23 protein-coding genes and 1 tRNA gene (2 of these 24 cut by a window edge) are annotated in these 57,671 nt (G+C 56.4%); 4 read left to right on the top strand and 20 right to left on the bottom strand.

The genetic code is table 11. The features are described from left to right. Window positions 1–1,234 carry the 3' portion of a DASS family sodium-coupled anion symporter gene (locus tag M5R41_08410; protein ID MCZ7556409.1) on the top strand. Its footprint begins 293 nt before the window's first position, so 1,234 of the gene's 1,527 nt are visible here — the last part of the coding sequence; its start codon lies off the left edge, out of view; it ends in the stop codon at window positions 1,232–1,234. A 96-nt stretch (window positions 1,235–1,330) separates the two neighbouring features. Beyond that, on the top strand, window positions 1,331–2,044 hold the full coding sequence (locus M5R41_08415; protein MCZ7556410.1) for a hypothetical protein: 714 nt from the start codon (window positions 1,331–1,333) through the stop codon (window positions 2,042–2,044). Here the strand turns inward: M5R41_08415 and M5R41_08420 are convergent, their stop codons facing one another. Beyond that, window positions 2,045–2,638 (bottom strand): DUF3365 domain-containing protein, encoded by a 594-nt coding sequence (locus M5R41_08420; protein ID MCZ7556411.1) that lies wholly within the window; start codon window positions 2,636–2,638, stop codon window positions 2,045–2,047. A 2-nt stretch (window positions 2,639–2,640) separates the two neighbouring features. Then, a complete protein-coding gene (locus M5R41_08425; GenBank protein MCZ7556412.1) occupies window positions 2,641–3,117 on the bottom strand; it encodes a putative molybdenum carrier protein in 477 nt (158 codons plus the stop codon). A gap of 268 nt (window positions 3,118–3,385) precedes the next feature. Here M5R41_08425 and M5R41_08430 point away from each other — a divergent pair, with 268 nt between their 5' ends. Both M5R41_08430 and M5R41_08435 read left to right on the top strand, forming a co-directional pair. Next, window positions 3,386–4,876 (top strand): NapC/NirT family cytochrome c, encoded by a 1,491-nt coding sequence (locus tag M5R41_08430; GenBank protein ID MCZ7556413.1) that lies wholly within the window; start codon window positions 3,386–3,388, stop codon window positions 4,874–4,876. 402 nt (window positions 4,877–5,278) lie between these two features. Further along, a complete protein-coding gene (locus tag M5R41_08435) occupies window positions 5,279–7,336 on the top strand; it encodes a cytochrome b/b6 domain-containing protein (protein MCZ7556414.1) in 2,058 nt (685 codons plus the stop codon). A 274-nt stretch (window positions 7,337–7,610) separates the two neighbouring features. On the opposite strand, the gene M5R41_08440 is transcribed toward M5R41_08435, so the two are convergent. From M5R41_08440 to M5R41_08525, 18 genes are all read right to left on the bottom strand, one after another. Next, the gene (locus M5R41_08440; GenBank protein MCZ7556415.1) at window positions 7,611–7,985 is read right to left on the bottom strand and encodes a DUF1634 domain-containing protein; all 375 of its coding nucleotides are present in this window, start codon (window positions 7,983–7,985) and stop codon (window positions 7,611–7,613) included. After that, window positions 7,985–8,797, bottom strand: a complete 813-nt coding sequence (locus tag M5R41_08445) for a sulfite exporter TauE/SafE family protein (GenBank protein ID MCZ7556416.1) — start codon at window positions 8,795–8,797, stop codon at window positions 7,985–7,987. Before M5R41_08445 ends, M5R41_08440 begins: the two co-directional genes overlap by 1 nt. A 258-nt stretch (window positions 8,798–9,055) precedes the next feature. Then, on the bottom strand, window positions 9,056–10,414 hold the full coding sequence (locus M5R41_08450; protein MCZ7556417.1) for a T9SS type A sorting domain-containing protein: 1,359 nt from the start codon (window positions 10,412–10,414) through the stop codon (window positions 9,056–9,058). A gap of 214 nt (window positions 10,415–10,628) precedes the next feature. Continuing rightward, window positions 10,629–10,702, bottom strand: a tRNA-Arg gene (locus M5R41_08455). A 187-nt stretch (window positions 10,703–10,889) separates the two neighbouring features. Continuing rightward, window positions 10,890–11,831 (bottom strand): hypothetical protein, encoded by a 942-nt coding sequence (locus M5R41_08460; GenBank protein ID MCZ7556418.1) that lies wholly within the window; start codon window positions 11,829–11,831, stop codon window positions 10,890–10,892. 272 nt (window positions 11,832–12,103) lie between these two features. Then, on the bottom strand, window positions 12,104–14,725 hold the full coding sequence (locus M5R41_08465; GenBank protein ID MCZ7556419.1) for a choice-of-anchor D domain-containing protein: 2,622 nt from the start codon (window positions 14,723–14,725) through the stop codon (window positions 12,104–12,106). Between the two features lie 495 nt (window positions 14,726–15,220). Further along, window positions 15,221–16,759 carry an AbgT family transporter gene (locus tag M5R41_08470; protein MCZ7556420.1) on the bottom strand — a complete coding sequence of 513 codons (1,539 nt, stop codon included), beginning with the start codon at window positions 16,757–16,759 and terminating at the stop codon, window positions 15,221–15,223. A 352-nt stretch (window positions 16,760–17,111) separates the two neighbouring features. Next, window positions 17,112–20,264 carry a dockerin type I domain-containing protein gene (locus M5R41_08475; protein ID MCZ7556421.1) on the bottom strand — a complete coding sequence of 1,051 codons (3,153 nt, stop codon included), beginning with the start codon at window positions 20,262–20,264 and terminating at the stop codon, window positions 17,112–17,114. A 320-nt stretch (window positions 20,265–20,584) separates the two neighbouring features. Beyond that, the gene (locus M5R41_08480; protein ID MCZ7556422.1) at window positions 20,585–23,827 is read right to left on the bottom strand and encodes a T9SS type A sorting domain-containing protein; all 3,243 of its coding nucleotides are present in this window, start codon (window positions 23,825–23,827) and stop codon (window positions 20,585–20,587) included. 830 nt (window positions 23,828–24,657) lie between these two features. Then, complete coding sequence (locus M5R41_08485; GenBank protein MCZ7556423.1) at window positions 24,658–27,822, bottom strand: T9SS type A sorting domain-containing protein; 3,165 nt, start codon at window positions 27,820–27,822, stop codon at window positions 24,658–24,660. A gap of 1,099 nt (window positions 27,823–28,921) precedes the next feature. After that, window positions 28,922–32,089: a T9SS type A sorting domain-containing protein gene (locus M5R41_08490; GenBank protein ID MCZ7556424.1), complete on the bottom strand. Its 3,168-nt coding sequence runs from the start codon at window positions 32,087–32,089 to the stop codon at window positions 28,922–28,924. 436 nt (window positions 32,090–32,525) lie between these two features. Further along, window positions 32,526–35,738: a T9SS type A sorting domain-containing protein gene (locus tag M5R41_08495; GenBank protein MCZ7556425.1), complete on the bottom strand. Its 3,213-nt coding sequence runs from the start codon at window positions 35,736–35,738 to the stop codon at window positions 32,526–32,528. A gap of 833 nt (window positions 35,739–36,571) precedes the next feature. Continuing rightward, on the bottom strand, window positions 36,572–39,784 hold the full coding sequence (locus tag M5R41_08500; GenBank protein MCZ7556426.1) for a T9SS type A sorting domain-containing protein: 3,213 nt from the start codon (window positions 39,782–39,784) through the stop codon (window positions 36,572–36,574). A gap of 716 nt (window positions 39,785–40,500) precedes the next feature. Then, entirely contained in the window at window positions 40,501–43,761 is a 3,261-nt protein-coding gene (locus tag M5R41_08505; protein MCZ7556427.1) for a dockerin type I domain-containing protein, read from the bottom strand. Window positions 43,762–44,359: 598 nt separating this feature from the next. Beyond that, window positions 44,360–47,572 carry a dockerin type I domain-containing protein gene (locus M5R41_08510; GenBank protein MCZ7556428.1) on the bottom strand — a complete coding sequence of 1,071 codons (3,213 nt, stop codon included), beginning with the start codon at window positions 47,570–47,572 and terminating at the stop codon, window positions 44,360–44,362. 643 nt (window positions 47,573–48,215) lie between these two features. Then, the gene (locus tag M5R41_08515) at window positions 48,216–51,476 is read right to left on the bottom strand and encodes a hypothetical protein (protein ID MCZ7556429.1); all 3,261 of its coding nucleotides are present in this window, start codon (window positions 51,474–51,476) and stop codon (window positions 48,216–48,218) included. Window positions 51,477–52,067: 591 nt separating this feature from the next. Continuing rightward, the gene (locus M5R41_08520; protein ID MCZ7556430.1) at window positions 52,068–55,328 is read right to left on the bottom strand and encodes a dockerin type I domain-containing protein; all 3,261 of its coding nucleotides are present in this window, start codon (window positions 55,326–55,328) and stop codon (window positions 52,068–52,070) included. A gap of 880 nt (window positions 55,329–56,208) precedes the next feature. Then, window positions 56,209–57,671: the end of a dockerin type I domain-containing protein gene (locus M5R41_08525; GenBank protein ID MCZ7556431.1), read on the bottom strand. It continues 1,765 nt past the right edge of the window; only the last 1,463 of its 3,228 coding nucleotides appear in the window; its start codon lies beyond the right edge, outside the window; its stop codon occupies window positions 56,209–56,211.

A 57,671-nucleotide genomic window follows, 5' to 3' on the forward strand; every position in this document is an offset into this window, starting at 1 on the left:
TGGCTTCATACTCGCTCTGGGTGTCGAGCGCAGCGGATTGCACAGACGTATCGCGCTGCACGTCATCGGGCGCATCGGCGCGAGCGAATCCCGTCTGGTGCTCGGTTTCATGCTGGCGACGGCCGCGCTGTCCATGTGGATATCGAATACCGCCACCGTCATGCTCATGCTTCCCATCGCTATGGCAGTGCTCTCGAACACCGGCTCTCGCCATTCGCCTTCCGCACGTGGCTTTTCCCCTGCGCTGTTGCTTGGTATCGCCTACGCCGCCAGTATCGGTGGCACGGCCACACTCATCGGCACTCCGCCGAACATCGTCCTTGCAGGCGTGATGCGCAAGCTCTATCCGAACGGACCGGAAATCAGCTTCGTCCAGTGGATGCTGTTCGGTGTCCCCCTGGCCGCGCTGTTCCTTCCGCTGGTCTGGATTCTGCTGGTACGCATTCTGCCGGGCACGCGTGTGCACAGCGCGGTCGCCTCTCGAGAGACGCATTCATCCGTGCGACGGGAGCTGGAAACACTCGGGCCCATGCACCCCGCGGAAAAAAAGGTGCTGCTGCTATTCCTGTTCACCGCATTGGGCTGGGTATTCCGTTCTCCGATTGACCTCGGATCGTTCCGCCTCCCTGGTATCAGTGATATGCTCCCACAGGTGACGGACGCAACCATCGCTGTCACATCCGCGGTAGTACTGTTTTTCCTCAATGGTGACCGGGACCAGCGACTGCTGACATGGAAGGACGTGCAGTCTGGCGTACCCTGGGGAATACTGTTGCTGTTTGGCGGAGGATTCTCGCTCGCGGAGGCCATGCGCAGCAGCGGGGTCACGTTATATCTCGGTGGCTTGATACAGGGCATGCACACGGTTCCGACGTTCGTGGTGGTTCTCTCCGTCTGCCTGCTTCTCACCTTCCTCACCGAATTGACGTCCAATACCGCGACAGCCAGTATACTGGTCCCCGTCATGGCGGCAGCGGCTGTTGCACTCGGCGAGCATCCGTTGCTGCTGGCACTTCCGGCCGCGCTGAACGCGTCCTTCGCCTTCATGCTGCCGGTGGCGACACCGCCGAATGCCATAGTGTTCTCCACCTCCCTTGTGAGTATTCGGACCATGGCACTGACGGGTTTTGTCTTTAATCTGCTGGGTGTCGTGCTCGTCGCCTTGCTGTTGTACGCGCTGGGTTTCGAGGTATTCGGCATCGTTCCCGATACCGTCCCGGTATGGGCGCGGTAAGGAAGCGCTGGAATTCCCGGGGTGCCGCGCACACCGGATAAATTTTTCCACCATGCTGAAGTTGGAAATCGTCGCGTAAGAAGGGAAATTAGAAATATGAAAACGAATGTTCTTTCTCGACCCGCGCGAACTGTCTCAAGCCTCCGGACACTGCTTTTTCCGCTGCTCGCAACAGCGTTTTTCTACGGCCTCTGCACCACCTCTGTCGAGGCACAAGGGCGCTTTCAGCTCAGACGCACAAAATCGGAAGGTGTACCGATCAAAGCGAGCATTCTCGCCGGGTATAACGGTATGAACGACCCCTCGAATCTGATTCAGGACGGCTTTGATCATACGGTGCTGAGTTCGTCCGGCGGTGTGATGATAGGGCTGCAGGGGATAATACGAATCGACACAACGCTGCTGCCCGTTTGGGTTGGTACGGAAGCCTATTATCACCGCATCGCGAAGCGATGGACGATGGACAAGCCCGAGGTGCGCTTTCCGGACGAGGAGGGCCGGGTTGACGCCGTCGAGACTATGGGGGCATACGGTGGTCATGTCATCATCATGCTCGGGCCCGTGTCGAGCATTTCCCTGATCCTCGGCGGCGGGATGCAATATCTCAACGCGACACTGGACAAGGACCTCGCCGTGCTCGGATTGTTTGGCTCACACTGGGTGCCGACAGCGCTTGCGGGAATCGATCTCAACCTCCTGACCTACGAACACGGCAGCATCGACTTGCAGATTCGCGGGATGAAGGGATTCAAGGAGTACGGCAGCTTTCAGGTGCAGTCCCTGCTGGGCTTCACCTTCGAATTCAATTAATCAGTTGTCGAGAGGGACGATGACGCTGACAGCGCCGCGAAAATCTCCGACCACATAACCGGTTGCCTGATCCTCCGGATAGCGTGTTTTCAGAAGCTGTTCGACGTCCCCCGGTATATCCCGTCCCGTACCATGACACATCAAACAGGGTTGTTTGATCAGGATGGGTTTCATGGACCGCATGACCAGGCGTCCATCCATTTTCATGATCTCGTCCTCATGAATATCCGCTTTGAGCAGACCCTGGCGCGCGGCAGTGTCAAAGCGTTCGAGTATCCCGCGTTCCCATTCATCCGGCACATCGAGCGGATTTCGCGGTTTGATCGTGACACGCCGCACAGACACACCCATCTCCTTGCCGATGGCATTGGTAAGATTCTGCGCATTTTCGGAACAATACTGGATTGCCCGGATCGGTCCCCCCTCCTTCATTGCGGCAGTCAGCTCGCCCAGCAGGGCACCCGTAAGACGATCGGCCGTTTGTTGGGCCTTCCGTGACGCGGCCGCTTGTTCTTCCACGCCGGGATGGCTACCGCTGCACGCGGCGAGGCCAACGATCAGTACGCTTGACAAGAAGAGTGATGTGCGTTTCATGGCTACCTCGGTTCTTGTGATCGGAGATACTGTTGAAAGAGCCGTCGGAGGAATTCCCGGGCCTCCGCTCCTATACCCGGCTCACTGCTTTCACGCGGCCCTGCGATATTGAGTACCTTCACACCTGTCTCCTCTATCCATGTCAGCACCATTTCGGGCGAGGTTGCTCCCAGCAGCCCCGTGAATACCGGACGCTGAAGCCAGACGGCGAGGTCGTTCGTCAGCAGCGTGCCACCCCGGAGCGGCAGGGAACGGATGAGGATAAGGGTCGCGTCGGAGTCGCGGACATTCCATGTGGTGCGTTGCCGATATCGGTGCGAAGGCGTTTCACGCAGCAGGTATTGCGTGGGGATGGTGCCGTCTTCCGCGATTCTGCTCCTCGGACACCATCCGCCGCTTTGCAGGCCGCATTCCACGGCGGCATCGAGCGCCGCGCGGTCGACGCCTGTCTGCCCTCCGGACACGATGTGCATGGGCACTCCAACATGTTCCACACCCGATTGTACGAAATCCTGCGTGAGGAATCAACTGTCCATCCGTCGTACCGAGAGGAAGCGGCTGCCCCTGCGTGGACTTGCGTTTGTTGTGGTTTGCTCGAACGAATATCTCTCCCTGCGGAAACGCGGAGGAAACCTCCCATCAGATGTAGATGCGGAATTTCGAACCCCGGGATTCGGATAGCCGAGGTCTTGAAACATCGCGTTTCATGATGTACCTTATGAAGCCACTATCACAGGAGACTTCCGCATGCGAAAACTTCCGGACAGCGTGTACAATCCAATCAGTCTCATCGGCGCGACCATCGCGTTGGTGATGCTCGGCAGTATTCTCGTGTTTTTTCTGATGGACGTCATGGGATACACGCAATCGCCGTATCTCGGGATCTTCACCTACATGCTCCTCCCGGGGGTGATGGTCATGGGATTATTGCTCATCCCCGCAGGCATCTGGCTTGAAAAACGGCGCCAGCGAAAACACAAGGGCGAAGCTCGAAGATACATGGTGCTCGACCTGAACCAGAATCGGCACCGCACCGCTGTCATGGTGTTCACTGTCGGCACCATGCTCCTGGTCGTCATCTCCGCAGCCGGGACATATCAAGCCTATACGTATTCGGAATCCGTGGAATTTTGCGGCGAGATTTGTCATGTGGTCATGGCACCAGAGTACATCGCATATCAGCACTCTCCGCATGCGCGTGTCGCCTGCGCGAGTTGCCACATCGGTGAGGGAGCGGATTGGTTCGTCAAAGCCAAGATCAGCGGCTCCTATCAGGTGTACTCTGTTCTCTTTGAGAAATACCACCGTCCCATAGCGACGCCTCTGGAGAATCTGCGACCCGCAAGAGAAACCTGCGAGAAATGCCACTGGCCGAGCAAATTCTCGAGCGACAAGAAGCTGGAGAAGGTGTATTACCCGATCGACACCACTGATGCCGAGCCGTGGATGATTCAGATGGATCTGAAAATCGGCGGCGGCCAGAGCGAATTGGGCCCCACGGAAGGAATTCACTGGCACATGAATACCGCCAACAAGGTCTCCTATATCACCACGGATAAAAAGCGCGAGACGATTCCCTGGATCAAGAGTACCGATCTCAACGGCGTCACACGGATTTTCCGCGCGATCGGCTTCGACATGACCGACGATGAGCTTCGGAAATTCGAAGAGCGGAAAATGGATTGCATAGACTGTCACAACCGTCCTTCGCACATTTACTACCCGCCCTTCCGCACCATTAACGATGCCATGCGCGCCGGCACCATCAATGCGTCGCTGCCCGGTATCCGCGGCATTGCATCGTACGCTATGACGCGGGAATTCGCTTCGTCGGCGGAGGCGAAACGCAGAATACCGGAGTTGATTCGCGCCGAATATCGTGCATCGAATCCGAACATCCTGACAGAGCGCAAGAGCGATATTGATAAAAGCATCAAGCAAATCGTCAGCATCTATTCGCGCAACTTCTTCCCTGAAATGAAAGTCAACTGGAAGGCCTACCCCAATCATATCGGTCACATGTACGATCTCGGATGTTTCCGCTGTCACGATAACAAGCACGTGTCCGACGACGGGAGGGTGCTGACAAACGACTGCTCCCTCTGCCATACCATTATTAAGCAGGGGCCGATTTCCAATCCCGTTTCCAACATTGCAGGAATGGAATTCCAGCACCCCACCGACATCGACGGTGCGTGGAAAGACGTCAACTGTTCCGATTGTCATCTCGGAAATTGAATCAGCGGCGGTGAATGCAGCAGGCTTTGCCCGGAAAGACGCACCATGCCACACACCTATCCGTCATCCCGCACCGGGACACCGGATCATGGCTGGCGCTTTCCGTTGCCGCGGTGATGCGGCACGGACGCCAGGCAATCTGGAGCTTCAGTTCCATGTGTCGGAATATTTGCATTCTTTGCGGAAAAATTGGAACTTACGGGAACAACAGTTAGCAACTGTTTGCATCCCAAACTGTTGACACTATCACATAATATGACGCACCACCAGCCCGCATTCAGCGCGCGGGATATCCGAAAGGATCACTTTATGCTGAGAAAAAAGACTTTTTTATCCTTGGTAATAGCGGGGATGTTCCTTGCGGTCAGCGGCAACCTAAACGCGCAAACGTCCGAGGATTGCATGGCCTGCCACAGCGATACCGAGCTTTCCATGGAGCGCCGTGGCAAACCCGTATCGCTGTACACAAACGCCAGGGTCTTGCAGGCATCGCCGCATGCGAAGCTCGCCTGCGTTGCCTGTCACGTGGGCTTCAGCGCCGAGGACATTCCACACAAGGAACGCATCACTCCTGTGCAGTGCACCAACTGTCACAAGGATGCGGTGCGCAGTCACAAATTCCACTCTTCCATGCTCCTCGCCGCGCGTGCGAAGGGGACGCTGGAATCGAGCTGCAAGGATTGTCACGGGACGCACAATGTGCAATCCACAAAGAATCCTTCCTCTCCCTTTCATGCTTCGAATCAGATGCAGACCTGCGGGAAATGCCATGAGGATGCTGTGCGTCTTTACACGGCCTCCGATCACGGCAAGGCCTACGCCAACAAGGTCAAGGGCGCTCCGACCTGCATCACCTGCCATTCCAGCGATATAACGGCATCCACGGGCATGAATCCGACGGATCTGAAGGTTGTGCAGGAAAAACTCTGTCTCTCCTGCCATCTCGACAATGAAGATATTCGCTCCCGCACCTCCGTCAGCGCAGGTTTTATCAAGGCCTACGACCATAGCGTACACGGCATCGCGCTGCACAAGGGCAACGGTGAAGCCGCGAATTGTGTGGACTGCCACGGTGCTCATGAGGTGGCGCGCGGTGGCGATCCCATCTCTCTCGTAAGCAAAAGGAACATTCCGACCACATGCGGCGCCTGCCACGACACCATCGCCGAGGAATTCGCGACGAGTTCGCACGGCACCGCGCTTGCCCGCGGCGTGAAGGACGCTCCGTCCTGTACGGATTGTCATGGTGAGCACACCATCCTTTCCCCGTCGAATCCGCTGTCGCCCGTGGCGCCCCGCAACGTGTCCGGCAAGGTCTGTACGCCCTGCCATAGCTCGATGCAGCTCTCCGAGAAGTATGGTATCGCGCGCAACCGCATCAATACTTTCGAAGACAGCTATCACGGCCTGGCACTCAAAGGCGGTTCATTGCAGGTAGCGAACTGCGCATCATGCCACGGTGTCCACAATATCCTTCCCTCGACCGATCCCCGGTCACTGGTCCATAAGGATAATCTGGTCGAAACCTGCGGTTCCTGCCATCCCGGAGCGAATGAACGCTTCTCGCAGGGCACGGTACATGTGCAGCTCGACTCGGCGGAAGAAGAACCCCTTCTGTATTGGATCTCCACGCTGTACCTGATCCTGATTTTCGTCATCATCGGCGGCATGCTTCTGCACAACGCGCTGGATTTTTACAGAAAATCCAAAAACAACCTCAAGATCCGACGCGGCCTCATGCCCTCGCACCATGTGCAGTCGCACCGGCTCTACGTGCGCATGACGCTCAGCGAACGCATGCAGCATCTCGCCCTGATGTTGTCGTTCTGGGTGCTGGTGCTGACCGGCTTCATGCTCCGCTTCCCGGATGCCTGGTGGGTCAGACTTATCAACGACTTCTGGGCGCCGGCCTTCGATCTCCGGGGTGTGATTCACCGCTATGCCGCCGTGGTCATGGTTGCCGCGAGTCTCTATCACACCTACTATCTGGCGTTCACTCAGCGCGGCCGGCAGTTGTTTATGGATCTGTTGCCGAAGATCAGCGATGCGACTGACGCCTGGGCGGTACTCAAGTACAACCTTGGATTCACAACCGAAAAACCGAAGTTCGGTCGCTTCTCGTATATCGAGAAAAGCGAATACTGGGCACTTGTGTGGGGTACCATCGTGATGGCGGCGACGGGCTTCTTCATGTGGTTCGACAATTACTTCATGGGCATTTTCGGCAAGCTCGGCTACGATATCGCCCGCGTCATCCACTATTACGAAGCCTGGCTCGCCACGCTGGCCATCATCGTCTGGCACATTTACTTCGTCATGTTCAATCCTGACGTCTATCCGATGAATCTGGCCTGGATCAAGGGCACGCTCACGGAAGAGGAAATGCAGCACGAACATGCTCTCGAGCTGGAGCAAATCAAGAAGAAGGAACAATCCGACGAAGAAGAAGTCGAAGTGTAATCTTCGCAATGAGCAGAAAAAACGGCGTCCGAAAGGATGCCGTTTTTTTATCACCTACGAGGAACTCCACCGAATGCCATCTGCCCCTCACTGCGGTAATCGCTTCGCAAAGCCACCCGTGGAGTAGTACGCCGTACGAGGACGGGCATCCCGCATCGGCACGCCAAAGCTGCACCCTCTCTGCTTCGTCGTGAGACACAACCCGCCTCTTCGGACGCAGGTACAAGTAGCCGGCGCGCCTTGCTGACCTCACCCCTCTGTCAAGAAACCAGACTCAGTGGGTAAAAAGCGAGAGAGCAATGCTCCCGAGCAACACGAAGAGGACGAGCAGCGAGATTGTTGTGTACCGGGAATCTCTCTCCCGCGCGAACATCCAAGCCGTCATCGCGACGCGTGCGATGGGCGTCAGCATCAGGAGAAAAAGGCCGAGGTAGAGATGGATGAACGGGTTGAGAGGTGAAACATCCTCCCCTTTCAGCAGCGAACGCCACATTGCCGCAGGATCCGCGACGGTGTACCAGCGCGGCTGCGCGGCATAGAGCACGAAGCCGAGCAGTAAAAACACACCGCTGGCGATGATGCCGGCGCGCAGGAGCCGGCTGACGCTGTGCTCGCGGCGGTGGTCCATGTCATGATCATGCGGGGCCATCAGAACAACATCCGTATCGCTGTGGCGAGGAGAAGCAGGATAAAAAGCAGCATAATGTACACGGAACGGATTTTTGCGCCGAGACGCGTGCCCAACAGCGAGCCGCCGAGTACTCCCAGCACCGCCGCAGCCGTAAAAAGCGGATTGACATGTCCGTGCGAGAAATAGATAAATGCACTCGCCGCCGCTGTGACACCGATCATGAAATTACTTGTGGCCGTGGCGGCCTTCATCGGGACACCGGATACCATGTGCATTACAGGCACCTTGATCAAACCTCCTCCCACCCCGAGCAGCCCACTCAACTTTCCGGCAAGCAGGGAAACGAGCATGCTTGCCGGTAAGCGGCGCACACTGTATTCCACCATGCGGCCTTCCGCTTCGTCGCGATACCGGCCATGGATCGCAAGCGCCGGATCATAGTGCACATCCGCCTTTGCGCCGGTGCGCAACTTGCTGATCATCAATCCGGCGATGACGAACAAAAAGGTGCCGAAAATCCTGCGGAGCACGTCCCCGGGCAACACGTTTGCCACAAGTCCGCCAAGTACCGCGCCGACGGTCGTCATCACTTCCAGCGACATCCCAAGCCGGATATTGCTGATGCCTTTGTCCACATACACCGACGCGGAGGCGCTGGACGTTGCGATGATGGTGATCACACTCGCTGCAACGGCCTCATGCATGGGCAAACCGAAGCCGAGCACCAGAACCGGTATAAGGAAGATGCCGCCGCCTATACCGAGTAAAGCACCAAGCAATCCGGTGATTACGCCGGCGAGCATCACGAGAAGAAAGGTGAGTGGAGACATGGATACGGTTGTCTGATTGCTCCGGCACATTCTGGAAAAAAATACGTTGCTGTGCCCGAATTGTAATATCACTCCAAAGGCTGTGAAATTCAATGCGCCCGACTCTGGGGACTGCAAACTACTATTTGTGAACACTTCCGGAAGACAGGAGATATCCCCGAGCATGTATCAATGTTATCACGAGCACACCATCACCCGGTAGCTGACTGAACAGCAGCGCACACCAGTTCCAATCAATCCGACTGTCCATCCCCTGACCTAACGGACCAGCAGCTTCGTCCAGGCCCTCTCGCCAGCCATTGTCACCGACACGATGTACATGCCCGAAGTGTAGCCGCCGATTCCCAGATACACCGGATTGCTGCCTTCATCGATGCGGAAGCGTTCTTCGTGTACGCGTTTGCCGAGCACGTCTGTCACGTGCAGTGCCGCCTCTCCCGATGCGGGGGAGCTGATCCGGACGGTTGCGTGGCCATGCTCCGCGGAGGAAGGAGATGGAGATACTGACAGCGATATGTGCGTAAGCGTGGGCTTTTCACCCGGCACCGAGACCGGTGTGCCCCAGCTTTCTCCGCAACCGGTGTAATACACCAGTGCGTCGTTCCAGGAATATTCCATGTTGCCGCCAAAAGAACGCAACACCCCGACATTCTCCACAATGCTCACCTGCGCGTACACTCCATACGCATATCCGGATAGCGTTCCAGCCGTGAGTACACGCTTCAGCCCTCCACCAAATTGCATCGAAGCGGTATCGGTGATAAAGTAGTCGTAGGCGATCAAGTCTCCGATACTCACCGTCGCAGGAATGATGACTCCGCCACCAATAATGCTAACACCTCCCGGACCGGCCGTTACGTGAATTCCGTAGGGAAAAGGTTGTTGGGTGAGCGGAGACCGGAAAAGCGGATGCACGGCATAACGGATCCCGTTTTCAATACGATCACCGGAATGATAGTACGACCTGTACGAATAGCTTCCTCCTGAATACTGGACCCGGTATTGCATCATCCGGTCTCCACAGATGGAAACATAGGCACGTGCTACAGTCTCCCGATTGTAAGGTATGCCTCCGATCACCGCGCTGTTGAGTCGCAGCACCTCGCCCTTGTCACGGTCGTAGAGCAGGCCATAATACTCGCCGACAGTCCTGACCCTCTGCGCCAGCCCGAAGCCGCTTCGATACGTTATCGCGGAAATGCTCCGACCGAACACGGTGGTATCGAACGCGTGCCAGGTCCATTCCATACCGTCAAAACGGACAACCGCCGTTGCAGGCCTCCGCAGCGGACAGAATACGAGATCACGAAAGGATGGTCCATCGAGAAACACCACCCCGTTGCTGTCCGTAAGCATCGGTCCGACGTACGTGTATCCATCGAATCCCTTCCGCAGTTCCCTAAATGCAAACGATTGCCAGTGATCGCTGTAGCGGCAAAGCAGCCCCGTCGGAGTGCCTTCATCGTTTGCGTACACGAAGCGGTCTTTCTCACCCGGTATGGGGAAGTCGAAGTCCTGCTGTGCTACCGCATTCACGGACAATAGCGTTATGAGGAGCAGCGACAGACACCCCAATGAAACGTATGGCCTGTTTCGCTCGAACTGTTTGGCATTCATAGTTCAACCTTGTTTCCTTGGGCATGCACATGCGTGTCGCTTCCTGCAACACGACATCGTACGCTTGCCCGTGGCGGTGTTACGGTACGCGTGTTATGGGGTGAAGCGCGGCATCCGGAACATCGACAAGCAGACATACAGAGGAATGACACATCAGCGCCGAAAAAATTCCCTGTATCAAAAAAAAAACGCCGTGACAGCGACGGCGTCTGTGTACTCCCGGCAGGACTCGAACCTGCGACCCTCTGCTTAGAAGGCAGATGCTCTATCCAGCTGAGCTACGGGAGCATTGCAAATCAACATATAATATCGTTAGAAAACCCCTGTGATTCAAGGATTCGACATACCCGACAAGCTAACATACCCGACAAGCGGAATTCGATCCCCACCGGGAGTAATTTTTCTGATTCGTCAACAATCGGATGCCGCCCCTCGACGACGCTCAGAGGGCATGGGTCCGGGAATCGAAACGGCGTCAGTGCAAGGTACCTCCCAACTTTCGCGCACGCTCCTGCGCTTCGGCGATGCCGCCGGAGAGAGCGACGGCATCCTGATACAGCAGAAAACTCCGGAGCAATTCCCGTTCCAGGCTCTGTCTTGCTTCTGTGTGTGTGGCTCCACCCTTTGTCCATTGCAACACTCGTGAGCTCGCAGCGGCGAGTCTGGAGATCTGGGCGGTCCCGCTTTCCGTGCCATGTTTGCGCTTTTCGCCTGCTTGCGCGTCGGCGAGTATGAGCAACGGGGCGCTGCCCGCCGGGGCTCTGAACGAGGCGAAAAGTTCGGGCACCGAAGCGTCCGCGCCGCGAAGGATGACTCCGTCGTACACTTTTCTCATGCCGACATCACCCTCCGCGACATCCATACGCCGCCATCCCGCGAGCAACAGGGACAGTTCGAGGAATTCCGGCCCGCACACCGCTGTGAGCTGCGTTGCTTCGTTCCCGTTCTTGACGTCCTTGATCAGCGCGGAGAGACGCTCGCGGAGGAATATGCGGTCGGGCTCCACCTCCGGCCGTGATAAGACCAGAGTATGGACATCCGCGCCAAAGCCGGCAAGCTCGCGCGCAAACGCATCGGGTTCGGAAATATCCTCGCCGCAGTGGACCATGATGATCACTCTCCCCGGTCCCTCCCGCCGCGGATGCGGGAAGTGCATCAGATGGCGTACTCCTGTTCCGGCCGGTGCCGTGCTGCGAATCTCGATGCTGTCCACCCTCGGACTGTCTTCCTTCCTCATCCGCAGACCCGGCATGCGCTCGCTGGCATCCGGCTCACGGACGCGCACGGTGGTCCCGTTGCCGAAGCGAAGGGTCTCGTATTCAGGCACATGCTCCACGACGCGCCGCTCTCCGCGTTCGCGTGTATACACGAACAGAGCAATGAGGGCGAGAACAACAAGCAACAACCAGCGGGTCATGGACGCTACCGTTTTTCTGTAAAGTGACGCGCCGGGAACTGAAATACAAACCCGGCGCGCCGCTATTCAATGACGATGAAGGGCGAAATGTTTTCTTCGCGACAGCTCATCGTGTCTGGACTCGAGGATACTGCTCCTATGCTATTTCTCGGGGATGATCGTATTCACGCCTCATCAGCTCTGCATTCACCGCCTCCGTTGCTGTATCCGCTCCCCCTCGCGCAGAAAGAGCCGGGTTCATCCCGGCTCTCTCTGCTCGACCACGCTCGCGATTATCTCATGTACAACATCCGCTGACAGCGCACTTCCGTCCCGACACGCAGCACGAGAAAGTACACACCGGGCACGGCCTGCGCGGGTGACCATTGTGCGGAGTAGACGCCAGGACCCTTTGCTTCGTCCACCAACACCGCCGTGACCCGACCGAGGGCGTCATGCACAGTGAGGCGCACGGGAGCGAATATCCCCAACTCGTACGGAATGCTTGTGACGGAAGTGAAGGGATTCGGCACATTCGGGTGCAGCGCGAACGCGCCCGGCAGCTCATGCGTCGGCCGTACCGACACGACCTCCTTACCGGTGCCCTGTACCACAATGCTGTCCGCGGCGGACACGGCATTGCTGGTCACGATGAATACGGAACTGACCGGGCCGATCATGTCGGGAGTGAACCGCAACGTAAAGTCCCTGGTAGCGGACGGTGCGATGTGCGCCAGAGGCGACTCGAGCGTAAAACGCGAATCGGAGCATGTGAACGCCGAGATGCGCAAGGTGTCGTTGCCTGTGTTCGTGATCGTGACTGTCGTATCTCTGTGCGAACCGAGATCAACATCGCCAAACGTGATCGCCCCGGGATCGATGGTCAGCGTCACGACGGTCGCTTCGCTCCCGGTCCCTGAAAGAGATACGAGTGTCGGAGATGTCGGCGCGTTGCTTGTCACTGTGAGCTCGCCGGAAGCGGGACCCGGCACCGTCGGCGAGAAATACACGGTGTCGCTGAACGCGGCGCCGGGCAGAAGTACATGTGACGCGATGGCGACGGTAAACACGGGATTGCTCGCGGTGATACTCGAAATGACAAGCGTATCGTTTCCAGGATTCGAGATATTCAATACTGTGGACTTGCGCGTTCCGATGGGCACGCTGCCGAAATTCCACGAACGCTTGTCCACTTCGATCGCCGGAGTTGCGGTCGCTTTCCCGGTGACGAAAATCGTATCCGGACTATGGATGGAATTGCTCTCGACAACGATGGCGCCGTTGAGAGTGCCCTTGGATGTTGGGACGAAGCGCAGCACTGCTTCGACATCCCCGTTCGGGGGAATGGTAGTGTTGTCCGGCGTCATCGTGAACTGTGGATGGCTCGATGTTATGGAAGCGATGTTCAACGGAAGGTCGCCCGTGTTGGTGAGCGTGATGTTCCTGGTCGAGGAAAAACCAACGCTGACCGTACCGAAATCCACCATTCTGGAGGAAAGGGCGAGTGTCGGTGCCTCGAGCGGAAAGCTCCCGTCGGCGAGTATTCTGGAAGCGTAAATATCCGGATTCGAGAATGAGAGCCGGTAATCCTCCCACGCGATGATAGCGCCGCCAGCGCCATCGCTGCACATCCACGGGTAAGTCTGCATGCGTCCAGCCGTGCCGACGGCCACACCTGCGTTGGACCAGAGCAACGCACCTGCCGACGAAATCCGCTGCGCGAAAATGTCGCTCTCAATGATGCTTGTGGTCTGGTCCTCCCATGAGACGATGATGCCACCGTTGCCGTCGGGGATAACGAAGGGCGTGGCATGGCTGCCCGCACGATTGGTAACGGCAACGCCATCGGCTGCCCAGGATTTCTTACCCGTGTTGTCGATGATCTGGGCATAGGCACGGGTTTTTCCCGACACACGCCCGTCTTCCCAGGCAATGCCCAACAATCCCGGACCAATATTCGAAAGCTGGGGGTTTGTCTGTCCGCCCGACGAGGACGTCACGCGCAGCGATGCCGCTTTCGTGCTATCGGGATTTACAACCGCGACATGCAGCGTTGGTCGTGATCCGGAATTCCAATCATAATAGGCCAGAAACGCTTTACCCGTGCCATCGGCGACGAGCATGGGGGAATCCTGCGGACCACCGTCGATCGCGATACCAACGCCACCGTTAGTCCACATTTGCGCACCACCGGAAGTTACCCGCTGCATGTACACGTCGTATGCCGCGTTATTGTAAAACACCCACGCGATGTACGCTCCACCGTTGCCGTCACTTGCGATGCTCGGTCTGCTCTCGAACTGGTCGGAAAAGCTGAGGGTCAGCTCCGGACTCCACAGCTGGTTACCGTTACTGTCTATCCTCTGTGCAAAGATGTGTCCGTCCTGCGCAGTATTGGTATGGGCGCTCCAGGTGACTATGGCGCCCTGCTGCCCATCGCTTGCGAGTTGAGGATCCATCTGCTCGCTGCTGCCGGTCGCCACAGGAACACCTTCTGCGGTCCACAGGACATTCCCTGATGAATCGATTCGCTGAGCGAATATATCCGTGTTGATATTTCTGGTGTCTGTCCAGACGATGATCGCACCACCGGCGCCATCCGCGATGATTTCCGGCTTGAGTTGCTTGGAGAGGGCGGGACTTATGACAACTCCGTTCACTGGCCATCGCACGATGCCATCCTTGTCGATGCGTTGCGCGTACACCTTGATCACACCCGCCGCGGCCCGTTCATCGGCCCAGCAGATGATGGCTCCACCCTTCCCGTCGCTCACGAGCCGCGGTGATCGCTGATAATTCCCTTCCCTGCAAATCGCGTTGTTTGACGCTGCATCGGAAATCCATTGTCCGTACGCAGCCATATATGGGGCAAGAACGAGCAATGTTGCGAGCAGACCCATTCGCCGTGTGATCATGATGACTCCTGTCTGATGTATCGTGAAACTATCAGGTATGGCATGATCAAAACACCTGGCCTCGTCCGATTTCGTATATCGGTGCGTTAGGCCTGCCATACCTTATGGCGGATAAAGCGATGTATCGTGGACGGGTACTTCAGTTCGTACGTGAAACTACGCATCATTGCGGCCAGAGTCAAGCTCTGGCAAGCACGCCGGTCAATTCGGATATCCGCACCTTACATTAAGGCTGGAGGAGTGGTATCGTGGATTACGGGTTCTACCTATGCATACCGGTGTCAGGCCTGCATGTTTAGAAAGGGCAGGAGTGCCGGTCCCCGAGCGAAGCCGAAGGGCAGGAGTGCCGGTCCCCGAGCGAAGCCGAAGGGCCGGCTTTCACAAGGATGATTGATCCACATCCCCGACGGTATACACCGGGTAATCAGCTGCATCCCTTCCCATTGACATGGGTGCCATGATCAAGCTTCAGCAAAACGCTGCACGCGCTTGCGGTTACGGCGCGGTCTCTCCGAACGAAGGTACATAATGCAGCGGACCGTCCGGTCCCACGGGAATGCCGAAGAGCATCCATGCGATCAGCAGCAGCGCCCAGAAGATGCTGAACATGATCGAGTACGGCAACATGGTTGAAATGATGGTTCCCATGCCGTACTTGTCGTCGTACTTCTCCGCAAAGGCCACAATCAGAGCGAAATAGGACATCATGGGCGTAATCACATTCGTCACCGAATCGCCGATGCGGAATACCATTTGCGTCAGCGAGGGATGGTAGCCGAGCAGCATGAACATCGGAACGAACACCGGCGCCATAATGGCCCACTTCGCCGATGCCGAGCCCATGAACAGATTGATGAATCCGCTGAGCAGGATGAACATCAGCATGAGCGGAATGCCGCTCAGACCTATGCCGCGCAGCAATTCGGCGCCGTCGATGGCCACGATGAGACCCAAGTTGGTGTATTGGAAATAATACACGAATTGCGCCGCGAAAAACACGAGAACGATATACGTCGCGAGATGACTCATGGATTTGATCATCTCTTTTATCCCCTGTTTGTCGTTGCGTATGCTCTTCGTCACCCATCCATACACTATGCCGGGGATGAGGAAGAAAATCATGATCGCCGTGATCATGCCGTTGAAAAAAGCGGATTGCAGCACCGTCTTACCGGGATGACGCAGCAAGCCGTTTTCCGGCACGACCGCGACAAGAAAGAGTCCCACCACCACAAGCACACTGATGCCGGCCCACAGCAGCCCGTCCTTCTCGACGCGCGTAAGCTGCTCCATCTCGATTGCGGTCTCTTTGCCCGCGTATTTCCCCAGCCGCGGCTCGACGAACTTGTCCGTGACCACAGTGCCCACGACGATGATCATCAGGGCGGACGCCCACATGAAATAGATATTGGTCGCCGGCGTGATATGAATGTTCGGATCAATGATTTGCGCGGCACTTTGCGTCAGACCAGCGAGAACGGGGTCCACGCTTCCTATCAGTATGTTTGCTCCGAATCCGCCACTGACGCCAGCGAACGCCGCCGCGAGCCCCGCCATCGGATGACGGCCCAGAGCGAGAAAAATCACAGCACCGAGAGGTATCAACACCACATAGCCCGCTTCCGACGCAAGATGCGACATGACGCCCGCCGCCACCAGCGATGCTGTGATGAGTCGCTTCGGTGCCTTGAGAACAAGTGCCCGAATGAGCACGGTCAGCAGGCCCGATCCCTCCGCTACGCCGATTCCGATCATCGCAACCAGTACGAGACCCAGTGGAGGAAATTTCACGAAATTATGTTCTATGTTCTCGAACATCCATCGCACGCCCTCGGCAGTCAGTAAACTTTTCGCCGTGAGGGTCTCGCCTGTGCCGGGATGTATTGCCGTCAGCCCGAGCCAGGTGGAGATAGCCGAGAGTACGACGACCAGCCCCGCGAGAATTGCGAAGATCGTGGCCGGATGCGGTAATGCGTTGCCGATAAGCTCAATACGGTCCAATGAGCGTTGAAAGAAGGTGCGTCTCTCTGCCATGGGGCCTCCGTTGCGTTGGTGAGGAGCTGCTTTGCAGCGGGGGTGATCATTGAAGATAGAACAGGAAAAGTAAAGCGGCAAGCAGTGGCTGGGGTTACGTGCGTGGGAGGGCGAAGCGGGTTCTTCCCGGAAAAGGATAGTGGGAAGCGTTCATCGGGATGCGTTAATCGGGAAGCGGGAAGGGGCTTACAGATCGAGGGCAGCTTTGAATTTCTTGTTTCCGAAGGAACAACGATTTTTCGATATACTCCGCGCCCTGCTCTCGGCGCTCCGCAATCGCATCACGTACTCCTGATGATAAAAAGTCCCGCCCCTTGCGGGGCGGGACCGGTGTGAGGATTGGGCATGACGCTTACTTGTTCAGCGTCATCTTGACAGTTTTGGAGAAGCTCAGACCGCTTTCATTGCCCGTCATGTTCACGATGGCCATGTACTGACCGCTCGGGAGATTCGTGGCGTCGAACGTGTACTGATGCACACCGCCTTCCACGACGCCGTCCACCGCGGTGGCCACAACGCGACCAAGCATATCCACCACGCGCAGATGCACGCGGCTCGGCTCGGGTACGCTGTACTGCAGTACTGTTGTCGGATTGAACGGATTCGGGAAGTTCTGGCTCATGTCGAACGTCGTCGGTGTGAAGCCGGCATCATTGCGCGGAGCGACACCACCGTGCTGCTTCATCCAATTGAGCTTGATGGCGAGGTAGTCGAAATTGTTCACCACACCGTTGCCGTCCGCATCCATGTAGCAGCCCATGGCCGTGAACCACGGGGCACTCGCCTGCGGCTGCCACTGAATGTAGGTCAGCGGATTCTGTACGGCATCGGCGCGATAGCGGGCCGGGCCGTTCAGCCATTGCGTGCTCAGGTTCGCGTCATGGATGTACTCGTTGAGATCCTTGCGGTCCGTGTAGTTCACCACGCCATCGTTGTTTACGTCGCCGGGCCACACTTCGCACGGCGTCGCGCCGAGGGGTACGAGCAGGAGCGACGACGGATACGGCATATAATTGCGGTAGTAGCCGCAGCTGTTCTTCGTGTTGAAGACCACTTCTACCTTGTAGTAACCCGACGGCAACGAGGCCGGCAGATTGAAGTACGAGGTGCCGTTCAGATCCTGATTGGCCAGCTTGTTCGCGCTGAAGGTCTCGCTGTACATGAGCTGATTACCCGGGACGCTGTAAAAATTCGCCGTCATCGTAATCGTCGCTGCGAACGGCGGGAAAATCACACGGTAGCGTACACCTATCGTACCGGGGAGTTCGACATAGCCGATCGGATTGCCCGAGCCGTCCACGAAGTCGTAGGTCAGGCTGTTCGCGATCAAATAGCAGGCTTCGTCGGCACCCATATACGGACGCACGCGCGGCTCACGGTCAATGTCTTCGGATACCTCCGGTAACATCGTACCGATGAGATCATCGTCGTCATCGGAGGGAGCCACGAGATGAAGGTTCCCGTTGCTCACATCCGCGAAACTCACGGGCTTGCTCACGGAATTCGCATCCTTTGCCGATGCGGTCTGAAGGGCTGAAAGATTTGCGCGGTTTCCGCCCCAGTACGCGAGGTTCGCACCGGTGCTGTGCCAGTTGTTGTGATCGGATTCGACGACGTTGCTTCCCGGTGCAACGTACCAGGCAAAACCGGTTCCGCCATGCATCACGATGTTGTTCAGATAGCGGTTACTGGCGCCGTAGTAGGAGTAGAGGGCATAGCCGCTGGCATACGCGCTCTCGACACGAACTGTGTTGTGCGCGAAAAGCATGTTCTGATTGTAGTACTGATTGATGCCGTAATATGCCGTCGCTACGTTGCGTACCACGATTGTGTTGTTCACAAAGCGCGACGTACCAGCCTGATAGTAGTTGTCGTAGTAGATGTACATGCCGTACGCGGAGCTCCCACCGGTGGAGAGGAAGGTATTCCGCTCCATCTGTGTGTTGAACCCGTACATGAAGTAGCCGAGATACTTCGTGGCGTAGGCGGAATTGTTCACCACCCGATTGCCGATGAATTTGAGTTCGCCCAGATAGTAGAAGTACACCGGGAAGTAATACGCACCAGTGAGGTCGCAGTTCTCGACGCGCAGATTGTTCATCGTCGAGGTCGTGCTGCTGCCGTACAGGTACATACCGAAACTGCCGTTCCGTATGGCGCTGTTCTTGATGGTCATGTTGTGCGTCAGGGTGCCGGTCGTTGAATACACGACGGCATTATTCGTACCCGTGGATGCCACGGCAACGCTGTTCAGATCACAATTGTCTATGGTGCAGTCGGAGGAGCTTCCACTGAACTGTACCACAGTACTGTACGTGGTGTTGGTGGCGTTCATCGTCAGATTCTTGAACGTGACGAATTTCGCGCCACCGAAATTCACGACAAAATTGTTCGTTGTCGTCGTTGCAGCATTCGTGAGTATGACGTCCGCCTTGTTGCCTGTCTCGGACTGGAAGGTGACGGTGTTCACCGTCGACGTCCCGGCGATGGCCGTAAGCAGAGCGCTTGTCGCGTAGGTGCCGGGACGAATATTGTACACCACCGGTCCGCAGACGCCATTGGCCACAAGATCCGTGACCGCCGCAACGACGGTCGGATAATTCGGTGTCGCGCCTCCGATGGTAAACGTTCCCGCCATGGCGGCCTTGCGCGTGACGGTCGTTGTGTCGTTCGCGTTGACGGTGTCCGCCACGTTGTTCGGCATACTTGTCCATGCTTTGATGGTGTATGGTACACCGTTGGCGAAGGTCTCCGTACCGAGAGTAAGCTGCGTCTGGCGCGTCGTGTTATTCAGTGTATCGAGCAGACCCGTCCAGTTGAACGAGGGCTTCGGTACGCCGTTGAGCGTCCAGTGCACGGTGGCGCTGGTCACGGGAAGCGTGCCGAAGTTCTTCATTGTCACCGTGACGGGAAGTGTGCCGGCGCAGAAATCCTTCGGTGAGTCGATAGATGCGATGCCGATATCGTTCGGGGCCGACGGACGGTGGAAAATAATTTCCATGACTTGCGTCGGCGCACCGCAGGTAGCGGTGTTGAAGCCGCCCCAATTCAGATTCGTGATACAGGCGCGGAAAATCCATCCGGGACTGGGACAGTTGGAGCCGTTACACAGTGACGGCGCGTCGATCCAGAGTTCACCGCCGTAGCGGTCGCAGAGATACCAGATGCGGCCGTTGCAGAGGGGTGATGTGTATTGTGTTCCGTTTGTCCCGGTCTTGATGGCGTTCGCGAGAGCATTCGCCATTGCGGGATCACTGCAGGTGATACCCGTAAGCGCGGCGGCGTTTGCATTGCCGCGTATAGTCACCCCAAGGTACTGGCCCGGCGTCAAAGTTGCGCGCCAGGTGTTCCATGCCGTGCACTGCGTTGTCGGTGTCTGTCCGTTGACAAACTGCATGGAAAAAATATGGTCCTGTGCCTGAAGCGAGGGTGCGCCGAGAGCCAGGAGTATCGCAAGCAGAAGCGTTCGTCGCGATAGATGAACGCGGTGTATCGATGCTGACATACAGCCTCCGATTATAGTGGATGAGTAAGGGATCAACAGTGTAACGCAGGATACGAATGACGGCCCGCCTGTATGCCTCTGTGCCGGGCGCGGGTCAGCGAAAGGTACGTGATCTCTGGAGGTGCGATATCCGATTTACAACGAAACTTACTTGAAAGAATATCGGAAAGCAAACGTGCTTTATCCCCCCTCCCGTCAGCTCTCTCATCCGCTCTCTCGCCTGTGACGCAGGCATCCTTCCCGCTGCCAGGCTTCAAAATGCGCAATAAAAACCCCGTCCCTCACGGGACGGGGTCCTCATCCACGAAATGATGGCGCTGTTACCTGGCCAGCGTCATCCTGATGGTTTTCGAGAAGCTGAGACCGCTCTCAAAACCGCTCATGGTGATCGTCGCGATGTACTGGCCCGAGGACAGCTTCGCGGCGTCAAATTGGAGAGTGTGTACGCCCGCATCGACAGAGCCGTTGACGGGCGAATCAATATGGCGCCCGAGCATGTCCGTGATGCGAAGATGGACGTGACTGCGTTCGGGCAGACTGTATTGAATTGTGGTCGAAGGATTGAAGGGATTCGGATAGTTCTGGCTCATGTCGAACGTGTGCGGTGTGAATCCGTCATCACTGCGGGGTGTAACACCGCCGTGCTGTTTCATCCAGTTGAGCTTGATGGCGAGGTAGTCGAAATTGTTCACCACACCGTTTCCATCTGCGTCCATGTAGCAGCCCATGGCCGTGAACCACGGTGCGCTGGCCTGCGGCTGCCACTGTACATAGGTCAGGGGATTCTGTGCGGCGTCGGCACGATAGCGCGCCGGACCGTTCAGCCACTGCGTACTCAGGTTTGCGTCATGGATGTACACGTTCAGGTCTTTGCGATCCGTGTAATTGACAAGCCCGTCGTTGTTCACATCGCCCGGCCAGACCTCGCAGGGTGTGGCTCCGAGTGGGACCAGCAGCAAGGACGAGGGATACGGCATGTAATCACGGTAGTACCCGCAGGAGTTTTTGGTATTGAACACCAGCTCGATGCGGTAGTACCCGGATGGCAGCGAGGCCGGAAGAGTGAAATAGGCCGTGCCATCGAGATCCTGATTCGCAAGTTTCGTGTCGCTGAATGATTCGCTGTACATCAGTTGATTCCCCGGCACGCTGTAGAAGTTTGCCGTCATCGTCACAGTAGCATCGAAAGGCGGGAAAATCACGCGGTAATGCACTCCCACTGTTCCGGGGAGTTCAACGTGACCGATGGGATTTCCACCGGCGTCCACGAAATCATAATTCAGACTGTTGGCGATCAAATAGCACGCTTCGTCCGCACCCATGTACGGCCGCACGCGCGGCTCCTCGTCAATGTCGTCACCGACCTCCTGAAGCAATACACCAATCAGATCGTCATCATCATCGGAAGGTGCGATCAGGTGAAGATCCCCCACCGACGGATCGGCGAAAGACACCGGTTTGCTCACGGAGTGCATGTCCTTGCCCGATGCGACTTGCAACGCGGCGAGATCGGATCGTGCTCCGGACCAGTACGCGAGATTGCTTCCGTTGCTCTTCAGGTTGTTGTAATCGGATTCGAGAATCGCTGAGGGTGTGGAGACGTACCACGCGTACCCCGAGCCCTCGTGCAGGATGATGTTGTTCATGTAACGCTGGCTCGACCCCTGGTACGAATACAGCGCATACCCGGAAGTGTAATTCCCGCTGAGGGAAATCGTATTGTGCGCGACAAGCACGTCGTTGCAATAGTAGATACGTACCGCCGAGTAGGGATAGGTCGTCGCATTCCGGCCCACGACCATGTTGTTCACAAAGCGCGACTGACCGGTCTGATAGTAGTTGTCGTAGTACAGGTACACGCCGTATTGATAGGCACCGCCATCGGCGACAAACACATTGCGCTCGATCTGTGAGTTGAACCCGTAGTACGAATAATAGACGTACTTATAGGTATATCCGTAATTCTGAACGACGGTGTTTCCGAGGAATTTCACCTCGCCGACATAGTAGAGACGAACGGGCATGTAGTATTGTCCGGTGAACTCACTTCCTTCAATACGGAGATTGTTTTCCGTAGATGTGGTACCGGCGCCATAGATATACATGCCGTAGCTGCCGTTGCGTATGCCGCAGTCACGGAACGTCATGTTGGGCTGATTGCCCGAACCGGACGGTGAGATGATTACCGCGTTGTTCGTCGAGGTGGAGCCGCTCGTCATGCTGACAAACTCACAGGCCTCGAAGGTGCAATCGCTCGTCCCTCCCGCATACGTAAGCACCGTGCTGTAGCTGCTGTTCGTAGCCTGCATTGTCAGATTTCGGAAGATGATATATTGCGCGCCGTTGAGACTGACGACATAATTCGTACCCGTCGATGTCCCGGCGTTTGTGAGCGTTACGTCGGTCGCATTCCCGGTTTCCGATTGGAAGGTGATGGTATTGATCGCCGAAGTCCCGGAAATGTTGCCGAATTCGACCCTCGTGGGATAACTGCCACTGCGGATGTTGAACACCACGGGACCGCATACACCATTCGCATTGAGGTCGCTCACCGCATCGGCGATGGTCGCGTAATCGGGTGTCGCACCACCGACAGTGTACGTACCGGAAATGGCGGCCTTGCGGGTGACGACAAGGGAGTCATTATTCGTCACCGTGTCCTGAACGCCGTTTGGCATCGTAGTCCAGATCTCGAAAGTGTAGGGAATCCCGGCGGCAAAACTCATAGAACCGAGCGTGACTGTCGTTTTCCGCGTGGCGGAATTGAGCGTGTCAAGGAGACCGGTCCAATTCACCGCAGTCTGGGGCACCCCATTGAGAGTCCAGTTAATTGTCGCGGACGTGATCTGGTTGATGCCGTAGTTCTGCAATGTCACCTTCACGTCGTGCGTCCCGGCGCAAAAATCCTTGGGCGATTCCAGCTCGGAGATACCAGCATCATTCGGGGCAGTCGCGCCCTCGTCATACAACACCGCTCCGGCGAACTGCCGAGGACAGAGACTGAAGTTGAAACTCGTAATCCCTGTAACGGGATCACCGGTTCCTGTACCCGCGCAATGGCTGCCGGCCGATATCGTCATGCGCCCGTCGGTAAATGTGGGTGGACTGACGTTCGAGTTGTACTTGACAGAGATGGAGTGGTGCGAAATGATGAACCCCCAGGTTTCGTTCGCCTGAATCAGAAAATCCAGGTTGATAGGGATTTCGGTATAGGTCGACGTCGTGGTGACGGTGACGTTGGATCGTCCGAGATGGATCCAGCCATTGTTCTGGTTCACGTAGCCATTCGGTCGCGCCCAGATATCGACGGTCGTCGTCCCGGTTCCCGAAAAGGTGTTCCGGAAACGGTACAGCCGCACCGCTTCATGCGCGGTGATATCGAAAGAGATGAAGGAATTGGAAGAAGTCGAGGTTGTGGCTGTCGGCTTTGTCGAAAGCATGTACGCGCCCTGTGCTGCAGCTTGTTGATGTGGCTGCAGGAGAAGAAACGTACAAATCATCAGCATCACAGCGGCAGGCAAGCGTCTCGAGAGCCCTGCAATATTTGTGGCCATATGCTTCATGATGTCTCCGGATTGTGTAACGGTATCATTGATTCTGCGTCGCTTCGATTTCAGGTGCTTCATCATCAGATGGTGATGCGTCACGTGGGTCCGCATTTCCGCGTTATGGATTACACGCCCGTCATCACGCATGATGTGGCGTCCAGTGTGTTCGTGGTCACCTGGAATCACCGAGAGAGCACTATCGGATTCTCGCCTGCCGGACAATGCTACGGGAAGTGCGTACATCGGCACGACAAATACGTGGCTTTTTTTCACATCTGCTCATTGTGTGACTATTTGCCACGTTTTTATGATACAACATTCGAATAGTAATTGCAAGAGAATAATCGAGTTCCTATACGTGTTGCCGGAGAATTATTCGGGATGTGAACATATGGCCAAAAATGTTTGTATCCTCACATTTTTCGACACTCATGCAGCTAATCAAATCCGAGTAGCGTGATATTTTTTCACACTTCAAATTAGGATTGCAGAAGCTTCAATTTCAGAGAACTTCGCACCTCCCCCGTTCCTACCCAGGATGACGCCGCATATCGTGTTCTTGCAGCGCGTAACCCGAACGGGGTTTTCAGAGCAGTTCATCCCCGGAAAATTGCGTATACCCTGTGGTCCGGTTACATGGATTGCGGGATCGAACTTGAGCGCTGGCCCTCCAGGTGGGTGTCGAGAACCTCCCATCAGAAATGTTGGACATTGCAGTAGTGAAGTACTGTTTCCCCTGTTGTCGCGCAAGCCGGGCCCCGGATCACAGACGTGTATCGGCGCACAAAAAATCCCGCCCCCGCTCAGGGCGGGGACGGGAAGAAAATGATCGGATCGAGACGGAACTACTTGTTCAGCGTCATCTTGATGGTTTTCGAGAAGCTCAGGCCGCTTTCGTTGCCCGTCATGTTCACGATGGCCATGTACTGACCGCTCGGGAGATTCGTGGCTTCGAATGTGTACTGATGAATGCCGGTTTCCACGATGCCGTCAACCGCTGTCGCAACAACGCGGCCCAACATGTCCACCACGCGCAGATGCACGCGGCTCGGCTCGGGGACGCTGTACTGAATGGTCGTCGTCGGATTGAACGGATTCGGGAAGTTCTGGCTCATGTCGAAGGTCGTCGGGGCAAAGCCGGCATCGTTGCGCGGGGTGACGCCTCCGTGCTGCTTCATCCAGTTGAGCTTGATGGCGAGGTAGTCGAAATTGTTCACCACACCGTTGCCGTCCGCATCCATGTAGCAGCCCATGGCCGTGAACCACGGAGCGCTCGCCTGCGGCTGCCACTGAATGTAGGTCAGCGGATTCTGCACGGCGTCGGCGCGGTAGCGGGCCGGGCCGTTCAGCCACTGCGTGCTCAAATTGGCGTCATGGATGTACTCGTTCAGATCCTTGCGGTCCGTGTAGTTCACCACGCCGTCGTTGTTCACGTCGCCCGGCCACACTTCGCAGGGCGTTGCGCCGAGGGGCACAAGCAGCAGCGAGGTGGGATACGGCATGTAGTTGCGGTAATAGCCGCAGCTGTTCTTGGTGTTGAACACCAGCTCGATTTTGTAATACCCTGTCGGCAGGTTCGCCGGCAGATTGAAGTACGACGTGCCATCCAGCGGCTGGCCGGCCAGCTTGTTCGCGCTGAAGGTCTCGCTGTACACGAGCTGATTGCCCGGCACGCTGTAGAAATTCGCCGTCATCGTGATCGTCGCGTCGAAGTCCGGGAAAATCACGCGGTAATGGACACCTACCGTCCCGGGAAGTTCAATGTAACCGATCGGATTGCCGCTGCCGTCCACGAATTCGTAGTTCAGGCTGTTGGCGATCAGATAACAGGCCTCGTCGGCACCCATGTACGGACGCACGCGCGGTTCCTTGTCAATGTCGTCGGTCACCGACGGAAGCAGCATGCCGATCAGATCGTCATCGTCATCCGACGGCGCGACGAGATGCAGATTTCCTGTCGCGGGATCCGCAAAGCTCACGGGTTTGCTGACGGAGTTTCCATCCTTGCCCGAGGCCACCTGGAGAGCTGCGAGATTCGCGCGGTTGCCGTTCCAGTATGCGAGATTGGCGCCATTGGACCGGATGTTGTTGTAGTCCGATTCAACGACATTCGTACCCGGAAGCACGTACCAGGCGTACCCCGCACCGGAGTGCAGCATCATATTGTTCAGATAGCGGCTGTTCGCACCGTAGTACGTATACAATGCATAACCGGATGCATACGTCCCGTCCATGGTGATTGTGTTGTGCGCGAAGTACAAATCGTTGCAGTAGTACATGCGCGCCGCGGAGTAGGCGTAGGTCGTGGCGTTCCGGCCCACGATCATGTTGTTGACGAAACGGGAATTCCCCGCCTGATAATAGTTGTCGTAGTACAGATACACGCCATACTGATACGTCCCACCATCGGCGACGAACACGTTACGCTCCACCTGCGTGTTGAAACCGTAGTACGACATGAATACGTACTTATAGATGTAGCCGTAGTTCTGGATGACGCGGTTGTCGAAGAATTTCAGCTCGCCGACATAATAGAAATACGTCGGATAGTAGTACTGACCGGTAAATTCGCAGCCCTCGACGCGGAAGTTGTTCATGGTCGAGGTGGTGCTCGAACCAAACACGTACATTCCGAAGCTGCCATTGCGGATGCCGCAGCGAAGGAAGGTGTTGTCCGGCTTCATAGCCCCGGATGGCGAGTACACCACCGCATTGTAGGTCGAGGTGGAGGTGCTCGGCAAGCTGACGAGTTCGCAATTCTCGACGAGGTTATTGGTAGAACTACCGGACAAATCCACCACGGTGCTGTACGAAACATTCGTCGCGGTCATGGTGAGGTTCTTGAACGTCACCCATGAACACCCATTGAACTTCACGACGAAATTGTTCGTGGTCGACGTCGCCGCGTGCGTCAAGGTCACATCGCCCTTGTTGCCCGATTCGGACTGGAAGGTCACGGTGTTGACGGCAGACGTACCGGAAATGGTGCCGATATCCACATTCGTCGGGTAGCTGCCGTTGCGGATGTTGTACACCACTGGTCCGCATACACCATTGGCTACAAGATCCGCGACTGCGGCATTAACGGACGGATAATCGGGAGAAGCGCCACCAATGGTGAAGGTACCGGTCATTGCGGCCTTGCGCGTTACGGTCACGGTGTCGTTGAGATTCACCGTGTCGGCCACGTTGTTCGGCATGCTCGTCCAGACCTTGAACGTGTACGGAATGCCGTTGGCAAAGGTCTCGGATCCGAGTGTCACCTGCGTCTCACGCGTGGTGGAATTCAGCGTATCGAGAAGTCCGGTCCAGTTGAACGACGGTTTCGGGACGCCGTTGAGCGTCCAGTGAATCGTGGCGCTCGTGACGGGAAGGGTGCCAAAGTTCTTCAGGGTGACCTGAATCGGATAGGTCCCGGCGCAGAAATCCTTTGGCGAGTCGATGGATGCGATGCCGATATCATTGGGAGCCGAAGGCCGGATGAATTCGATTTCCATAATCTGCGTCGGAGCACCGCAGGTAGCGGTGTTGAAACCACCCCAGTTGAGGTTGGTGATGCAGGCGCGGAAAATCCATCCCGGGCTTGGGCAGTTGGATCCGTTGCACAGCGATGGAGCATCGATCCACAGCTCGCCGCCATAGCGGTCGCAGAGATACCAGATGCGCCCGTTGCAGAGAGGCGAGGTGTATTGGGTGCCGTTCGCGCCGGTCTTGATGGCATTCGCGAGCGCATTCGCCATCGCGGGGTCGTTGCACGTGATGCCTGCCTGCGCGACGGCATTCGCGTTTCCACGTATGGTCACACCGAGGTATTGACCCGGCATCAAGGTCGCGCGCCAGGTATTCCACGCGGTGCATTGCGTTGTCGGAGTCTGACCATTGACGAACTGCATGGAGAACTTGTGGTTCTGCGCGATCGCCGTAGCCCCTGCGAGGAGGAGCAAAGCGATGATGAGAAGCCCTCTCGATCGCAGTTCTGGAATGAATGATCGTGGTATCATTGCGTTCATTGAACCTCCAGGTAAAGTGGATGACAGTATTGCGGGATAAATATTTTCAAATCCATAGGCGGCTTTCACTGAACCCCGACATAATGGGTGCTGCATGTTTGAATATTAGATCAACATACTTCCACCACAGTCGGACCTCGAAGAGAACAGTCGTCGTGTCATTGGGAATCTAGCCCTTTCCCGGAACGAAAGCAACAGATTCGTGATTTTTTTTCACGATTCTCCCGTAGTGAATATTCGTAGTAGCATTTTTACCTACATATCGCCTGTTTCGGTCAGATTTTAATTGCTTTGGAGCTCTACCATTTCATCCCGGTCTCGGAGTTTCTCACAGCCGGCATATCTATTCACAATGTCGCAAGTTAGTGCCGTTTATGCACAGCAGAGCTCGCCAAGATCAGTGCAGCCCATTTCCGGGTGACGGCAAGAAATTGCTTCGACACGGGAATAGAACGCAATGCAGAACATTTGACTGATCGAAGCTATTCGGTCGCGTCTTCATTCACCCGAACCGGGGCTCCCGTCGCGCTGCGGCGGGTACTCCTTGCCGGCTATCCTTCCATCAGGCGATAGAGAGGATTTCAATCATACATGTTTGTTTTTTTTGCACACACTCCTTCAACATCGGTTTGCAGGCGACATCCTTTCTTAGCTCCCGACCTCGTCCCTGATATCTGACCCTGTGCTGAGATGCTGATTCCCATCGGTTGATGTGATTTCTTTCTGCGGTTTGGGTGCTCCGATGCCGAAATCAGGGCGAAGATGCCTCCTTCACGAACGATAGTGATCGTGAAAATGGCCATTGTTGCGCCTTCGCATCATTGCGTCTTCGAGTTGAATTCCCCTCTTACCTCAGAAGAACGGAACGTAATGTTTCAAAGTGACTATACAGATGCTGTTGTCGGTCCGCGATTCAATGAGCCTTTTTCTGCGATGAGGGAAGTGTGATTCCTGCAGTGTCTTGGGTGCTGCAATGACGAACTCAGGAAACACCTTCCACGTAGGCTTCTCGTCTGCCGCCTCCCTTGGCAGCCTTCCAAATAAAAAAAACGCCCCGCATGCGCGGGGCGTTGATAGTCGTTCCTCGTTGGAGGATGAACTATTTGTTCAGCGTCATCTTGATGGTTTTCGAGAAGCTCAGACCGCTTTCGTTGCCCGTCATGTTCACGATGGCCATGTACTGGCCGCTCGGAAGATTCGTGGCGTCGAAGGTGTACTGATGTACACCGGCTTCCACGATGCCGTCCACCGCGGTTGCCACAACGCGGCCCAGCATATCCACCACGCGCAGATGCACGCGGCTCGGCTCGGGCACGCTGTACTGCAGCGTCGTCGTCGGGTTGAACGGATTCGGGAAGTTCTGGCTCATGTCAAAGGTCGTCGGCATGAAGCCGGCATCGCTACGCGGAGCGACACCGCCATGCTGACGCATCCAGTTGAGCTTGATGGCGAGGTAGTCGAAGTTGTTCACGACACCATTGCCGTCGGCATCCATATAGCAACCCTTGGCCGTGAACCACGGGGCGCTCGCCTGCGGCATCCACTGAATGTAGGTCAGAGGATTCTGCACAGCGTCGGCACGGTAACGGGCCGGACCGTTCAGCCACTGCGTGTTCAGATTCGCGTCATGGATGTACTCGTTGAGATCCTTGCGGTCCGTGTAATTCACCACGCCATCGTTGTTCACGTCGCCCGGCCACACTTCGCAAGGGGTGGCGCCGAGGGGCACGAGCAGCAGCGACGAGGGATACGGCATGTAGTTGCGATAGTAACCGCAGCTGTTCTTGGTGTTGAACACGAGTTCGACTTTGTAATAGCCCGAGGGCAGCGAGGCCGGCAGATTGAAATAGGACGTGCCGTTCAGGTTCTGATTGGCGAGCTTGTTCGCGCTGAAGGTCTCGCTGTACATGAGCTGATTGCCCGGTACGCTGTAGAAGTTCGCCGTCATCGTGATCGTCGCGTCAAAGGGCGGGAAAATCACGCTGTAGCGGACGCCGATGGTGCCGGGAAGCTCGACAAAGCCGATGGGATTGCCCGAGCCGTCCACAAAGTCGTAGGTCAGGCTGTTGGCGATCAGATAACAGGCCTCGTCGGCGCCCATGTAGGGACGCACGCGGGGCTCTTTGTCAATGTCGTCGGTCACGGATGGAAGTAGTGTCCCGATCAGATTGTCGTCGTCATCCGAGGGCGCGACCAGATGCAGATTGCCGGTTGCGGGATCCGCAAAGCTCACGGGCACGGTAACGGAATGCTGGTCTTTCCCGGATGCCGCGCGCAGCGCCGGCAGATTTGCGTAGTTGCCGTTCCAATAGGCGAGGTTTGCGCCACTCGAGCGGATGTTGTTGTAATCCGACTCGACGACGTTCGTACCCGGAACCACATACCAGGCGTATCCGGCTCCGCTGTGAAGCATGATGTTGTTCAGGTAGCGGCCGTTTGCACCGTAGTACGTGTACAGCGCATAACCGGAGGCGTACGTGCCGTCCATGAGGATGGAGTTATGCGCGAAGTACAGATCGTTGCAGTAGTACATGCGCGCTGCGGAGTACGCGTAGGTCGTGGCGTTGCGGCCCACGATCATGTTGTTGACGAAACGTGAATTGCCTGCCTGATAGTAGTTGTCGTAGTACAGATACACACCGTACTGATAGGCACCGCCCTCGGCGACGAACACGTTGCGCTCGACACGGGTGTTGAAGCCGTAATACGACATGAACACGTACTTATAGGTGTAGCCGTAGTCCTGAATGACGCGGTTGTCGAAAAATTTCAATTCGCCGACATAGTAGAAGTATGTCGGATAGTAATATTGACCCGTAAACGTACAACCTTCGACGCGGAAGTTGTTCATCGTCGAAGTGGTGCTCGAGCCGTACACGTACATACCAAAGCTGCCGTTTCGAATGCCGCAGCGCAGGAAGGTATTGTTCGGCTTCATTGCGCCTGACGGTGAGTACACCACTGCATTGTACGTTGAGGTGGAGGTACTCGGCAGACTCACGAGTTCACAGTTTTCGATGAGGTTGTTGGTGGACGTCCCGGACAGATCCACTACGGTGCTATAGGATGCGTTGGTCGCGTTCATGGTCAGATTCTTGAACGTCACCCACGAACAGCCGTTAAGCTTCACCACGAAATTGTTGGTGGTGGATGATGCCGCATGCGTCAACGTCACATCTGCTTTGTTGCCGGATTCGGACTGGAAGGTTACGGTATTGACCGCTGATGTTCCGGAGATGCTGCCAAGTTCCACATTGGTCGGATAGCTTCCGTTACGAATGTTGAATACCACGGGACCACAAACGCCATTGGCATTCAGATCCGTCACCGCGGCGGCAATCGTCGGGTAGCTCGGCGAGGCACCGCCAATGGTGAACGTCCCCGAAATCGCGGCTTTACGCGTGACGGTGACCGTGTCGTTCATGTTTACCGTATCGGCGACGTTATTCGGCATGCTCGACCACACCTTGAATGCATAGGGTACGCCACTGGCGAAGGCCTGTGTGCCGAGGGTGATCTGTGTCTCACGGGTCGTGGCGTTCAGGGTATCAAGCAGGCCGGTCCAGTTGTATGCCGGCTGCGGGACACCGTTCAGCGTCCAGTTGATGGTGGCGCTGGTGACGGGCAGCGTACCGAAGTTCTTGAGCGTCACTTTGATCGGATGCGTTCCGGCGCAGAAATCCTTCGGGGAATCCAGCGAAGCGATACCGATGTCATTCGGCGCGGAAGGCCGGATGAAAATCAGTTCCATCACCTGGGTAGGATTACTCGTACATGTCGGGGTGTTTGCACCGCCCCAGTTCAGATTACCGATACACACACGCATGATGTACGCGGGATCGGGGCAGTTCGAACCGCTGCACAGCGCGGGGGCGTCTATCCACAGCTCACCGCCGTACCGATCGCAAAGGTACCAGATTCGTCCGTTACACAGGGGCGAAGTGTACTGGGCGCCATTCACACCGGTCATAATGGCGGCCGCGAGCGCGTTCGCCATCGCAGGATCGTTGCAGGTTACACCAACCTGGGCACCCGCATTGGCGCTGCCGCGGAAGGTGACACCGAGATACTGGCCGGGTGTCAGGGTCGCTCGCCAGGCGTTCCAGGCGTTGCATTGCGCCGTCGGCGTCTGGCCATTGGTGAACGTGGCGGAAAAGATGTGGTTCTGGGCCGTTGCCTCACCGGCACCAAAAATGAGAATGCATAACAGCACGATACCTTGAAGCAGATGCTTCACGGCGACGCCCCGTCGTGACAAGGGTTTCATGAAACCTCCTGGAACTGTGGATGATAGGTTTCATCGAACACAGAATACCAGAGATGCGGATCTGCGGGGTGTCCCCATCCGTCTGTCGGAATGTGGGAAGCCGATATTTCGGTGGGAAATGCCGAAAGGCTATTCTTTTCAGGCAGCAGCATCACTGGGTTCGTGGATGAGTTAAGTGAATGCGCGTGTATTTCAGGACTCGCAACTCATAAACTACTGCTCGCCGGAGTAAGATGCAAGACCGGGATTCGCCCCCCTTGCGTCTTTGCGACTCTGCACCTTTGCGCCTCTGCGCTCATGTCCCCTCCTCCGCACTTCACACCTCGGCTCGGAACGATCGAACTACGATTGCTCGCCACCCTTCACTCCGTTCATAAATCGACGCATCCCGCCCCTTACGGGACGGGATGCGCTTGAAGAGAATTATCGAGGTGACTTACTTGTTCAGCGTCATCTTGATGGTTTTCGAGAAGCTCAGGCCGCTTTCGTTGCCCGTCATGTTCACGATGGCCATGTACTGACCGCTCGGGAGATTCGTGGCGTCGAATGTGTACTGATGAATGCCGGTTTCCACGATGCCGTCAACCGCTGTCGCAACAACGCGGCCCAACATGTCCACCACGCGCAGATGCACGCGGCTCGGCTCGGGGACGCTGTACTGAATGGTCGTCGTCGGATTGAACGGATTCGGGAAGTTCTGGCTCATGTCGAAGGTCGTCGGGGCAAAGCCGGCATCGTTGCGCGGGGTGACGCCTCCGTGCTGCTTCATCCAGTTGAGCTTGATGGCGAGGTAGTCGAAATTGTTCACCACACCGTTGCCGTCCGCATCCATGTAGCAGCCCATGGCCGTGAACCACGGAGCGCTCGCCTGCGGCTGCCACTGAATGTAGGTCAGCGGATTCTGCACGGCGTCGGCGCGGTAGCGGGCCGGGCCGTTCAGCCACTGCGTGCTCAAATTGGCGTCATGGATGTACTCGTTCAGATCCTTGCGGTCCGTGTAGTTCACCACGCCGTCGTTGTTCACGTCGCCCGGCCACACTTCGCAGGGCGTTGCGCCGAGGGGCACAAGCAGCAGCGAGGTGGGATACGGCATGTAGTTGCGGTAATAGCCGCAGCTGTTCTTGGTGTTGAACACCAGCTCGATTTTGTAATACCCTGTCGGCAGGTTCGCCGGCAGATTGAAGTACGACGTGCCATCCAGCGGCTGGCCGGCCAGCTTGTTCGCGCTGAAGGTCTCGCTGTACACGAGCTGATTGCCCGGCACGCTGTAGAAATTCGCCGTCATCGTGATCGTCGCGTCGAAGTCCGGGAAAATCACGCGGTAATGGACGCCCACGGTTCCGGGAAGTTCGATGTAACCGATCGGATTGCCGCTGCCGTCCACGAATTCGTAGTTCAGGCTGTTGGCGATCAGATAACAGGCCTCGTCGGCACCCATGTACGGACGCACGCGCGGTTCCTTGTCAATGTCGTCGGTCACCGACGGAAGCAGCATGCCGATCAGATCGTCATCGTCATCCGACGGCGCGACGAGATGCAGATTTCCTGTCGCGGGATCCGCAAAGCTCACGGGTTTGCTGACGGAGTTTCCATCCTTGCCCGAGGCCACCTGGAGAGCTGCGAGATTCGCGCGGTTGCCGTTCCAGTATGCGAGATTGGCGCCATTGGACCGGATGTTGTTGTAGTCCGATTCAACGACATTCGTACCCGGAAGCACGTACCAGGCGTACCCCGCACCGGAGTGCTCGATGATGTTGTTCAGATAGCGGCTGTTCGCACCGTAGTAGGTGTACAACGCGTAACCGGAAGCGTAGGTCCCGGACATTGTGATCGTGTTGTGCGCGAAATACAGGTCGTTGCAGTAGTACATGCGCGCCGCGGAGTACGCGTAGGTCGTGGCGTTGCGGCCCACGATCATGTTGTTGACGAAACGGGAATTCCCCGCCTGATAATAGTTGTCATAGTATAGATACACGCCGTACTGATATGCACCGCCGTCCGCGACGAACACGTTACGCTCCACCTGCGTGTTGAAACCGTAGTACGACATGAATACGTACTTATAGATGTAGCCGTAGTTCTGGATGACGCGGTTGTCGAAGAATTTAAGCTCGCCGACATAATAGAAATACGTCGGATAATAATACTGACCGGTGAATTCGCAGCCCTCGACGCGGAAGTTGTTCATGGTCGAGGTGGTATTCGAACCAAACACGTACATACCAAAACTGCCGTTGCGTATGCCGCAGCGCAGGAAGGTGTTGTCGGGTTTACTGGCTCCGGACGGTGAATACACGACGGCATTGTACGTCGAGGTGGAGGTGCTCGGCAGACTGACGAGTTCGCAATTTTCGACGAGGTTGTTGGTGGAAGTACCCGACAAGTCCACCACCGTGCTGTACGAAACGTTCGTCGCGGTCATGGTGAGATTCCTGAACGTAATCCACGAGGCACCGTTGAACTTGACGACGAAGTTGTTCGTGGTCGACGTCGCCGCATGCGTCAAGGTCACATCGCCCTTATTGCCCGATTCGGACTGGAAGGTCACGGTGTTGACGGCGGACGTACCGGAGATGGCGCCGAGCTCCACATTTGTGGGATAGCTGCCGTTACGGATATTGAATACCACAGGACCACAGACGCCATTCGCATTCAAATCTGCCACCGCCGCTGCGATGGTCGGATAATCCGGTGATGCGCCGCCGATCGTATAGGTGCCGGAGATAGCCGCCTTGACGTTGACTATGGCGGTGTCGTTCTTGTTGATCGTGTCGGCAACACCGTTCGGCATCGTTGTCCAGACAGTGATGTTGTACGGGACGCCTGAAGCGAACGTCCTGTTGCCAAGGGTGACCTGGGTTTGGCGTGTGGTCAGGTTGAGCGTATCGAGCAAGCCGGTCCAGTTCACCGTGGGTTGCGCGACGCTGTTCAGCGTCCAGTTGATTGTCGCACTGGTGAGCTGATTCGTGCCATAGTTGCGCAAGGTCACTTTGACGTCGTGTGCACCGGCGCAGAAATCTTTGGGGGAGTCGATGGATTCTATGCCGGCGTCGTTCGGCCCTGTGACCGTCGTCGTATAGTACATTTCGGTTCTGGCGATCGAACCGCTGACTTCCTGAGATACCGCCGCAACGGGATAGCTGCCAGCCTGATACACCATACGGGTCAGCGTCACAGGGAATCCAAGGATACTGGAGTTGTACGGACCCGCCGGTGTCGCATAGGAGTTGTTCATGTTGGCACCGTTCGTTCGCGTGCCGAAAATCGCGATGTAATCACCGGCTTTGATATCGATGTTGCAGGGAATCATCGTGGTGGTGTTCACATTTGTCCACAAACCAAGAGTGGTGTGCGCGGATGTCGAAGCCGCGTACACGGGCGGTGGACCCGCCGCGAAGCGGATGATCTGCACATTCTGCGGTGTCGTGCCAATATCTGTGGGTACGCGCACGCCCACGATCGTGAAGTCCGTCGGTGCCTGGAACCAGTATCCACGGATTTGATTGGCAGTATACGTGGAGCCGTATCCTGGCAATGGCATCATTGTCTGGGCCTGCGCCGAAAAAACCATGCAGAACAGCATGATCGGCAGAAGCACCGCGACGGCACGTCCGAGACTGCGTTTCGGGAAAAGCTTGTCGGGTATCATTGCAAATGAACTCCTTTTTGAGTTATTCGTGGAGTGTAAAATCCTATGAAAATCCTATCAGGGCGCGTTGAGTATCCTGCGGAACCGGAACTTTCCGATTTAACAGGGTCATCGCGGAAGTAGGTTGTTGTGCGTTTTTCAAACGAATCAAGCGTTTTTGAAGATCGCCGTCTTATCGAAGTGAATATTACTCACTTTTGCCCGCCAATGCAAGACATAAATCGTTGCCTTTTGGCACTGACTCCCTTGGCTTGATTTTTTTTCACATTCGGACAGAATTCTTCCAGATTTCGGCAGGAAAGAAGAAGAGGAAAATCTAACCCAATACGCAGAAAAGGGGAGTTAATCGCAGAGACGCGAAGGCGCAAAGACGAGATGGAAGAGAATTAAACACAAAGACGCAGAGGGACTTTTTGCCCAATCACCCTTCCTTCTCGCTGATGTGGCGGCGTCCCTCCCCCTATAATTCTCCTCTGCGCCTCTGCCTCTCCTGAGCGTAGTCGAAGGAGTGCCTCTGCTCAGAAAATACTCACGCTGCCTCTTCACAGACCTCCAACGTAACTGCGTTATGAACTCGTAGTATCACAGAGATACGACCATGATCCCTCGCCGAATGCCGTGCTGGAATGTACGAGAGGGTAGCACCATTTTCATCTTTTTGGGTGTACCGAAGGAACATGAGGGGCTGCGTTACATTTCCCCTCCCCTCAATTCTTTCCTCCGCTGGAAGCGGTCGAAATGGCGATTGCTCACCGAGACTCCCTCTGTTCATAATACAACGCATCCCGCCCCTTCCGGGACGGGATGCGCTTGAAGAGGATTATCGAGGTGACTTACTTGTTCAGCGTCATCTTGATGGTTTTCGAGAAGCTCAGGCCGCTTTCGTTGCCCGTCATGTTCACGATGGCCATGTACTGGCCACTCGGGAGATTCGTGGCGTCGAACGTGTACTGATGAATGCCTGTTTCCACGATGCCGTCCACCGCTGTCGCAACGACGCGGCCCAGCATGTCGACCACGCGCAAATGCACGCGGCTCGGCTCGGGCACGCTGTACTGAATGGTCGTCGTCGGATTGAACGGATTCGGGAAGTTCTGGCTCATGTCGAAGGTCGTCGGCGTGAAGCCGTCACCGTTGCGCGGAGCCACACCACCATGCTGGCGCATCCAGTTGAGCTTGATCGCGATGTAGTCGAAGTTGTTCACCACACCGTTGCCGTCCGCATCCATGTAGCAGCCCATGGCCGTGAACCACGGAGCGCTGGCCTGCGGCTGCCATTGAATATAGGTCAATGGATTCTGCACGGCATCAGCCCTGAAGCGGGCGGGTCCGTTCAGCCACTGCGTGCTCAAATTGGCGTCATGGATGTACTCGTTCAGATCCTTGCGGTCCGTGTAGTTCACCACGCCGTCGTTGTTCACGTCGCCCGGCCACACTTCGCAGGGCGTTGCGCCAAGGGGCACAAGCAGCAACGAAGTGGGATACGGCATGTAGTTGCGGTAATAGCCGCAGCTGTTTTTTGTGTTGAACACCAGCTCGATTTTGTAATACCCTGTCGGCAGGTTCGCCGGCAGATTGAAGTATGAGGTGCCGTCCAGCAGCTGACCGGCCAGCTTGTTCGCGCTGAAGGTCTCGCTGTACATGAGCTGATTGCCCGGCACGCTGTAGAAATTCGCCGTCATCGTGATGGTCGCGTCGAAGTCCGGGAAAATCACGCGGTAATGGACGCCCACGGTTCCGGGAAGTTCGATGTAACCGATCGGATTGCCGCTGCCGTCCACGAATTCGTAGTTCAGGCTGTTGGCGATCAGATAACAGGCCTCGTCGGCACCCATATACGGACGCACGCGCGGCTCCTTGTCAATGTCGTCGGTCACCGTCGGAAGCAATGTACCGATCAGATCGTCGTCGTCGTCCGACGGCGCGATCAGGTGCAGATTTCCTGTTGCGGGATCCGCGAAGCTCACGGGCTTGCTGACGGAATTCGCATCCATCGCGGACGCCGCCTGGAGAGCTGCGAGATTCGCGCGGTTACCGTTCCAGTATGCGAGATTGGCACCAGAGGAAAGGATATTATTGTAGTCCGATTCGACAACGTTCGTCCCGGGCGTCACATACCACGCGTAGCCGGCGCCTGAATGCAATACGATGTTGTTCAGATACCGTCCATTCGCGCCGTAGTAGGTGTACAGTGCGTACCCGGATGCGTAGGTCCCATCCATGATGATGGAATTGTGCGCAAAATAGAGGTCGTTGCAGTAGTACATGCGCGCAGCGGAATACGCGTAGGTCGTGGCGTTGCGGCCCACGATCATGTTGTTGACGAAACGGGAATTGCCCGCCTGATAGTAGTTGTCGTAGTAGAGATACACGCCGTACTGGTATGCACCACCATCCGCGACGAACACGTTGCGCTCAACACGCGTGTTGAAGCCGTAGTACGACATGAACACGTACTTGTAGGTGTAGCCGTAGTCCTGGATTACGCGGTTGTCGAAGAATTTCAATTCACCGACATAGTAGAAATACGTCGGATAGTAATACTGACCGGTGAATTCGCAGCCCTCGACGCGGAAGTTGTTCATTGTGGACGTTGTGCCGGAGCCGTAAATGTACATGCCGAAGCTGCCGTTGCGGATGCCGCAACGGAGGAAGGTATTGTTGGGCTTACCGGCGCCGGACGGTGAATTCACGACGGCATTGTACGTCGAGGTGGAAGTGCTCGGGAGACTGACGAGTTCGCAGTTCTCCACGAGGTTGTCGGTGGAGGTCCCGGCCAGTTCCACCACCGTGCTGTACGAAACGTTCGTCGCGGTCATGGTGAGATTCCTGAACGTGACCCACGAAGCACCGTTGAACTTGACAACGAAGTTGTTCGTGGTCGAGGTCGCCGCATGCGTCAGCGTTACATCTGCTTTGTTGCCGGATTCGGACTGGAAGGTCACGGTGTTGACGGCGGACGTGCCGGAGATGGCACCGAGCTCCACATTGGTGGGATAGCTGCCGTTGCGGATATTGAATACCACAGGACCACAGACGCCATTCGCATTCAGATCGGTCACCGCCGCTGCGATGCTCGGATAATCCGGAGAAGCGCCGCCGATAGTATACGTTCCCGAAATGGCCGCTTTCACGTTCACGACCGCCGAATCATTTTTGTTGATCGTATCGGCAACACCATTCGGCATGGTTGTCCAGACGGCGATATTGTACGGCACGCCGGAAGCGAAGGAACGGTTGCCGAGCGTAACCTGTGTCTGACGGGTGGTCAGATTGAGCGTATCGAGCAACCCTGTCCAGTTCACCGCAGGCTGCGCAACGCTGTTCAGTGTCCAGTTGATTGTCGCGCTGGTGAGCTGATTCGTACCATAGTTGCGGAGAGTCACCTTCACATCATGGGTACCGGCGCAGAAATCTTTCGGAGAATCGATGGAGACGATCCCCGCATCGTTGGGGCCGGTAACCGTCGTCGTGTAATACATTTCCGTGCGGGCAATCTGGCCGCTGACTTCCTGCGAGACATCTGTCACGGGGAAGGAGCCGGCCTGATACACCATGCGTGTCAGTGTAACGGGATAGCCGAGGATACTCGAATTGAACGGTCCCGCCGGTGTGGCGTAGGAGTTGTTCATGTTGGTACCGTTGTTGCGCGTACCAAAAATCGCGATGTAGTCACCCGACTTGATGTCGATGTTACAAGGGATGATGGTCGTGGTATTGACATTGGTCCACAGTCCCAAAGTCGTATGGGCGTTCGTGGATGTGGCGTATACCGGAGGAGGACCGGCGGCGAAGCGGATGATTTGCACGTTCTGCGGTGTCGTACCGATATCCGTCGGTACGCGTACGCCTACGATCGTGAAGTCCGTCGGCGCCTGGAACCAATAGCCGCGGATTTGAGAAGATGTGTAGGTGGAACCGTAGCCCGGCAATGGCATCATTGTCTGGGCCTCTGCCTGGGACAGGACTCCAAAGATCAATGCCGGCAGGACAAGCAGATACAGCTTCCTGAACGATCTGTGGAGAATCGGATTGTCATTCATCATGTCGAATGGACTCCTTTTATGAAGAGATACTCGTGGATTAGTGTATAATGGTATTGTTTCTGACGAGGGGGTGTGGTCAGCGGTGCGACTACCGGAAAAATGTATACAAGCGACAGCCCTGGGAATTCATACACAGTGGTCTTAATGTTCACACTGCAGGTGAAGCAGATGCAGGTGTTTCAACTCTGCATAGTGAAAAATTGACACTTTTCTCCATTAAAAGCAAGCAGGAAAAATGGAGGCCTCAAGCCAAGGCGAGGGCGAAGCGGATGTGTCGGGAACGATCGCCTCCCGGCCCACTCCCGACGCAGGTATCGTTGCCCGCCGGACCTTGCGCGAGGTCTCCGGGCGGGGTCGAATACTATCGACACACAGGATCCGAAACGATTGGAAACAAACGTCCTCTACAATAACCCGGCTCAGCGCTTTCAACATCATTGCGCAGCGCTCCTTGACCTCCCCGCCTCCACACCCGCAACCGTCCGTCTATCGTCGTCATACCTCGAACAGCATGCGCAGTAACCATGTTGGGTGAGCAAAACGGACAATAAGAGCAAAGGGAGCGAAGAGAGCTTCCGACAGAGATCGGGTCACACCTCAGGCTTCGGTACGTCGTACGTCGTTAAAGGTTGAACGTTTAACCGCAAATCGTAAATGCGCAGGTCCCACTCTTTCGAGCGGGACCTGCGCATTCCGGGATTTGACGTTGATGAAAATTATTTATTCAGCGTCATCTTGATGGTCTTCGAGAAGCTCAGACCGCTTTCGTTGCCCGTCATGTTCACGATGGCCAGGTACTGACCGCTCGGAAGATTCACGGCGTCGAAGGTGCACTGATGCACACCAGCTTCCACGATACCGTCCACCGCCGTGGCCACAACGCGGCCCAGCATATCCACCACGCGCAGATGCACGCGGCTCGGCTCGGGTACGCTGTACTGAAGCACCGTCGTCGGATTGAACGGATTCGGGAAGTTCTGACTCATGTCGAAGGTCGTCGGTGTGAAGCTGTCGCCGAAGCGCGGTGTCACGCCGCCGTGCTGCTTCATCCAGTTGAGCTTGATGGCGAGGTAGTCGAAGTTGTTCACCACGCCGTTACCATCGGCATCCATGTAGCAGCCCATGGCCGTGAACCACGGAGCGCTCGCCTGCGGCATCCACTGAATGTAGGTCAGCGGATTCTGCACGGCGTCGGCGCGGTAGCGGGCGGGACCTGTGAGCCACTGCGTGCTCAGGTTTGCGTCATGGATGTACTCGTTGAGATCCTTGCGGTCGGTGTAGTTCACCACGCCGTCGTTGTTCACGTCGCCCGGCCACACTTCGCAGGGTGTCGCACCGAGGGGCACGAGCAGCAGCGACGAGGGATACGGCATGTAGTTGCGGTAGTAACCGCAGCTGTTCTTCGTGTTGAACACCAGCTCGATTTTGTAGTACCCAGAGGGCAGCGAGGCCGGCAGGTTGAAGTACGACGTGCCGTTCAACTCCTGATTGGCCAGCTTGTTCGCGCTGAACGTCTCGCTGTACATGAGCTGATTGCCCGGCACGCTGTAGAAATTCGCCGTCATCGTGATCGTCGCGTCAAACGGCGGGAAAATCACACGGTAGCGCACGCCGATCGTTCCGGGAAGTTCGATGTAACCGATCGGATTGCCGGAGCCATCCACGAAATCGTAGGTCAGGCTGTTGGCGATCAGATAGCAGGCCTCGTCGGCGCCCATGTACGGACGCACGCGCGGTTCGAGGTCGATGTCGTCTACGACGCTTGGGAGCGTCACGCCGATCAGATCGTCGTCGTCGTCAGAGGGAGCGACAAGATGCAGGTTGCCCGCAAACGGATCCGCGAAGCTCACCGGCTTGCTCACTGAATTCGCGTCGCGGCCCGAAGCCACCTGAAGTGCCGCGAGATTGGCGCGGTTGCCACCCCAGTACGCGAGATTGGCGCCGGTCGTGTACCAGTTGTTGTGATCGGACTCGACCACGTTTGTTCCGGGAACGACATACCAGGCAAAACCCGCACCGGTGTTCATGACGATGTTGTTCACATAGCGATTATTCGCTCCGTAATACGAATACAGTGTATACGTGGATGTGTACGGACTCTCAACGCGGATTGAATTGTGCGCGAAGAGCATGTCCTGACAGTAGTACTGATTGATGCCGTAATACGCCGTCGCGACGTTGCGTATCGTAATCATGTTGTTCACGTAGCGCGAAGTACCCGCCTGATAGTAGTTGTCGTAGTACATGTACATGCCGTATGCGGTGGAGCCGCCGTCCGAGAGGAACACATTGCGCTCCATCTGCGTCGCGAAGCCGTACATGAAATAGCCCAGATACTTCGTCGCATAGGCCGAATTGTTCACCACCTTGTTGCCGATGAATTTGAGCTGGCCCAGGTAATAGAAATACACCGGGAAGTAGTACGCGCCGGTAATCTCGCAGTTCTCGACACGCAGATTGTTCATGGTCGAGGTCGTGCCGCCTCCGTACAGGTACATACCGAATCCGCCGTTACGGATATTGCAGTTTCTGAAGGTCATATTGTGTGCGATGGTGCCGGTATTGGAGCGAACCACCGCGTTATTGGTCGAAGTCGAGGCGACCACCGGTGAATTCAGGTCGCAACCTTCGGTTGTACAGTCATTCGAACCGCCGGTAATCTCGACGACGGTGCTGAACGATGTGCTTGTCGCGTTCATCGTCATGTTCTTGAACGTGGTAAACTTCGCACCGCCGAAACGGAGGACGAAATTGTTCGTTGTGGATGTGGCGGCAAAGTTGATGATCACGTCCGCTTTGTTTCCGCTTTCCGACTGGAACGTCACCGTATTCACCGCCGAGGCGCCGGGAATATTCAGAAGATCGATGTTCGTGTTGTACGTGCCGCTCCGCACGTTGAACAGCACCGGACCGCAGATACCATTGGTGGTCAGATCGGCGATCGCGGCGGCGAAGGTCGGATAATCCGGCGATGCGCCGCCGATGGTGTACGTGCCGCTGATGGCCGCCTTCAAATTCGCACGCAATGTGTCATTCTGCAGGAAGCTGTCGGCGACGTTGTTGGGCTGCGAAGTCCAAACGGCGAGTGGATAGGTAATTCCGGGTGCGAAGGTCCGTGTCCCCAGAGTCAGGTCTACCTCGGTCAGCGTCGGGATGGGCGTGTTGTACGCAATCGGCGTTTGGGGGACACCGTCAAATGACCAGTTGACGGTCACATTGTTCACCGTATTCGTGCCGAAATTGCGCAATTTCACCTTGATGTCGTGCGTACCGGTGCAGAAGTTCACCGGGGAAATCAGCGCGGAAATACCGGCATCATCCGGCAACGCGGGACTGAGATAGAAACCGAAATTGGCGCGATAGCTGGACGTGAATCCGGCCGGTGTCGTCGTGGAGCATCCGAGCGGCCCACCGTAGATACGGCCCACGTTCGGTATGGTATGCGCTCCTCCGTCATAGACGGCGAAACCCGCACCAGCGGTAACGCCCTCGCTGCATATTTGCACGATAAGTGTCTGGGCGGGATTATAGTAGAATGGTGTCGTGAGCTGTATCTCGAACCATTGCCCCGCCGCGCCTGCGGGAACGGTGTAGGACGTGGCATACAGGGCCTGCGTCATGGGAGAAAAGAACTGATTTGTCGGAAAATTCGTCAGGGAGGATTGACCGAGATACACGCCAAAGTTGGAGAAGGTCGTCGCTGATGTGGCCTGATAGCGTTGAAAGTATACGCGGCTGATGTTGCCGGCGTACGCTCCGGTGAAAAGACCGGCTTGATAAAAACCCTGCCACTTCTGCCAGGTAGTTGAAACGTTTGGATTCCAGGGGATGTTGTTCCCGCCGGTTGCCAGACCGTAATAATACGGTGGTGTCTGAGCCTGAACCGGGTTGTGGAAGGCGAGTATGGACAAAGCGAAAGTAAGCAGCACGCAAACTCCAAGCAGCCATCCGCCAGAAATGCGGATCAGTTGATTCATGGTGAATCTCCTTATGGTGTGGATGAGAATATGTGAAGGAACAAATGGCGGATCAGATCACCATTACACAAACGGAGATACAGCGATGCACTGCATCTCTCCCTTTGTGCAGCAGGTACTACGATGGACGCGGTGCTTGTACGCCACGCCGGGCTTGGAGCAAGCGCTCCGGCTACGGAAATGTATTTCGCCCGCATACTAACGCTTTTCCGGAAATAATGCAACATCTGTTGCACGATCAGAAAAACGATCACAAAGGTATATCGGGAAGGGGTTGAGAAACCGGGTGAGTAAAGGTCAAAAATGAGATCTGCTTGAGAGGAATTCAACTGTAATGTGTAATGCGGTCACCGTCGGGGGCTCCCCTTCCCGCCCGTTTACAGGTTTCATCCGACAGAGTTTCGATACCTCCCTCTCCTCTGCATTCGCTTCAATGTGCTGGTTCGTTCATGCGGAGAGGGCAGCATCCATCGTATCCGCATCCCCTCCCCTGTCGACATTGATCCTCCGGAGGTGTCGCCCCGCCCCGAAAGCACAAGTCCCGCCCCGCTTTAAGCGGGACGGGACTTGCGTGATGCAATATTGATGCTGCTGAAGCTTACTTGTTCAGCGTCATCTTTACGGTCTTCGAGAAGCTCAGGCCGCTTTCGTTGCCCGTCATGTTCACGATGGCCAGGTACTGACCGCTCGGAAGATTCACGGCGTCGAAGGTGTACTGATGCACGCCGGCTTCCACGATACCGTCAACGGCCGTCGCCACAACGCGGCCCAGCATGTCCACCACGCGCAGATGCACGCGGCTCGGCTCGGGGACGCTGTACTGCAGCACCGTCGTCGGATTGAACGGATTCGGGAAGTTCTGGCTCATGTCGAAGGTCGTCGGTGCGAAGCTGTCGCCCAGGCGCGGAGCCACGCCGCCGTGCTGGCGCATCCAGTTGAGCTTGATGGCGAGGTAGTCGAAGTTGTTCACCACGCCGTTACCGTCGGCATCCATGTAGCAGCCCATCGCCGTAAACCACGGAGCGCTCGCCTGCGGCATCCACTGAATGTAGGTCAGCGGATTCTGCACCGCGTCGGCGCGGTAGCGGGCCGGACCGTTGAGCCACTGCGTGCTCAGGTTCGCGTCATGGATGTACTCGTTGAGATCCTTGCGGTCCGTGTAGTTGACCACGCCGTCGTTGTTCACGTCGCCCGGCCACACTTCGCACGGCGTCGCGCCATTGGGCACGAGCAGCAGCGACGAGGGATACGGCATGTAGTTGCGGTAGTAGCCGCAGCTGTTCTTCGTGTTGAACACCAGCTCGATCTTATAGTAACCCGAGGGCAGCGAGGCCGGCAGATTGAAGTACGACGTGCCGTTCAGATCCTGATTGGCCAGCTTGTTCGCGCTGAACGTCTCGCTGTACATGAGCTGATTGCCCGGCACGCTGTAGAAATTCGCCGTCATCGTGATCGTCGCGTCGAACGGCGGGAAAATCACGCGGTAGCGCACGCCGATCGTTCCGGGAAGTTCGACGTACCCGATCGGATTGCCTGAGCCGTCCACGAAGTCGTAGGTCAGGCTGTTGGCGATCAAATAGCAGGCCTCGTCGGCGCCCATGTACGGACGCACGCGCGGTTCGAGATCGATGTCGTCTGTCACCTGCGGCAGAAGCACGCCGATCAGATCGTCATCGTCGTCGGAGGGAGCGACCAGATGCAGATTCCCGGACATCACATCGGCAAAGCTCACAGGCTTGCTGACCGATTGCGCATCCTGTCCGGAGGCGGCCTGAAGCGCTGCCAGATTCGCGCGCGCCGCGCCCCAGTACGCCAGATTCGCTCCGGCGCTATACCAGTTGTTGTCATTTGATGCGGTAACGTTGGTACCGGGCGCCACGTACCAGGCGTAGCCGGCGCCGGTGTGCATGACGATGTTGTTGCGGTACGTGTTGTTGGCGCCGTAGTACGAGTACAGCGCGTAACCGCTCGCGTACCCGCTCTCGACGCGGATAGTGTTATGCGCGAACAGGCTGCCGTTGCTGTAATAGTGATTGATGCCGTAATAGGCGTTCGTCACGTTGCGCACGGTTATCATGTTGTTGACGATGCGCGACATGCCCGCCTGATAGTAGTTGTCGTAGTAAATGTACAGACCGTACGCGGTCGAGCCACCGTCGCTCACGAAGGTATTGCGCTCGATTTGCGTATTGAAGCCGTACATCAGGTAGCCGAGATACTTCGTGGCGTAGGCGGAATTCTGGACGATCTTGTTGCCGATGAGCTTGAGTTCGCCGAGATAATAGAAATACAGCGGGAAGTAGTACATGCCCGTGATCTCGCAGTTCTCCACGCGGAGATTGTTCATCGTCGAAGTCGTGCTCGAGCCGTAGAGGTACATACTGTAGGCGCCGTTGCGGATATTGCAGCCGCGGAAGGTCATGTTATGCGCGAGGGTGCCCGTGTTGGAACGCACCACGGCGTTGTTCGTCGACGTGGAGGTCGCCGGAAGACTGTTCAGATCACAGCCCTCCACCGTACAGTCGTTCGAGCTGCCGGTCACTTCCACGACGGTGCTGTAGGACACGTTGGTGGCGTTCAGCGTCATGTTCTTGAACGTCACGAATTTCGCACCACCGAAGCGGAGGACGTAATTGTCCGTCGTCGACGTCGCGGCGTAATTGATGATCACATCCGCGCGGTTACCGGTTTCGGATTGGAACGTGACCGTATTCACCGCCGAGGCGCCGGGAATATTCAGAAGATCGATCTTGGTCGTGTACGTGCCGCTTCGGACATTGAACACCACGGGACCGCAGATACCGTTCGTGGTCAGATCCGCGATCGCCGCGGCGAAGGTGGCGTAGTTAGGCGACGCACCGCCAATGGTGTATGTGCCACTCACGGCCGCTTTCAGGTTCGCGCGCAGCGTGTCATTCTGCATGAAGCTGTCGGCGACGTTGTTTGGCTGCGAGGTCCACACCGCCAGAGGATAGCTGATACCGGAGGCGAAGGTCCGCGTACCCAGGGTCAGATCCACTTCCGTGAGCGTCGGGATTGGCGTGTTGTACGCAATCGGCGTTTGGGGGACACCGTCAAATGACCAGTTGACGGTCACGTTGTTCACCGTATTCGTACCGAAATTACGCAACTTCACCTTGATGTCGTGCGTACCGGTGCAGAAATTCACCGGAGAAATCAGCGCGGAAATACCGGCATCATCCGGCAACGCCGGACTGAGATTGAAGCCGAAATTGGCGCGATAGCTGGAGCTGTAGCCGACCGGGGCCGTGGCGCTGCAACCACCGGGACCGCCGTACATACGTGTGACGTTGGGAGTTGAGGCCGCAGCGCCGTCATTGATTGCGAAGCCGGTTCCGGCCGTCACACCCTCGGAGCAAATCTGCACGATGAGAGTTTGATTCGGATTATAGTAAAAAGGTGTTGTGAGGACGATTTGGAACCACTGTCCGGCCGAACCCGCCGGAATCGTGTAACTCGCCTGATACAGACATTGCTGCATGGGTGAGAAGAACTGGTTCGTGGGGAAGGTGGTCAGCGATGATTGGCCGATAAACACCCCGAAATTCGAGTATGTCGTTCCCGTGGTCGCCGCATTGCGTTGGAAAAACACGCTCGTGATATTACCGGCATACGCTCCTGTAAACAGGTTCGCATTGTAATACTGCTGCCACTTCTGCCAACCGGTGGAGAGGTTGGGATTGAAGGGGATGGAGTTGCCTCCCGAAGCCAGGTTGAAGAAATACTGTGGGGTCTGTGCCTGAACCGTGTTCTGGAAAAGCGACACAGAAATGAGAAGAACGAGAAGCATACAAGCTCCAAGCAGCCGTACGCTCGTAAAGCGGTGCGGTAGATTCATATGAATCTCCTCATGGTGTGGATGAGATATGTGAAAGAACAGATTCTCGGAAGCGTCATCGTCTCTGATTGCACGCATCGCTTGCCGAATTCTCACTCGCGCGGTGTGTCAGGGACTTGTTTGACGGGATGCGTAACATCCGACATCAGACCCGAAACTCGGATGAAGAGGTGTGAGGGTCCAAAATATCACGGATATGGTAACTCTTTTGTTAAGAAAATGCAAATGCTTCATTCATCCAGTCAGAATCCCAGTCTGAAAGTCCTGTCAGAAAAGACAATTCTATATGTCACTACTCTCAATCATGATCGGGTTTCGTTCTGTGGGTATCGCGAAACCGGCATTTTGCACCGGGCCCATCATCCAACAGCGCATCGGGATGCAAATGCGATGTACCATCGCGGAGGAACCGTTGACTCCGCTGCAATGCAGCTTCGGCAGGATGATACGACGACGCGCGCTTTCCCAGCGTGCGAGTATCCTCCGCGCAGAGAAAACCTGACGGTTCCGCTCCCCGCTTTACACCCCATATAGCGAGCAAGCCCCGCTCGTCTGAGCGGGGCTTGCGTCCACTGAAACCGGTTTCGACCCGGATTTATTTGTTCAGCGTCATCTTGATGGTCTTCGAGAAGCTCAATCCGCTTTCGTTGCCCGTCATGTTCACGATGGCCATGTACTGACCGCTCGGAAGGTCTGTAGCGTCGAAGGTGAACTGATGGACGCCGGCTTCCACGATGCCGTCCACCGCCGTCGCAACAACGCGGCCCAGCATGTCCACCACGCGCAGATGCACGCGACTCGGCTCGGGAAGGCTGTACTGCAACGTCGTCGTCGGATTGAACGGATTCGGGAAGTTCTGGCTCATGTCGAACGTCGTCGGAGTGAAGCCAACGTCACTACGGGGTGTGACACCGCCATGCTGCTTCATCCAGTTGAGCTTGATGGCCAGGTAGTCGAAGTTGTTGACCACACCGTTACCGTCGGCGTCCATATAACACCCCATGGCGGTAAACCACGGAGCGCTGGCCTGCGGCTGCCATTGCAGGTAGGTCAATGGATTCTGCACGGCGTCCGCGCGATAGCGGGCAGGACCATTCAGCCACTGCGTGCTCAGATTCGCGTCGTGGATGTACACGTTCAGGTCCTTGCGGTCTGTGTAATTCACCACGCCATCGTTGTTCACGTCACCGGGCCATACCTCGCAGGGTGTCGCACCAAGCGGCACAAGCAGCAGCGACGAGGGATACGGCATGTAATCGCGATAGTAGCCGCAGCTGTTCTTGGTGTTGAACACCAACTCGATCTTATAGTAGCCCGAAGGCAGCGACGCCGGGAGGTTGAAATACGCCGTACCGTCGAGGTCCTGATTGGCCAGCTTCGTGTCGCTGAAGGTTTCGCTGTACATAAGCTGATTGCCCGGCACACTATAGAAGTTCGCCGTCATCGTGATCGTCGCATCGAACGGCGGGAAAATAACGCGATAATGCACACCGATGGTACCCGGAAGTTCGATATAGCCGATGGGATTGCCACTGCCGTCCACGAAGTCGTACTGCAGACTGTTGGCGATCAGATAGCAAGCCTCGTCGGCGCCCATGTACGGTCGTACACGCGGTTCTTCGTCAATATCCTCCGTCACTTCCTGGAGCAGAACACCGATGAGATCGTCGTCGTCGTCCGAGGGAGCGACCAGATGCAAGTCGCCGGTGAACGCATCCGCGAAACTCACCGGCTTGCTCACCGAAGCACCGTCCATACCGGACGCCGCCTGCAGAGCGGCGAGATTGTTGCGGTTACCGTTCCAATACGCGAGATTCGCACCTGTTCCGTAAATGTTGTTGTTATTCGATTCGACGATGTTGGAACCGGGAAGCACATACCATGCATACCCCGAACCGGTGTTCAGAAGCATGTTGTTGAGAAAGCGATTTCCGCTTCCGTAGTAGGAATATATCGCACGGCCGGAAGTATAGGGGCTCTCGAGAATCACCGTGTTATGCGCGAACAGTGTGTTCGTCGCGTAGTAGTGATTGATGCCGTACACACCGGTGTTGACGCCGCGCACCGTGATCATGTTGTTGACGATGCGCGAGCTGCCGGCCTGATAGTAGTTGTCGTAGTAAATGTACATGCCGTACGCCGTGGATCCGCCACTGGACAGGAAGACGTTCCGCTCCATCTGCGTATTGAAGCCGTACATGAAATAGCCGAGATACTTGGTGGAGTACGGGGAGGTGTTCTCCACGCGGTTGCCGATGAATTTCATTTCACCGAGGTAGTAGAAGTACAGCGGGAAGTAATACGCCCCGGTGATCGCGCAGTTCTCGACGCGCAGGTTGTTCATCGTGCTGGTCGTGCTGCCACCATAGAGATACATTCCGAAACCACCATTGCGGATGTTGCAGTCGAGAAAGGTCATGTTATGCGCGAGCGTACCGGTTGGCGATCGAACCACCGCGGTATTCGTCGAGGTGGATGCCACCACGGGAGCGTTCAGGTCGCAGCCCTCCACCGTACAGTCGCTGGAACTGCCGGTGACCTCGACCACCGTGCTGAACGATGTACTGGTGGCATTCAACGTCATATTCCGGAAGGTGGTGAATTTCGCGCCGCCGAAACGAAGCACGAAGTTGTTCGTCGTGCTTGTCGCCGCATAGTTGATGATCACGTCGGCTTTGTTTCCGGTCTCGGATTGGAAGGTCACGGTATTCACCGCCGAAGCGCCGGGTATATTCTGGAGATCTATGTTCGTGTTGTACGTCCCGCTTCGCACATTGAACGTCACGGGTCCGCAAATGCCGTTGGCTACCAGATCCGCTATCGCCGCGGCGAAAGTCGGATAGTCCGGCGAAGCTCCGCCGATGGTGTATGTACCGCTCACCGCAGCTTTCAGATTCGCGACAAGGGAGTCATTTGCCGAGAAGCTGTCCGCGACATTGTTCGGCTGCGATGTCCATACCACGAGGGGATAACTGATTCCGGAGGCAAAGGTCCGGGTACCCAGAGTCAGGTCCACCTCGGTGAGGGTCGGGATGGGCGTGTTGTACGCGATCGGCGTCTGCGGTACACCGTCGAAGCTCCAGTTCACGGTCACGTTGTTCAGGGTGTTGGTGCCGAAGTTCCGCAGCTTCACCTTGATGTCATGCGTCCCGGCACAGAAATTCACCGGTTCCAGCAACGCGGAGATGCCCGCGTCATCGGGCAGCGCCGGACTGAGATTGAAGCCGAAATTTGCGCGATAGCTGGAACTGGAACCGGACGGAGAGGTCGCGTTGCAGCCGCCCGGACCACCCCACATGCGTGTCACATTCGGCGATGAAGCAGCGGCTCCATCAAGCATGGCGAATCCCGCCCCGGCGGTTACACCTTCGCTGCATATTTGAATGATGAGCGTCTGATTGGGATTATAGTAAAACGGCGTGGTCAGGACAATCTGGAACCAGGTATTGGTCGCACCAGCAGGTATGGTGTAACTGGCCTGATACAGGCATTGCTGTACGGGCGTGAAAAACTGATTCGTCGGGAAAGTAGTCGCGGACGATTGTCCGATGTACACTCCGAAATTTGAGAACGTTGTTCCGGAGGTCGCTTGCCAACGCTGGAAATACACACTGGTGATGTTTCCGGCGTAGGCGCCGGTGAACAGCCCTGCATTATAGTAGCCCTGCCATTTCTGCCAGGAAGTGGAAAGATTTGGATTGAAGGGGATATTGTTCCCCCCCGTCGCCGAACCGAAGTAATACTGCGGCGTTTGCGCCTGCACCTCGCCATCGAATGCGATACAGAATAGCATCGCAAGAACCAGGAAGAGCCCGGCTGACCTGCCGGCTATTTTCCGTGTATCGTGTTTCGTCATAGTCTGTTACTCCTGATAGATCGTGGGTGTGGTTCCGAGTGTGTCTCGTTTCATTTCTATCGTGCGTGAAGAAAAATCTGAAACCTGCAATGTGATATTTCTTCACTGTGTCTTGCTCCGGATTCACCGTATTGAGGCGTATTAGAGCATTCAGGAGTGGATGAGAGGTGCCTAAGCGGTATTTCTGTGATTTCAGGATAGTAAATTTAAACTTGAAAAGCAACGCAACGTGATATTTTTTCACATGTTCGCTATCACCACAGTTATTGACACGTTTCAGGCAGCTTCACGGACGCGGCGGACGCCATCGTGAGTATCGGATCTGTTTCCCGGTGACCGCCGTTTCATCTCGGGAAAAACCCCGACGCGAGACGATGCACGACGAGCCGCATCATGTCCGCCACCTCCCTGCCGATGGACTGAAGGTGAGAGGGAAGATCAATGCGCAAGATTGATGGGAATATCCGGGGGCTCCCTACCCGCATGCTTCGCGTCTCCCTTGACGGACGGATCCATTATCAGTGTATTAAACGAGCGAGTCCCGCTCCGCTGGACGCGGGGCGGGACTCGTATGAGGCTTGGGAATGACGCTTACTTGTTCAGCGTCATCTTGATGGTCTTCGAGAAGCTCAGGCCGCTTTCGTTGCCCGTCATGTTCACGATTGCCATGTATTGACCGCTCGGGAGATTCGCGGCGTCGAAGGTGTACTGATGCACGCCGGCTTCCACGATACCGTCAACGGCCGTGGCCACAACGCGGCCCAGCATATCCACCACGCGCAGATGCACGCGGCTCGGCTCGGGGACGCTGTACTGCAGCACCGTCGTCGGATTAAACGGATTCGGGAAGTTCTGGCTCATGTCGAACGTCGTCGGGGCAAAGCTGTCGCCCAGGCGCGGGGCCACGCCGCCGTGCTGCTTCATCCAGTTGAGCTTGATGGCGAGGTAGTCGAAGTTGTTGACTACGCCGTTACCGTCGGCGTCCATGTAGCAGCCCATGGCCGTGAACCACGGAGCGCTCGCCTGCGGCATCCACTGAATGTAGGTCAGCGGATTCTGCACGGCGTCCGCGCGGTAGCGGGCGGGACCGGTGAGCCACTGCGTGCTCAGATTGGCGTCATGGATGTACTCGTTGAGATCCTTGCGGTCGGTGTAGTTCACCACGCCGTCGTTGTTTACGTCGCCCGGCCACACTTCGCAGGGCGTCGCGCCGAGGGGCACGAGCAGCAGCGACGACGGATACGGCATGTAGTCGCGATAGTAGCCGCAGCTGTTCTTCGTGTTGAACACGAGTTCAACCTTGTAGTAGCCCGAGGGCAGCGAGGCCGGCAGATTGAAATACGCCGTTCCATCGAGATCCTGATTGGCCAGCTTGTTCGCGCTGAACGTCTCGCTGTACATGAGCTGATTGCCCGGCACGCTGTAGAAGTTCGCCGTCATCGTGATCGTCGCGTCAAACGGCGGGAAAATCACGCGATAGTGCACGCCGACGGTCCCCGGCAACTCCACGTAGCCGATGGGATTGCCGCTGCCGTCCACGAAGTCGTACTGCAGGCTGTTGGCGATCAGGTAGCAGGCCTCGTCGGCACCCATGTACGGACGCACGCGCGGTTCAAGATCGATGTCGTCTGTCACCTGCGGCAGAAGCACGCCAATGAGATCGTCATCGTCGTCCGAGGGAGCAACCAGGTGCAGATTACCCGTGAAGGCATCGGCGAAGCTCACCGGCTTGCTCACCGAGGCGCCGTCCATGCCCGATGCCGCTTGCAGCGCTGCGAGGTTGGCACGGTTGGCGTTCCAGTAGGCGAGGTTTGCGCCCGTGGAATAGATGTTATTGTTATCCGACTCGACGATGTTCGAGCCGGGGAGTACGTACCAGGCATAGCCCGCGCCCGTGTTGAGTATCATGTTGTTCAGGTAGCGGTTACCACTGCCGTAGTACGAGTAGATCGCCCTGCCGGAAGTGTAGGGGCTCTCAAGAATCACGGTGTTATGAGCGAAGAGCGTGTTCGTCGCATAATAGTGGTTGATGCCGTACTGGCCGGTGTTCACATTGCGCACGGTGATCATGTTATTGACGATACGCGAATTGCCGGCCTGATAGTAATTGTCGTAGTAAATGTAGATGCCATACGCGGTGCTGCCTCCGCTGGATAAGAAGACGTTCCGTTCCATCTGCGTATCGAAGCCGTACATGAAGTAGCCAAGATACTTCGTGGCATAGGGGGACGTGTTTTCCACGCGGTTCCCGATGAACTTGAGCTGTCCGATATAGTACAGATACACCGGGAAGTAGTATGCACCGGTCAAGCTACAATTCTCGACGCGCAAATTGTTCATCGTTGCGGTTGTACTGGCTCCGAAAATGTACATGCCGTAGCTGCCGTTGCGGATATTGCAGTCGCGGAAGGTAGTGTTGTGATTCATGGTGCCGCTGGTACCGAAAATCACCGCGTTGTTCGTCGAGGTCGAGGTGGCCACGAGACTGTTGAGGTCGCAACCTTCGACTGTGTTGTCCGAGGAACTCCCGCTGAGCTGCACGACCGTGCTGAACGAAACATTCGTCGCGTTCAAGGTCATGTTCTTGAACGTCACGAACTTCGCGCCACCAAAACGGAGGACGAAATTGTTGGTGGTCGAAGTCGCCGCCCAATTGATGATCACATCCGCCTTGTTGCCGGTCTCGGACTGGAAGGTGATGGTGTTGACGGCTGAAGCACCCGGAATGCTTTGCAGGTCGATGTTGGTGGAATAGGTCCCGCTCCGCACATTGAACGTTACAGGTCCGCAAATACCGTTGGCCACCAGATCAGCGATAGCAGCGGCAAATGTCGGGTAGTCGGGAGATGCGCCACCTATGGTATACGTGCCGCTTACCGCCGCCTTCAGACTCGCGGTGAGGGAGTCGTTCGGTGTGAAGCTGTCAGCGACGTTGTTCGGCTGTGACGTCCAGACGGCGAGCGGATAGGTGATACCGGAGGCAAAGGTCCGGGTACCCAGGGTAAGATCCACTTCGGTGAGCGTCGGGATGGGTGTATTGTACGCAATCGGAGTCTGAGGCACACCGTCAAAGCTCCAGTTTACGGTCACGTTGTTCAAGGTGTTGGTACCGAAGTTGCGCAATTTCACTTTGATCTCATGCGTACCGGTGCAGAAATTCATCGGGGAGATCAGAGCGGAGATGCCTGCATCGTCCGGCAAGGCCGGGCTGAGATTGAAGCCGAAATTGGCGCGATAACTGGAGCTGGATCCCGATGGCGAGGCCGTGTTGCAGCCACCCGGACCGCCCCACATTCGCGTGACGTTGGGCGTTGCGGCGGCCGCACCATCGTTCATGGCAAAGCCGGTCCCTGCCGTCACACCCTCGGAGCAAATCTGCACGATGAGCGTCTGATTCGGATTATAGTAAAACGGCGTCGTCAGGACGATCTGGAACCATTGACCGGCCGAGCCGGCGGGGATGGTGTAGCTGGCCTGGTAGAGACCTTGCTGCATGGGAGAGAAAAACTGATTCGTCGGGAAGGTGGTCGACGAGGATTGGCCGAGATACACGCCGAAATTGGAGTATGTCGTTCCGGACGTCGCCTGATTGCGCTGGAAGAACACGCTCGTGATATTGCCGGCATAGGCGCCGGTGAAGAGTCCTGCGTTATAGTAACCCTGCCATTTCTGCCAGGACGTCGAAAGGTTCGGATTGAAAGGGATGGAATTTCCACCGGTAGCGAGACCGAAGGAATATTGCGGGGTCTGCGCTTGCGCATCCTCCGGAAGGGTGAAGCCGGCGAACAACGCCACAACGAGAAAACAGACAACCGTTTTCACGGATGACTGCACTGTAAGGGCTCTTCTCATACTGAAAACTCCTGAAAATGTAGATGAGTGGGGTCGCAGTGCTGGAGGGGTACCGAAATACCCGCTACGGCCGAAAAGCTGTTCAATTCCCAAATCGTGAAGTATTTTCACGCATGGCGCAAGCAGGGGCTTTTCAGTAGCGCTGATCGAACTCAGGAGTGGATGAGAGAGGTTCGAGCAGATTAATGCATAATGTCAATATAGTATTTCCTTCACATTCAAAGCAAGTACCTTTGAATGTTTCTCACATGTCCCGTTTTATCACGAGGTATAACCGCTGTATTTGGGGAGCATCCCGCCCGAAGAATGCGCGTTCCACCCGGACGAGCAAGTACACACGCGGCCGATAACAGCCCGGTAACGCTCCCCCCCTGCTCTCCTTAGCGGTATGAATCATCCGACAGAGTTCCGCGCGAAGCTCCCGCTGAAATGGCTCGCGTCAGCCGAACTGCGCACACCAGTCAGCCGCAGTGTTCCCACCAGCGCCGTACCCTGGTCCATTTCATGGGATGACATCAACTTCTTCGGGCATTCACAAGAACTTCACACGGATCAGCCGCAGGTTGAACCGCAGCAAAACAGGTGTTCGAAGAACAAGGTAAACGCGGTGTGTCCACCTCAGGCGGAGAAGTGCGGCGTTCGGATCTCTCGGTGTATGTAGGGAGGGTCCTCCAAATGTCACTATCTAGGCTGCGACAACAGAGATTACGCACAAAAATCTGTTGTCAACAGAGCAGTTCCGCAACTGCGGAAAAGCGTGAATTTTTCCGTTACGCATGCAGAAAGTAGGTACTGGCTTTGGGATGTCATGAGCTTGGAAAGAAAAAAGTCCCGCCCCACACAAAGCGGGGCGGGACTCGAATGGGGACTGGTGATGAGGCTATTTGTTCAGCGTCATCTTGACGGTCTTCGAGAAGCTCAGTCCGCTTTCGTTGCCTGTCATGTTCACGATGGCCAGGTACTGACCGCTCGGAAGATTCGTGGCGTCGAAGGTGTACTGATGCACGCCGGCTTCCACGATACCGTCCACCGCGGTCGCAACAACGCGGCCCAGCATGTCCACCACGCGCAGATGCACGCGGCTCGGCTCGGGTACGCTGTACTGCAGCACCGTCGTCGGATTGAACGGATTCGGGAAGTTCTGGCTCATGTCGAAGGTCGTCGGGGCAAAGCTGTCGCCCAGGCGCGGGGCCACGCCGCCGTGCTGCTTCATCCAGTTGAGCTTGATGGCGAGGTAGTCGAAGTTGTTCACCACGCCGTTACCGTCGGCGTCCATGTAGCAGCCCATGGCCGTGAACCACGGCGCGCTGGCCTGCGGCATCCACTGAATGTAGGTCAGCGGATTCTGTACGGCGTCCGCGCGGTAGCGGGCGGGACCTGTGAGCCACTGCGTGCTCAGGTTTGCGTCATGGATGTACTCGTTGAGATCCTTGCGGTCGGTGTAGTTCACCACGCCGTCGTTGTTTACGTCGCCCGGCCACACTTCGCAGGGCGTCGCGCCGAGGGGCACGAGCAGCAGCGACGACGGATACGGCATGTAGTCGCGATAGTAGCCGCAGCTGTTCTTCGTGTTGAACACGAGTTCAACCTTGTAGTAGCCCGAGGGCAGCGAGGCCGGCAGATTGAAATACGCCGTTCCATCGAGATCCTGATTGGCCAGCTTGTTCGCGCTGAACGTCTCGCTGTACATGAGCTGATTGCCCGGCACGCTGTAGAAGTTCGCCGTCATCGTGATCGTCGCGTCGAACGGCGGGAAAATCACGCGATAGTGCACGCCGACGGTCCCCGGCAACTCCACGTAGCCGATGGGATTGCCGCTGCCGTCCACGAAGTCGTACTGCAGGCTGTTGGCGATCAGGTAGCAGGCCTCGTCGGCACCCATGTATGGACGCACACGCGGTTCGAGATCGATGTCGTCTGTCACCTGCGGCAGAAGCACGCCGATCAGATCGTCATCGTCGTCCGAGGGAGCGACCAGGTGCAGGTTCCCGGTCATCGCATCCGCGAAGCTCACCGGCTTGCTCACCGAGGCGCCGTCCATACCGGACGCCGCTTGCAGCGCCGCGAGATTGGCACGATTGGCGTTCCAGTAGGCGAGGTTTGCACCCGTGGAGTAGATGTTGTTGTTGTCCGATTCCACGATGTTCGAGCCGGGGAGTACGTACCAGGCATAACCCGCGCCCGTGTTGAGTATCATATTGTTCAGGAAGCGGTTGCCGCTGCCGTAGTACGAGTAAATCGCCCTGCCGGAAGTGTAAGGGCTCTCAAGAATCACGGTGTTATGCGCGAAGAGCGTGTTCGTCGCGTAGTAGTGATTGATGCCGTACTGGCCCGTGTTCACAT

The organism is Bacteroidia bacterium, from assembly GCA_027493955.1.
In the GTDB taxonomy this organism is placed as follows: Bacteria; Bacteroidota; Ignavibacteria; order SZUA-365; family SZUA-365; genus JAOSJT01.

What these genes read in the sequence shown, in the direction of transcription:
- M5R41_08415 (MCZ7556410.1), top strand. Translation starts at nt 1,331, where the DNA reads ATGAAAACGAATGTTCTTTCTCGACCCGCGCGAACTGTCTCAAGCCTC.
- M5R41_08420 (MCZ7556411.1), bottom strand. Translation starts at nt 2,638, where the DNA reads ATGAAACGCACATCACTCTTCTTGTCAAGCGTACTGATCGTTGGCCTC.
- M5R41_08430 (MCZ7556413.1), top strand. Translation starts at nt 3,386, where the DNA reads ATGCGAAAACTTCCGGACAGCGTGTACAATCCAATCAGTCTCATCGGC.
- M5R41_08435 (MCZ7556414.1), top strand. Translation starts at nt 5,279, where the DNA reads ATGGCCTGCCACAGCGATACCGAGCTTTCCATGGAGCGCCGTGGCAAA.
- M5R41_08440 (MCZ7556415.1), bottom strand. Translation starts at nt 7,985, where the DNA reads ATGGCCCCGCATGATCATGACATGGACCACCGCCGCGAGCACAGCGTC.
- M5R41_08445 (MCZ7556416.1), bottom strand. Translation starts at nt 8,797, where the DNA reads ATGTCTCCACTCACCTTTCTTCTCGTGATGCTCGCCGGCGTAATCACC.
- M5R41_08450 (MCZ7556417.1), bottom strand. Translation starts at nt 10,414, where the DNA reads ATGAATGCCAAACAGTTCGAGCGAAACAGGCCATACGTTTCATTGGGG.
- M5R41_08460 (MCZ7556418.1), bottom strand. Translation starts at nt 11,831, where the DNA reads ATGACCCGCTGGTTGTTGCTTGTTGTTCTCGCCCTCATTGCTCTGTTC.
- M5R41_08465 (MCZ7556419.1), bottom strand. Translation starts at nt 14,725, where the DNA reads ATGATCACACGGCGAATGGGTCTGCTCGCAACATTGCTCGTTCTTGCC.
- M5R41_08470 (MCZ7556420.1), bottom strand. Translation starts at nt 16,759, where the DNA reads ATGGCAGAGAGACGCACCTTCTTTCAACGCTCATTGGACCGTATTGAG.
- M5R41_08475 (MCZ7556421.1), bottom strand. Translation starts at nt 20,264, where the DNA reads ATGTCAGCATCGATACACCGCGTTCATCTATCGCGACGAACGCTTCTG.
- M5R41_08480 (MCZ7556422.1), bottom strand. Translation starts at nt 23,827, where the DNA reads ATGAAGCATATGGCCACAAATATTGCAGGGCTCTCGAGACGCTTGCCT.
- M5R41_08485 (MCZ7556423.1), bottom strand. Translation starts at nt 27,822, where the DNA reads ATGAACGCAATGATACCACGATCATTCATTCCAGAACTGCGATCGAGA.
- M5R41_08490 (MCZ7556424.1), bottom strand. Translation starts at nt 32,089, where the DNA reads ATGAAACCCTTGTCACGACGGGGCGTCGCCGTGAAGCATCTGCTTCAA.
- M5R41_08495 (MCZ7556425.1), bottom strand. Translation starts at nt 35,738, where the DNA reads ATGATACCCGACAAGCTTTTCCCGAAACGCAGTCTCGGACGTGCCGTC.
- M5R41_08500 (MCZ7556426.1), bottom strand. Translation starts at nt 39,784, where the DNA reads ATGATGAATGACAATCCGATTCTCCACAGATCGTTCAGGAAGCTGTAT.
- M5R41_08505 (MCZ7556427.1), bottom strand. Translation starts at nt 43,761, where the DNA reads ATGAATCAACTGATCCGCATTTCTGGCGGATGGCTGCTTGGAGTTTGC.
- M5R41_08510 (MCZ7556428.1), bottom strand. Translation starts at nt 47,572, where the DNA reads ATGCTTCTCGTTCTTCTCATTTCTGTGTCGCTTTTCCAGAACACGGTT.
- M5R41_08515 (MCZ7556429.1), bottom strand. Translation starts at nt 51,476, where the DNA reads ATGACGAAACACGATACACGGAAAATAGCCGGCAGGTCAGCCGGGCTC.
- M5R41_08520 (MCZ7556430.1), bottom strand. Translation starts at nt 55,328, where the DNA reads ATGAGAAGAGCCCTTACAGTGCAGTCATCCGTGAAAACGGTTGTCTGT.